50 protein-coding genes (2 of these 50 only partly in view) are annotated in these 57,671 nt (G+C 44.8%); 26 read left to right on the top strand and 24 right to left on the bottom strand.

Annotated elements, in window-relative coordinates; translation table 11 throughout:
- The 3 genes from L0U88_RS16150 to L0U88_RS16140 all read left to right on the top strand — a co-directional run.
- Nucleotides 1-1,028: the 3' portion of a RagB/SusD family nutrient uptake outer membrane protein gene (locus L0U88_RS16150; RefSeq protein WP_234867140.1), read on the top strand. The gene continues 493 nt to the left of window position 1, outside the view; 1,028 of the gene's 1,521 nt are visible here — the last part of the coding sequence; its start codon lies off the left edge, out of view; its stop codon occupies nt 1,026-1,028.
- A 66-nt stretch (nt 1,029-1,094) separates the two neighbouring features.
- Nucleotides 1,095-4,427: a VCBS repeat-containing protein gene (locus L0U88_RS16145; RefSeq protein ID WP_234867138.1), complete on the top strand. Its 3,333-nt coding sequence runs from the start codon at nt 1,095-1,097 to the stop codon at nt 4,425-4,427.
- On the top strand, nt 4,417-7,728 hold the full coding sequence (locus tag L0U88_RS16140) for a VCBS repeat-containing protein (RefSeq protein ID WP_234867136.1): 3,312 nt from the start codon (nt 4,417-4,419) through the stop codon (nt 7,726-7,728). The genes L0U88_RS16145 and L0U88_RS16140 overlap by 11 nt, the downstream gene beginning before the upstream one ends.
- A gap of 6 nt (nt 7,729-7,734) precedes the next feature.
- Here L0U88_RS16140 and L0U88_RS16135 read toward each other — a convergent pair whose 3' ends face one another.
- Both L0U88_RS16135 and L0U88_RS16130 read right to left on the bottom strand, forming a co-directional pair.
- Nucleotides 7,735-8,637, bottom strand: coding sequence for a hypothetical protein (locus L0U88_RS16135; protein ID WP_234867135.1), 903 nt, complete (start codon nt 8,635-8,637; stop codon nt 7,735-7,737).
- A 10-nt stretch (nt 8,638-8,647) separates the two neighbouring features.
- Complete coding sequence (locus tag L0U88_RS16130; protein ID WP_234867133.1) at nt 8,648-9,550, bottom strand: GyrI-like domain-containing protein; 903 nt, start codon at nt 9,548-9,550, stop codon at nt 8,648-8,650.
- A gap of 64 nt (nt 9,551-9,614) precedes the next feature.
- Here L0U88_RS16130 and L0U88_RS16125 point away from each other — a divergent pair, with 64 nt between their 5' ends.
- Nucleotides 9,615-11,660 carry a kojibiose hydrolase gene (locus tag L0U88_RS16125; protein ID WP_234867131.1) on the top strand — a complete coding sequence of 682 codons (2,046 nt, stop codon included), beginning with the start codon at nt 9,615-9,617 and terminating at the stop codon, nt 11,658-11,660.
- Between the two features lie 16 nt (nt 11,661-11,676).
- Nucleotides 11,677-13,272 (top strand): alpha,alpha-trehalase TreA, encoded by a 1,596-nt coding sequence (gene treA, locus L0U88_RS16120; RefSeq protein ID WP_234867129.1) that lies wholly within the window; start codon nt 11,677-11,679, stop codon nt 13,270-13,272.
- Here the strand turns inward: treA and L0U88_RS16115 are convergent.
- Genes L0U88_RS16115 through L0U88_RS16105 form a run of 3 tightly spaced genes read right to left on the bottom strand, consistent with a single transcriptional unit; the run spans nt 13,269 to nt 16,663 of the window.
- Nucleotides 13,269-14,150, bottom strand: coding sequence for a carbohydrate kinase family protein (locus tag L0U88_RS16115; protein ID WP_234867127.1), 882 nt, complete (start codon nt 14,148-14,150; stop codon nt 13,269-13,271). The two genes, treA and L0U88_RS16115, sit on opposite strands and share 4 nt — an antisense overlap.
- Nucleotides 14,151-14,159: 9 nt before the next feature.
- Complete coding sequence (locus L0U88_RS16110) at nt 14,160-15,332, bottom strand: glycoside hydrolase 100 family protein (protein WP_234867125.1); 1,173 nt, start codon at nt 15,330-15,332, stop codon at nt 14,160-14,162.
- A 2-nt stretch (nt 15,333-15,334) separates the two neighbouring features.
- Nucleotides 15,335-16,663 carry an MFS transporter gene (locus tag L0U88_RS16105; protein ID WP_234867123.1) on the bottom strand — a complete coding sequence of 443 codons (1,329 nt, stop codon included), beginning with the start codon at nt 16,661-16,663 and terminating at the stop codon, nt 15,335-15,337.
- 86 nt (nt 16,664-16,749) lie between these two features.
- On the opposite strand from L0U88_RS16105, the gene L0U88_RS16100 reads away from it, so the two are divergent.
- Both L0U88_RS16100 and L0U88_RS16095 read left to right on the top strand, forming a co-directional pair.
- On the top strand, nt 16,750-17,439 hold the full coding sequence (locus L0U88_RS16100) for a peptidoglycan DD-metalloendopeptidase family protein (RefSeq protein ID WP_234867122.1): 690 nt from the start codon (nt 16,750-16,752) through the stop codon (nt 17,437-17,439).
- A gap of 103 nt (nt 17,440-17,542) precedes the next feature.
- Complete coding sequence (locus L0U88_RS16095) at nt 17,543-18,748, top strand: OmpA family protein (RefSeq protein WP_234867120.1); 1,206 nt, start codon at nt 17,543-17,545, stop codon at nt 18,746-18,748.
- A 43-nt stretch (nt 18,749-18,791) separates the two neighbouring features.
- Here L0U88_RS16095 and L0U88_RS16090 read toward each other — a convergent pair whose 3' ends face one another.
- Nucleotides 18,792-19,688 carry an NAD(P)H-binding protein gene (locus L0U88_RS16090; RefSeq protein WP_234867118.1) on the bottom strand — a complete coding sequence of 299 codons (897 nt, stop codon included), beginning with the start codon at nt 19,686-19,688 and terminating at the stop codon, nt 18,792-18,794.
- Nucleotides 19,689-19,728: 40 nt separating this feature from the next.
- A complete protein-coding gene (locus tag L0U88_RS16085) occupies nt 19,729-20,154 on the bottom strand; it encodes a MarR family winged helix-turn-helix transcriptional regulator (RefSeq protein ID WP_234867117.1) in 426 nt (141 codons plus the stop codon).
- A gap of 178 nt (nt 20,155-20,332) precedes the next feature.
- On the opposite strand from L0U88_RS16085, the gene glgP reads away from it, so the two are divergent.
- Together glgP and ruvB are read left to right on the top strand one after the other, a co-directional pair.
- Entirely contained in the window at nt 20,333-21,988 is a 1,656-nt protein-coding gene (glgP, locus tag L0U88_RS16080; protein ID WP_234867115.1) for an alpha-glucan family phosphorylase, read from the top strand.
- Nucleotides 21,989-22,036: 48 nt separating this feature from the next.
- Nucleotides 22,037-23,077 (top strand): Holliday junction branch migration DNA helicase RuvB, encoded by a 1,041-nt coding sequence (gene ruvB / locus L0U88_RS16075; RefSeq protein WP_234867113.1) that lies wholly within the window; start codon nt 22,037-22,039, stop codon nt 23,075-23,077.
- Nucleotides 23,078-23,084: 7 nt separating this feature from the next.
- Here ruvB and L0U88_RS16070 read toward each other — a convergent pair whose 3' ends face one another.
- Complete coding sequence (locus L0U88_RS16070) at nt 23,085-23,789, bottom strand: response regulator transcription factor (RefSeq protein ID WP_234867111.1); 705 nt, start codon at nt 23,787-23,789, stop codon at nt 23,085-23,087.
- 294 nt (nt 23,790-24,083) lie between these two features.
- On the opposite strand from L0U88_RS16070, the gene L0U88_RS16065 reads away from it, so the two are divergent.
- From L0U88_RS16065 to L0U88_RS16025, 9 genes are all read left to right on the top strand, one after another.
- Complete coding sequence (locus L0U88_RS16065; RefSeq protein WP_234867109.1) at nt 24,084-24,326, top strand: hypothetical protein; 243 nt, start codon at nt 24,084-24,086, stop codon at nt 24,324-24,326.
- Nucleotides 24,327-24,667: 341 nt separating this feature from the next.
- Complete coding sequence (locus L0U88_RS16060) at nt 24,668-25,786, top strand: hypothetical protein (RefSeq protein ID WP_234867107.1); 1,119 nt, start codon at nt 24,668-24,670, stop codon at nt 25,784-25,786.
- Entirely contained in the window at nt 25,761-28,226 is a 2,466-nt protein-coding gene (locus L0U88_RS16055) for an MORN repeat-containing protein (protein ID WP_234867106.1), read from the top strand. Before L0U88_RS16060 ends, L0U88_RS16055 begins: the two co-directional genes overlap by 26 nt.
- An 11-nt stretch (nt 28,227-28,237) precedes the next feature.
- Nucleotides 28,238-29,278, top strand: coding sequence for a DUF4424 family protein (locus tag L0U88_RS16050; RefSeq protein WP_234867104.1), 1,041 nt, complete (start codon nt 28,238-28,240; stop codon nt 29,276-29,278).
- Nucleotides 29,279-29,285: 7 nt separating this feature from the next.
- Nucleotides 29,286-29,603 carry a hypothetical protein gene (locus tag L0U88_RS16045; protein ID WP_234867103.1) on the top strand — a complete coding sequence of 106 codons (318 nt, stop codon included), beginning with the start codon at nt 29,286-29,288 and terminating at the stop codon, nt 29,601-29,603.
- 93 nt (nt 29,604-29,696) lie between these two features.
- Nucleotides 29,697-31,544, top strand: a complete 1,848-nt coding sequence (locus L0U88_RS16040; RefSeq protein ID WP_234867102.1) for a tetratricopeptide repeat-containing sensor histidine kinase — start codon at nt 29,697-29,699, stop codon at nt 31,542-31,544.
- 1 nt (nt 31,545) lies between these two features.
- On the top strand, nt 31,546-32,202 hold the full coding sequence (locus L0U88_RS16035) for a response regulator (protein ID WP_234867101.1): 657 nt from the start codon (nt 31,546-31,548) through the stop codon (nt 32,200-32,202).
- A gap of 63 nt (nt 32,203-32,265) precedes the next feature.
- Nucleotides 32,266-32,637, top strand: coding sequence for a co-chaperone GroES (locus L0U88_RS16030; RefSeq protein WP_234867100.1), 372 nt, complete (start codon nt 32,266-32,268; stop codon nt 32,635-32,637).
- Between the two features lie 48 nt (nt 32,638-32,685).
- The gene (locus tag L0U88_RS16025; protein WP_234867099.1) at nt 32,686-34,257 is read left to right on the top strand and encodes a helicase HerA-like domain-containing protein; all 1,572 of its coding nucleotides are present in this window, start codon (nt 32,686-32,688) and stop codon (nt 34,255-34,257) included.
- A 9-nt stretch (nt 34,258-34,266) separates the two neighbouring features.
- On the opposite strand, the gene L0U88_RS16020 is transcribed toward L0U88_RS16025, so the two are convergent.
- Together L0U88_RS16020 and L0U88_RS16015 are read right to left on the bottom strand one after the other, a co-directional pair.
- Nucleotides 34,267-36,165 carry a RecQ family ATP-dependent DNA helicase gene (locus tag L0U88_RS16020; protein WP_234867098.1) on the bottom strand — a complete coding sequence of 633 codons (1,899 nt, stop codon included), beginning with the start codon at nt 36,163-36,165 and terminating at the stop codon, nt 34,267-34,269.
- A gap of 59 nt (nt 36,166-36,224) precedes the next feature.
- Entirely contained in the window at nt 36,225-38,363 is a 2,139-nt protein-coding gene (locus tag L0U88_RS16015) for a heavy metal translocating P-type ATPase (RefSeq protein WP_234867097.1), read from the bottom strand.
- 82 nt (nt 38,364-38,445) lie between these two features.
- Between L0U88_RS16015 and tsaE the strand changes: the two genes are divergently transcribed.
- Nucleotides 38,446-38,868, top strand: coding sequence for a tRNA (adenosine(37)-N6)-threonylcarbamoyltransferase complex ATPase subunit type 1 TsaE (gene tsaE / locus L0U88_RS16010; protein WP_234867096.1), 423 nt, complete (start codon nt 38,446-38,448; stop codon nt 38,866-38,868).
- 46 nt (nt 38,869-38,914) lie between these two features.
- Complete coding sequence (locus L0U88_RS16005; RefSeq protein ID WP_234867095.1) at nt 38,915-40,129, top strand: alanine dehydrogenase; 1,215 nt, start codon at nt 38,915-38,917, stop codon at nt 40,127-40,129.
- On the opposite strand, the gene L0U88_RS16000 is transcribed toward L0U88_RS16005, so the two are convergent.
- From L0U88_RS16000 to L0U88_RS15980, 5 genes are read right to left on the bottom strand one after another with little or no spacing between them, the layout of a single operon-like run.
- Entirely contained in the window at nt 40,126-40,764 is a 639-nt protein-coding gene (locus L0U88_RS16000; protein WP_234867094.1) for an ABC transporter ATP-binding protein, read from the bottom strand. The two genes, L0U88_RS16005 and L0U88_RS16000, sit on opposite strands and share 4 nt — an antisense overlap.
- Nucleotides 40,745-41,551, bottom strand: coding sequence for an acyl-ACP--UDP-N-acetylglucosamine O-acyltransferase (lpxA, locus tag L0U88_RS15995; protein WP_234867093.1), 807 nt, complete (start codon nt 41,549-41,551; stop codon nt 40,745-40,747). Before lpxA ends, L0U88_RS16000 begins: the two co-directional genes overlap by 20 nt.
- A gap of 47 nt (nt 41,552-41,598) precedes the next feature.
- A complete protein-coding gene (locus L0U88_RS15990) occupies nt 41,599-43,005 on the bottom strand; it encodes a bifunctional UDP-3-O-[3-hydroxymyristoyl] N-acetylglucosamine deacetylase/3-hydroxyacyl-ACP dehydratase (protein ID WP_234867092.1) in 1,407 nt (468 codons plus the stop codon).
- 46 nt (nt 43,006-43,051) lie between these two features.
- Complete coding sequence (gene lpxD, locus L0U88_RS15985) at nt 43,052-44,104, bottom strand: UDP-3-O-(3-hydroxymyristoyl)glucosamine N-acyltransferase (RefSeq protein WP_234867091.1); 1,053 nt, start codon at nt 44,102-44,104, stop codon at nt 43,052-43,054.
- A 13-nt stretch (nt 44,105-44,117) separates the two neighbouring features.
- Complete coding sequence (locus tag L0U88_RS15980) at nt 44,118-45,347, bottom strand: HD domain-containing protein (protein ID WP_234867090.1); 1,230 nt, start codon at nt 45,345-45,347, stop codon at nt 44,118-44,120.
- An 80-nt stretch (nt 45,348-45,427) separates the two neighbouring features.
- Between L0U88_RS15980 and porX the strand changes: the two genes are divergently transcribed.
- The 5 genes from porX to L0U88_RS15955 all read left to right on the top strand — a co-directional run bounded on the left by porX (nt 45,428) and on the right by L0U88_RS15955 (nt 50,449).
- Nucleotides 45,428-46,984 (top strand): T9SS response regulator signal transducer PorX, encoded by a 1,557-nt coding sequence (gene porX, locus L0U88_RS15975; protein WP_234867089.1) that lies wholly within the window; start codon nt 45,428-45,430, stop codon nt 46,982-46,984.
- Nucleotides 46,985-47,030: 46 nt separating this feature from the next.
- The gene (locus L0U88_RS15970) at nt 47,031-47,336 is read left to right on the top strand and encodes a hypothetical protein (protein WP_234867088.1); all 306 of its coding nucleotides are present in this window, start codon (nt 47,031-47,033) and stop codon (nt 47,334-47,336) included.
- Nucleotides 47,337-47,402: 66 nt separating this feature from the next.
- Complete coding sequence (locus L0U88_RS15965) at nt 47,403-48,119, top strand: MBL fold metallo-hydrolase (RefSeq protein WP_234867087.1); 717 nt, start codon at nt 47,403-47,405, stop codon at nt 48,117-48,119.
- A gap of 50 nt (nt 48,120-48,169) precedes the next feature.
- Nucleotides 48,170-49,225, top strand: coding sequence for a ComEA family DNA-binding protein (locus tag L0U88_RS15960; protein WP_234867086.1), 1,056 nt, complete (start codon nt 48,170-48,172; stop codon nt 49,223-49,225).
- 75 nt (nt 49,226-49,300) lie between these two features.
- A complete protein-coding gene (locus L0U88_RS15955; protein ID WP_234867085.1) occupies nt 49,301-50,449 on the top strand; it encodes an acyl-CoA dehydrogenase in 1,149 nt (382 codons plus the stop codon).
- A gap of 24 nt (nt 50,450-50,473) precedes the next feature.
- Here the strand turns inward: L0U88_RS15955 and L0U88_RS15950 are convergent, their stop codons facing one another.
- The 6 genes from L0U88_RS15950 to L0U88_RS15925 form a co-directional block, all read right to left on the bottom strand.
- Complete coding sequence (locus L0U88_RS15950) at nt 50,474-50,677, bottom strand: helix-turn-helix transcriptional regulator (protein ID WP_234867084.1); 204 nt, start codon at nt 50,675-50,677, stop codon at nt 50,474-50,476.
- On the bottom strand, nt 50,667-51,143 hold the full coding sequence (locus L0U88_RS15945; RefSeq protein ID WP_234867083.1) for a hypothetical protein: 477 nt from the start codon (nt 51,141-51,143) through the stop codon (nt 50,667-50,669). The genes L0U88_RS15950 and L0U88_RS15945 overlap by 11 nt, the downstream gene beginning before the upstream one ends.
- A 145-nt stretch (nt 51,144-51,288) precedes the next feature.
- On the bottom strand, nt 51,289-51,468 hold the full coding sequence (locus L0U88_RS15940) for a hypothetical protein (RefSeq protein ID WP_234867082.1): 180 nt from the start codon (nt 51,466-51,468) through the stop codon (nt 51,289-51,291).
- A 10-nt stretch (nt 51,469-51,478) separates the two neighbouring features.
- Complete coding sequence (clpX, locus tag L0U88_RS15935; RefSeq protein ID WP_234867081.1) at nt 51,479-52,711, bottom strand: ATP-dependent Clp protease ATP-binding subunit ClpX; 1,233 nt, start codon at nt 52,709-52,711, stop codon at nt 51,479-51,481.
- 38 nt (nt 52,712-52,749) lie between these two features.
- A complete protein-coding gene (locus L0U88_RS15930; RefSeq protein ID WP_234867080.1) occupies nt 52,750-53,376 on the bottom strand; it encodes a ClpP family protease in 627 nt (208 codons plus the stop codon).
- An 18-nt stretch (nt 53,377-53,394) separates the two neighbouring features.
- A complete protein-coding gene (locus tag L0U88_RS15925) occupies nt 53,395-54,081 on the bottom strand; it encodes a ClpP family protease (RefSeq protein WP_255723156.1) in 687 nt (228 codons plus the stop codon).
- 103 nt (nt 54,082-54,184) lie between these two features.
- On the opposite strand from L0U88_RS15925, the gene L0U88_RS15920 reads away from it, so the two are divergent.
- On the top strand, nt 54,185-54,325 hold the full coding sequence (locus L0U88_RS15920) for a hypothetical protein (protein ID WP_234867079.1): 141 nt from the start codon (nt 54,185-54,187) through the stop codon (nt 54,323-54,325).
- A 94-nt stretch (nt 54,326-54,419) separates the two neighbouring features.
- On the opposite strand, the gene tig is transcribed toward L0U88_RS15920, so the two are convergent.
- From tig to L0U88_RS15905, 3 genes are all read right to left on the bottom strand, one after another.
- Nucleotides 54,420-55,799: a trigger factor gene (gene tig, locus L0U88_RS15915; RefSeq protein WP_234867078.1), complete on the bottom strand. Its 1,380-nt coding sequence runs from the start codon at nt 55,797-55,799 to the stop codon at nt 54,420-54,422.
- Between the two features lie 95 nt (nt 55,800-55,894).
- Nucleotides 55,895-56,719, bottom strand: a complete 825-nt coding sequence (locus L0U88_RS15910) for a universal stress protein (RefSeq protein WP_234867077.1) — start codon at nt 56,717-56,719, stop codon at nt 55,895-55,897.
- Between the two features lie 99 nt (nt 56,720-56,818).
- Nucleotides 56,819-57,671: the 3' portion of a hypothetical protein gene (locus L0U88_RS15905; protein ID WP_234867076.1), read on the bottom strand. Its footprint extends 257 nt past the window's final position; 853 of the gene's 1,110 nt are visible here — the last part of the coding sequence; its start codon lies off the right edge, out of view; it ends in the stop codon at nt 56,819-56,821.

Below are 57,671 nucleotides of genomic sequence, written 5' to 3'. Positions count from 1 at the left end.
CTCAGGTACTGGTGGGTTCAGAAGCATTGGATAAAATCATCGAAGATCTGGAATCAGCTCAGGCTGATCTTAGTGAAACCGCTGCTCCAACTCAGGCTACCAAGTGGATGGCTAAAACCATGCTCGCTAAAGCCTACCTGAACAGGGGTGTATACGCCAATCGCCTGGCTCCAACTTTTGAAGCAGCTGATATGGATCGCGTGATTGCTCTTTGTGATGAAGTGATCAACAGTGGTAAATTCCAAATTGAAGACGACTTCTTCAGAAACTTTATTCCAACCAATACAGAATCATCTAAGGAAATCATTTTTGCCAATAAAAATGAAATCGGAGATGGTGGTAACGTGCGTTTCCATTTCTATTGCGGAACACACTACAACCAAACTCCTAGTGGATGGAATGGTTTCACTACGCTGGCTAACTTCTACGATAAGTTTGAAGCAGGCGATCAGCGCAGAGGAAGAGAATATCCTGGCTTTACCGATGTAACCGGTATGCGCGTTGGTTTCCTGATTGGTCAGCAGTTTAATGCGGCTGGTGAAGCACTGAAAGATCGTTCCGGTAATAACCTGGTATTCACCCGTGATATTGCTCCGGTAATCAGCGGACAGGTTGAAACTCCTGGTATCCGCGTGGTTAAATATGTTCCCAATATGACAGATGATATCGCCGGTACTGCAAACAATGACTATGTGCTCTTGCGCTATTCTGATGTATTGCTGATGAAGGCAGAAGCGCTGTTCAGAAAAGGTAATGCAGAAGATGCACTGGATATCGTAAATGAGCTGCGCGATAAGAGAGGTGCTTCTGAACTGACTTCGTTGACTGCTGATATCCTGCTGGATGAAAGAGGTCGCGAGTTCTACTGGGAAAGCTGGAGAAGACATGATCTGATCCGTTTTGGTAAGTTCCTGGCCCCTTATGGACCTACCAAGCCTGGTACCTCAGACAACAAATATGTTCTGTTCCCGATTCCTTCCAACGCCCTGGCGGTGAATCCGAATCTGACACAGAATCCTGGCTATTAATTTGGTTTTATCTCTTAAAAAAATGGTCATTTGTATAAATGGCCATTTTTTTATTTAGTTTGAAGCATGAAGCATTTGATTCGATATGCAGTGGGGGGATTGATTGGATTGATGAGTTGTACCGGTGATGCGGCTAAGGAGCCAACCCGCTTCTCCCTGATGAAAAACTCCGGTGTGGAATTTACCAATACCGTTACAGGTGATGAACTCTTTAATATCTTCTCCTATCGCAATTATTATAACGGTGGTGGATGTGGTATCGGCGATATCAATAATGATGGATTGCCGGATCTCTTTTATACCGCCAATATGGGCGAGAACAAACTCTTTCTCAACAAAGGCAATTTCCAGTTTGAAGACATCTCTGCTGCAGCCGGTATCGAAGAAGCGGATAAATGGAGTACGGGTGTAGTATTCGTAGATATTAACAATGATGGCTGGCTGGATATCTATGTATGTAATGCCGGTTACAAAAAAGGTATGATACAGGACAATGCCCTTTTCATCAACAATAAGGACCTCACTTTTACTGAGAAGGCAAAAGAATATGGACTTGCGGATGCAGGATATACCACCCATGCCGCTTTTTTTGATTATGATCTGGACGGCGACCTGGATGCTTATATCCTCAATAATAGTTTTATCCCGGTTAATACACTGAACTATGCGAATAAGCGCGACCTGCGTGCGAAAGACTGGCCGGTGGCAGATTTTCTGAAAGGAGGCGGTGATCGTTTATTGCGAAATGACAATGGCCGCTTTGTGGATGTTAGTGAGGAGGCCAATATCTATGGCAGCCTGATTGGTTTTGGTCTGGGTGTTACTGTTGGTGATGTTAACGGTGATGGATACCCGGATATCTACGTATCCAACGATTTTTTTGAACGCGATTATCTCTATATTAACCAGCAGAATGGCCGGTTTGAAGAGAAACTCGAAGACTACATGCAACATATCAGTCACTCTTCCATGGGCGCTGATATGGGTGATCTCAATAATGATGGGTTACCGGATATTTTTGTGACGGAAATGTTGCCGGATGACGACAAACGACTCAAGACTACCACCACATTTGAACATACCGATATACAGCGCCTCAAGCAGCGCTCCGGATTTTATAATCAGTTTCTCCAGAATACACTGCAGGTAAATTCAGGGCATGGGGTCTTTATGGAAACTGCCTTTTTCAGTGGGGTTGCTGCATCCGACTGGAGTTGGGGCGGGTTGATCTTTGATGCAGACAATGATGGTCGCAATGATATCTTCGTTTGCAATGGCATTTACCAGGATGTAACGGATCAGGATTTTATTGACTTCTTTGCGAATGATGTGATTCAGAATATGGTGCTGACGGGCAGAAAGGAAGAAGTCAGTGAGATCATCAACAAGATGCCTTCCAATCCCATTCCGAATAAAATGTTCCGTAACAAAGGACAGCTCCATTTTGCTGATATGGCGAAAGAATGGGGACTGGATATTCCGAGTTTTTCGAATGGGGCTGCGTATGGTGACCTGGATAATGATGGCGATCTTGATCTGATCATCAACAATGTAAACCAGCCCAGCCTGCTGTACCGGAACAATACAATGGAACAGGATAGCAGCCAGCATTTTCTGAAAATAAAACTAAACGGAACTGATCAAAACCGCTTTGCTGTTGGGGCAAGAGTTTTTGTGCACCAGCCTGGTGCAGTACATTATCGCGAACAGATTCCCAGCAGGGGATTTCAATCTTCCGTGGATTATACCTTGCATGTGGGATTAGGAAATGAGTCCGTTGATTCGGTGCTGGTATTCTGGCCTGGAAAGATGCAGTATTCGGTGATCAAAAATCCGACACTCAATACAACTATTGAGTTCAATATGAAGGATGCTAAAGCATGGGTGCCGGTTGATTATAAAAATGCGCTTACTCTATTTAGATCCGGCAATAACCAGGTATTTAAAACGCCGGAAGAAGACGATTACCAGGATGTATACAATGAGCGCAATATTCCGGTCTTCCTGTCAAGGGAAGGGCCGGCTTATGCAAAAGCAGATATCAATGGTGATGGACTCGAGGATGTATTCATTGGAGGTCCGGCTGGTAAATCAGCACATCTCTACCTGCAAAAATCCAATGGATTTGTGGAAGCGGACAGCAGTTATTGGAAGAGTTTTGCCGCCTTTGAAGATGTTGCCGCCCTGTTTTTTGATGCAGATGGAGATGGCGACCAGGACCTGATTGTAGGAGCAGGAGGAAATAATCAGGCAGCAGGAAGCAAATTGCTGGAACTGCGTTTATACCTGAACGATAGTAAAGGGAAATTTACCCTTTCGGCGAATCCACTGCCTGCCAATAAAGCCAATACAGCAGTAATCCGGGCTGCCGACTGGGATGGGGATGGAGACCTAGATCTCTTTGTAGGCTCAAGATCTGTGCCGGCTCAATACGGACTGATACCTGAGTCCATGCTTTTGCAAAATGAAGGCGGTGGAAGGTTTACAAATCAGACAGCCAGCCTGAATCCGGCCATTGCCAAATTAGGCATGATTACCGATGCCTGCTGGGCAAATATTTCAGGAGATGCAGCACGCGAACTGGTAATTGTGGGAGAGTGGATGGAGCCAACTGTTTTCGAATTCCGAAATGGAAAATTTGCTGAAATCGAAACTTCCCTGAAAGGACGGTTTGGTTGGTGGCAATCGGTACTGGCTTTTGATGCGGATAAGGATGGCCGTGAGGAACTTGTTCTGGGAAATATTGGAAATAATTTTTACCTCCAGCCGGATTCAACTAACCCGGTCAAGCTCTGGATCCAGGACTTCAACGCCAACGGACAATGGGAGAAAATTTTGACCCGATCCATCAATGGCAAGGACCTGCCTGTATTCACCAAAAAGGAACTGACCGATCAGGTGCCTGCTTTGAAAAAGCAAAACCTCCGGCACGAGCAGTATGCCAATCGCAGTATACAGGAATTATTTTCAAAGGAATTATTAACCAAAGCGGACCAAAGAACCTTTAATTATTCCAGTTCGGTCATCGCCTGGAACCTGGGAGGCGGTAACTTTTCTGTTGCTGAATTGCCCTCGCAGGTTCAATGGTCTTCTGTCAATGCCATACTGGCGGAAGATGTTAACGGGGATGGACAAACGGATTTGTTGCTCGGTGGTAACAGAATTGCCCTGCTTCCCCAGTTTGGCCGGCTGGATGCCTCCTACGGACATGTATTGCTCAGTATTGGTAAGCTGGGCTCACGAACCTGGCATTACCTGAGTGGACCGCAAGCTGGTTTTTCTTATCGTGGTGTAACAAAAGGAATAGTATCCATTCGAAATAAAAATAAAAGCACAGTGCTGCTGATTCCGAATAATGATCAACCCAAACTTTTTGAATATCCGTTCCATGAAAAATAAGTATTGGATAGCGGGACTTGGGTTGCTGGCCGGCCTCTGGTTGTTGGCAGCCTGTTCCTCCAAAAAATCAGCAGCTGCCTTTGATGTGCTGGATGCAACTGCTACCGGTTTGCAGTTTCGCAACGACCTGAAGCCAACCGATTCTCTGAACATCTTCTCCTATATGTATTTCTACAACGGTGCGGGTATTGGAGCGGGTGACTTTAACCAGGATGGAAAAACGGATCTCTTTTTTGCGGGCAACCAGGAACGAAACAGGCTCTATCTGAACAAAGGAGAACTGAAATTTGAAGATGTTACAGAAGCGGCCAATATTCCCGATGATAAGGGCTGGTCAACTGGTGTATCAGTGATTGATATCAACAATGACGGACTACTTGATCTGTATATCTGCCGGGTTGCAGCTATCAAAGGACTGAATGCCGGTAACCTGTTGCTGGTATGTACAGGAGTGAAGGATGGTGTTCCTCAATTTGAAGAAAAATCAGCTGAATACGGACTCGATTTTAAAGGCCTGAGCACCATGGCAGCCTTCCTGGACTTTGACCTGGATGGTGACCTCGATATTTACCTGATGAATCATTCCCTGCACCACAATGGAACTTTTGGACCAAGGGCTTCTTTTGTGGGTACGTATCATCCTTTGAGCGGCGACCGGTTTTACAGAAATGATGGCCAGCGTTTCACTGATATCACGCGCGAATCGGGTATTCACAGCTCGGTGATTGGTTATGGGCTGGGTATTGCTGTTTCAGACATCAATCTTGATGGTTATCCGGATATCTATATCGGGAATGATTTTCATGAGAACGATTATCTCTACATCAACCAGGGTAATGGAACCTTCCTGGATAAGGCAGCAGAACAGTTGCAGCATACTTCCCAGTTTTCCATGGGGGTGGATGTAGCCGATATCAATAATGATGTGTTCCCGGAAATCATATCTGTGGATATGTTGCCCGAGGATCCTTATATCCTGAAGCGTTCATTGGGCGAGGATGAATACAATATCTCCCTGATGAAGATCCGGTATGGCTACCAGCACCAGTACACGAGGAATAATCTTCAGTATAATAACGGAACCAATAGCTTCAGCGAAATCGGGTTAAAAGCTGGTGTATTTGCTTCTGACTGGTCCTGGGCACCACTCTGGCTCGACTTTGACAACGATGGGCAAAAAGACCTTTTTATCTCCAATGGCATCCCCAAAAGACTCAATGATATCGATTATGTGAATTTTATTTCCAACGATGTCATGCAGCAAAAAATTGAAACAGGTGACCTGAAAGAAAATGACCAGGCGGTGATTGAACAGTTTCCGCAAATCAAACTGAAGAATAAGTTCTTCAGAAATGGGGGTGGATTGCAATTCCGCGACTGGACAGATTCTGTTGCTGCCAATCCGCTTAGTTTTTCCAACGGTGCTATATATGCGGATCTGGATAATGATGGCGACCTTGATATTGTGGTGAACAATGTAAATGATGCACCGCTGGTTTATCGCAATCAGCATGTCAGGCAGCAGGAAAAGAGTTTTTCGGTTACCCTTAAAGGTGATTCACTCAACAGAAATTCACTTGGTGCACGTATACGGGTTTTCTGTGGTGATGAGATATTGAGTTTTGAAAAACACCCGGTGCATGGATTTCAGTCATCCATGGAAATTCCTTTGCAGCTTAGCCTGGGTAACCGTATACCTGATTCCGCCTGGCTGATCTGGCCAGATCTTCGGTATCAGCGAATCAACCTGCAGGCTGATTCCCAGCGCATCCAATTTGAATGGAAAAAAGAATTACCAGTTCTTGATAAACAATTGTTGCGACCTGCCCGGAAATTTCCCTTTAAAGGTTTTGAAGAGATTACAGCAGCAACCGGAATAAATTTCACGCACAAAGAAAACCCTTACATAGAGTTTAACCGCGATCCCCTGTTGCCGCATACCTTCACAACCGAAGGTCCGGCACTGGCAGTTCAGGATATCAATGGTGATCAGTTGGATGATCTCTTTATCGGTGGGGCACGCAATCAGCCGGCTCAGCTTTTCCTGCAACAGGCAACAGGTAGCTTTACCAAACAGATGATACCGGCATTCAAACAGGATAGCGCCTATGAAGATATAGCTGCCTGTTTTCTCGATGTAAACAAGGATGGTTATCCTGACCTTGTGGTGGCCAGTGGAGGAAATGAGTTCAGTCGCACCAGTCCCATGAACCAGCCCCGTTTATATCTCAATAATAAAAATGGAAGTTTTGAAAAACAGCCAACTGCTTTTGATTCTATTCAACTGACTGCATCTACAGTAGTTGCCTCTGATATTAACGGTGATGGCTATGTGGATTTATTTATTGGTGGTCGTGCTGTTCCTGCTGATTATGGAAATATTCCCCGTTCCTACCTGCTTATAAATAATCGGCAAAATGGTTTCGAAGACCAGACTAGTCAGTGGGCACCGGAGCTGGAATTTGCCGGCTTTGTAACCAACGCGCAATGGGCTGATCTCAATGCCGATGGTAAAGATGACCTGGTGATTGCTGCAGAATGGGGGCAAATCACGGCCTGGCTCAACCGAAACAATAAACTGGAGAAATCAATCATTGGAAAAGAATTGGGCTGGTGGAATGCAGTGGAAGTGGCAGATATAAATGGAGATGGATTGCCCGATATACTGGCAGGTAACCAGGGTACTAACAGTCGGCTTAAAGCAACACCCGATAAACCGGTGCGCATGTATTATTCCGATTTTGATAAGAATGGCAAAACCGAACAACTCATGACGTATTACCTGGGTGAGAAGGAAATGGTCTTACCCAGCAAAATGGAACTGGAAAAACAATTGCCTTATCTCAAGAAGAAATATTTGCTGGCAGATAATTTTGCCAGGGCAAGCCTGGAAGAGTTGATCGGCAAAGAAGCTCTCTCCGCAGCGCGTGTTTTCAAAGCAGATTATTTCGCCAACGCTGTGTACATCAATAAGGGTAGTGGTAACTACGAATTGCAGGCATTACCGGAACCCTCCCAATATTTCCCTATAAGAACTTTTTGTGTGACGGATGCAATTCAAGGCAGGAGTCCCCTGGTATTGGCCGGTGGTAATTTTTATGGACCAACTATTGAGTTAGGCCGGCAGGATGCTGGGCAATTGCTGCTCTTGAAAGCTGGTGTTGATAATAAATGGAATGCAGTATTTAATGAACCTGCTTTGTTCCGTGGAGAAATTCGAAAAATTCAGTCCATTCGAATTAAAGATCAAACTGCCTTTGTACTGGCGGAAAACAATAACCAGTTGCGTATTATTCAATAACCGCTTTTAAAAAACGGGATAGTATAACCGAAGGGTAACCTGTTGACTGTCTGAGTAAGGCTGTCCCGGATCAGGATACTCCTGGTAAGGAATTGCCATACTTTTAAAATTGTGATCATCCCGGAATTGTTCCAGTGCACGATACCCTTTGGAGATTTCTCCAAAGGGACCAACATAATCCATTTCCAACAGGTTTTTTCCAAATGGCATGCGCTTCACCTGGTACATTGAACTTGCAGGAATGGCAGCCGGATTGCGAATTCCAATGCTGGCTTTTATCAAAATAGAGTCAGATGATTTGTTTTCAAAATTGCAGATGGCAGTGCCACTGAAATCTGCATTTCGTGCCTGTGCATATTGGATGAGTTGGTTGAATAAGCGTACCGTGTTTGCTGGTCTGTCTGCTTTGCTGGTAACAAGGGTGCCGTATAGCAGGGTACTGTCCTGTACATTGGTAGTGCGGATCTCGTATCCGTAAAATGCTTTAACATCTTTTGTAAATGCTTCCAGTCGATTGGTGTTTTCAATGGCCAGTTTTTCCAGTTCATTACCACCCCGGAGCCAATCCCACCAGCTGGTTTTGTATTGCAAACGCAGCAGTGTGAAATACTCGTTGCCGGGTTCGGGACTCGCAATCCAGTTAAAGAGTTGCTGTCGGTTTTCCTGTTTGAAAACCAAACTGGTAATCAGGGGATTTTTGCTAACCGACTCAATAGTGATTTTTTCAGCATTGACAGTTGGATTGAACCAGGCTTTTCGCCTTGTACTATCCTGTAATTGTTCCAGTGTTCTGTTAAAGGATAAGCCTATACTTACTTCGTAGCTTTCTGCTTTTGAAAGCGTGAAGAGCAAAACAATAACAACTGTGAGTACCACTGCAATTAGCAGAAATAGGGTTTTCTTTTTCATCTAAACGGATTTACAAAACAGGCAGACAGATTTTTATTTTCACAGTATCATCCGGCGCATAACCATATCCGGGGGAAAGAAAGTCTTCGAAGGGTAACATGAGTCCCACCAGTGAATAATCCTTCCGGTATTGATCCATCGCTTTATAAACAAGGTGAATATCTTTATACGGACCTTCATACACTGCAGTGAGTTGTTCTTTCCCGGATGGAAGTTTTTTCTGACCAATGCCCAAAGCGGCACTGGTAGGCATGGAACAGGTTACCACTGTTCCGGTGAATATATTGAGTTGAGAACTGTCGCCGGGTTGCTCATAAAAAATTCGCCGCCCATTCCAATCCTGTTCCTGGGTCTGAATATAGTGGCTTAGGCTATCAAAGAGTTGTTTGGTAACCATCGCTTTGGTGCTATCGGTCACATGCGCTGTCATAAACAGGTAACAGCTGTCAGTGATTTGTTCTTTGTTGATAGCATAGCCATAAAAGCGCTGCGTATCATTGGTGAAAGCTTCCAGCTCTTTGAGGCTGGCTACCACCAATTCATCTGTTGGGTCCGGATCAAACCAGCGTTTCCAAATGGTGCGATACACAGACAGATCAACGATGCAATGTTTCCTGTTGGCAGGATCTGCGGAAATATGAATACTGTACTCCCTGCTCATTTCCTCTGTTTCTACTTCCATTTCGATCGTACCTGGTTTGGAGCTGATCACTTCTACCTTATCTTCATCGCTGTTTTTGAGAAACCATTTTGCCAGCTGATCTGTGGACCGAAACTGATCCATTGTACGATCCAATGAATAGGGTACTTTCGCTCTGCTGCTAAATTGAATAGGCACTGATACAGAGCTCAGGAGAACCAGGCCGGTCATTCCCAATAATAAAATAATGATAAACTTCCGGCCTTTTAACATAATTGGTGGTTACTTGCAATAGTGTTGGTAAATTTAATAAGCTGGTTTCAAAATCATTACAACTATGAAAAAACTATTTCTTAATTGTTTATTGATAAGCCATGGCTTTTTGATCAGTCTGGGCGCAATTGCTCAATCGATCGACCCCTGGAAGATAACTGCTGTAAACCCTTCCCGCGAGAATTATTATGGAATTACAGTCGCAAATGGTATGATCGGCATTGTGTCAGCTCCTTCCCCCTTCACTGTGCAGGAAGTAGTACTGGCTGGGGCCTGGGATCAATACGGCAGAGGCAGAGTGAGTAATTTTTTGCGCAGTTTCAACCTGCTGAACAGTTCCCTCGAAATTGATGGAAAACTCATGGATTACCGCCAGGTTTCCAATTTTACGCAGACCCTGGACATGCAGAAAGCTGCCTTTACGGTCAGCTTTGACTATGCGGATAAAGCCCAGGTGCAGTATTCTTATTATGCATTACGCCATTTGCCTTATACCGTGTTGATGGATATCAATATCCTGCCGAAGAAAAACATAAGTATCCGCGCAGCCAGCATTATGGAAGCGCCTGATGCCTTGCGGGATGTGCAGAATTACTACAATGAAATCGATCGCCCGCATGTAGTGCTGAGCTTATTGAGTTCAACAGCTAAGAGTCCTACCGGCAAACTGCAGCTCTGCGCCTCCAATACCTTTCTTTTCGAAGAAGAACATGGTCATGAGCCACGCGTTATTCATGAAATGTGGGATAACAATCGCCACCTGATGAAATTCAGCAAGGAACTCACAGCCAATAAACCGTATCGCTTTGCTATTGCTGGTTCTTCTATCACATCTGCACATCATGATGATCCTTTGAATGAAGCAGAGCGCCTCACGGTGTATGCCAAACTGGAAGGACGTGATCGCCTCCTGAAATTTCATGAAGCCGCCTGGAAGGAACTCTGGAAATCGGATATTATCATCGAGGGCGATCCCCAGGCTCAACAGGATATTCACAGCATGTTGTACCATCTCTACTCTTTTACCAGGGAGGGAACTGCCTATTCACCTTCACCGATGGGTTTATCGGGTCTAGGGTATAATGGCCATGTATTCTGGGATACGGAACTCTGGATGTATCCGGGCTTGCTGGTATTGCAGCCTGGAATTGCGAAGAGCCTGGTGGAATATCGGTACCAGCGACTACCGGCAGCCCGCAGAAATGCTTTTTCCAAAGGCTTTAAGGGTGCCATGTTCCCCTGGGAGAGCGCTGATTCCGGAGTAGAAGAAACTCCTGTATGGGCGCTGAGTGGCCCATTTGAACATCATATTACTGCCTGTGTGGCCATTGCTGCCTGGAATTATTATTGCGTTACCCAGGATAAAACCTGGTTGCGGGAAAGAGGATACCCCATCCTTTCTGAAACAGCTGATTTCTGGGCCAGCAGGGTGGAAAGAAATGGTCCTGGCAGGTATGATATCAAAAATGTGGTAGCTGCTGATGAATGGGCCGAAAATGTAGATAACAATGCGTTCACGAATGCAGCTGCTAAAGCCAATCTGCGCTTTGCAACAGAAGCGGCCCGGTTATTGGGCATCCAGCCTAATGCGGATTGGGCTATGGTGGCAGATAATATCCCCATTTTGAAAATGCCTGATGGGGTTACACAGGAACATGCTACTTATAAAGGGGAAGGAATAAAGCAGGCGGATGTCAACCTGCTTTCCTATCCGTTGAAAGAAATTACCGACCCTAAACAGATTCGAAAAGACCTGGAATATTATGAAACCCGTGTGCCGGATGAGGGTACGCCTGCTATGACACAGGCGGTATTCACTACCCTTTATGCACGACTCGGTGATAAAGAGAAAGCAGCGCATTGGTTCAAAGATTCCTACCTGCCCAACCTGAACCCGCCTTTCCGGGTGATTGCGGAAACCAAGGGTGGCACCAATCCCTATTTTGCAACCGGTGCAGGTGGGGTGGTGCAGAGTGTGTTGATGGGGTTCGGCGGACTTGAAATTACTCCGAAAGGTATTGTGCAAATCAAGTCGGTGCTGCCTGCCAATTGGAAAAAACTGACCATCACCGGGGTAGGGCCGGAGAGAAAAACTTATACGGTACAATAAGAGAAAAAAATCGCTTATGCATGTACGTTCTATTGCAAGTATTTTGACAGGTTTGTTGCTGTCGGTGGGTGTTATCGCCCAGGACAGTCTGCCAAAATCACCCGACCAGTTGTATGGTGAACTGTTCACGGAAGTGCAGATGGCGCAGCTCTTTCCGGATGGCAAAACCTTTGTAGATGCTGTTCCGAAAATGAGTCCGGATGAAATTATGCTGGCCTATCGCGAGGCAAAAAAAAATCCGGCTACTAAATTTTCAGTGACTCAATTTGTGCGGAATTATTTTGTGTTGCCTGATTCTGCCTCCAGCGCTTATCGATCCAATCCGCAACATTCCATTACAGCTCATATTCAGGATCTCTGGAAAGTATTACGCCGCCAACCGGATACTGCTGTAAAAGGCTCGAGTCTGCTGCCACTGCCTCATCCCTATATCGTTCCCGGTGGCAGATTTCGTGAAATCTATTACTGGGATTCCTATTTTACCATGCTGGGTCTGAAAGAGAGCCGCGAGTTTGAAATCATGGAAAACATGATCGATAATTTTGCTTACCTGATCAATACCTATGGGCATATTCCCAATGGAAACCGAACCTATTACCTGAGCCGATCGCAGCCTCCCTTCTTTTTTATGATGGTTGAATTATTGGCTACAGTGAAAGGTGATCAAACCCTGCTGCAGTATTTGCCGGCACTGGAAAAAGAATACAGGTACTGGATGGAAGGAGCTGCCACCCTCAAAAAAGGACAGGAATTCAAACGAGTGGTTTCCCTTCCGGATGAAGCTTTGCTCAACCGCTATTGGGATGAAGCCAATACGCCCCGGCCTGAAAGTTATCGCGAGGATGTTGAAACCGCCAATCGTTCCACCCGGCCTAAAGTCAATGTATATGCGCATTTGAGAGCAGGTGCTGCCAGCGGATGGGATTTCAGCAGCAGGTGGCTGGCAGATGGTAAAACACTTTCCACGATAGAAACTACCAATATCATTCCGGTAGATCTGAACAGCTTACTGGTGGGATTTGAGAATGCATTGGCTCGTGCGTATAAGGTAGCCGGACAGGATTCGGTTTCTATGGTGTATACAGCCGCTGCAGAAAAAAGGCAGCAGGCAATTGAAAAGTACTGCTGGAGCCGGGAGCAGCAATTTTATACGGATTATAATTTCAAGAAACAGGCACTTACCAGACAAATAACAGCAGCCGGACTCTTTCCCTTTGTTTTCTTTTCACATAAGCAGGGTTACCTGAGTGTGGTTGCAAGGCAGGCAGCAACTGTTGTAAAGGAGCAATTATTGCAGCCAGGTGGATTAGTTACTACTACGCAAACAACCGGCGAGCAGTGGGATGCTCCTAACGGTTGGGCTCCCCTGCAATGGATGGCAGTACGCGGACTCGCGCGTAGCGGGCAGATCGGATTGGCAAAAGAAATTGCACAACGCTGGACCGGCCTCAATGAAAAAGTGTACAAGGAAACCGGTAAGCTGATGGAAAAATACAATGTAATGGATCTCAGCAAATCCGCCGGGGGCGGCGAATACGCGGCGCAGGATGGATTTGGATGGACTAACGGAGTTTACCTTGCACTGAGTGCCTGGTTGAAACAGCCACTCTAATCCAGTTCGCCATTTAACCTGCGTGCAGCTGTGTCCAGGGCCAGTTGTATACAGTCTTCCAATGAGTTTTCGGTTAACCATGCATGTACAAATCCAGCCCAGAAGGAATCACCTGCGCCTGTGCTGTCTTTGACTTCTACCGGCACTGCAGCCCGATGTTGCCAGTCCTGCTCTGGTGTCTTAAACCAGACCCCTTCACTTCCGCAGGTCAGACAGGTTACCCTTGCAGTAAACGGATGCAGAAAGTCTTTTGCCGATTCAATACTTTGTATTTTGTTGGTGAATCGTTCAATATCATCCAGGCTGCATTTCAACAGCGGTTGAAAGGAGAGCAAAGTTGAAAAAACGGTGGATGCGAAATTTTCCGGTCCCCATATTTTGGGAGAATAATTCCAGTCTACACTAATCTGTTTTCCACTCCTGTTTGCCAGATGTAAAGCCGTAAGGATATTGGTTTGGGCAGGCTCCCGGCTCAAGGCGAAAGCGGTTGTATGTACCAGGTCGGTTTCCTTGTACATAAAGGGGTCGATCGCACCGATCTGCATATCAGCATCGCGATAGGGGATGAAATCCGGTGTTCCTTTGGTTTTGCCTACCACTACCATGCTGGTGGCGTGCTCGTTGCTGATTTTAAGAAGGCTGCAGTCGATTTGTTTTTCCCTTAGATCATTCAGAATGATTTTTCCCAGTCCATCTGCTCCCAATACTGCATGCAAAAGGGCAGGGGTTCCCAGCTGGTGAAGAAAACGACAGAAATTAGCCGGACTTCCACCTGGCTTGAGATCCAACTGGCGGGCTGAAGAAAGATCTTCAACAAATTCCGTACTAACGGCATCGATCAGTGCTTCTCCGATTGCCAATACTTTTTTTGTTTTCATAACCAGGTATTAAGTGAACAATCTTTTTCCTTCGAGGTAGGCGATGGCCAGCACATGTCCACCTGCACTCCAGGTACAAAAAGGAACTCCAATCGGTTCCAATGTTTCGCCCTGCAGGCATTCATTGTACTGGTGCTGGTTTTTCTGATTGGCATTTTCAATTTCATTGGTAATGGCAGCTGCAAACTCAAGGTCCTCCATGATAACGGCTGCAGCAGCCAGCAAGCCATTCCACACGGGCCATAATCCACCATTGTGAAACTCATGTGGCCGGTTGCGGAATGTGTAGGCATAATTATTTTCCAACTCCCGCATATCCGGATCATCCTGTTCGATACTGGGATAGAAAGAAGGTAGTAATGCTTTTTTACGCAGGTAGATTCCCTGCATAAACTGAAAAGCTTCCTTGTTTTCATCAGCAGCTCCTAGTCCCAATAACATTGCCAATGCATTGGCCTGCAAATCAAATTGCGGGTATATTCTGGCGGGATTAAAGCCCATCAGCCAAAAGCCCTGGGGGGCCTGTTCCATCTGGTGTTTCAGGTTGCCGGCATACAAAGGACCAGCACCCAGGCGATTCCAGTAATTGATCTCCACCACTTCCCTGATCTGTGCTGCCTTGGCTGCCCAGCTTTCATTTTCAAAAACCCGTCCTGCCAGTTGCAATGCCCAGATCCGCAACAACTGGTTAAAAAGAATATATCCATGTTGTATGTATTCATCTGCCCAATCGCCACTCTGTGGCACATACAACAGGTGTTTGCCATTGTACTCCCAGGCATCCATAACCGAAAAACAGCGTTCTACCTGTGGCAGAAATTGTTTGGCAAAAGCAACATCGTTCTGCAGTAGTGCATACTGACACAAAGTGATCACTGCCCAGCTTGGATTATCGGCCCTTCCAACTGTTCCGCCATAACTCACACCACCCCCAATACTAACATTGGAAGGCATAAAACCACTAGGATGCTGGTGCGTGAAAATAGTATGCAGGGTGGCTTTTACAGTTTCAATCAGATCCGCTTCTCCACTTAACAGTGCTGCCATTGAATTCATGCTGCCATCGCGGGTCCAGATCCTTCGGTAATTGTCGTGCTCCTGCAAACTGGCAACAAAACCATGTGGTGTGGATGCTTTTTTTAAGATCCCGATGGATCGCTGGTATTCGGCTACATTGATCATGGTTAATGGGCGCTTGGTGATGGAATAGGCGTTTCGGTTACGGGTAGAGGTTTGATCCGCAGGGTGGCCATCGCGGCTAAAAACAGTAAGCCTGCAGCAAAGAAGATGGCATTACCTGGTGTACTGTTCAACATATTTTCATACACCCATCCAAAGCTAAGGGTCTGCAGGATCATCGGGATCACAATCATCATATTGATGATGCCCATATATACACCATACTTTTCCTTGGGGATACTTCCCACTACCATAACATAGGGTATTCCCATCATGCTGGCCCAGGCGATTCCAAATCCAACCATCGGAAGGAAAAGCAGGAAGGGCTGTTCAATGAAAGGGAAAATAAATAATCCCAGGCTTGCGAGTAATAAACAGATTACATGCACCCATTTTGCACCCCATTTTCTTGCCAGCACCACCAGTCCAAATGCTGATAAGAAAGTAACGATATTGTAAAAGCCATTTACCTGTCCGGTTAATACCACCGCATCTTCATAGGCGGCCCCACTGCTATCAGTTTTAAATACAGAGGCTGCAATGCTGAGTGATACATATTGCCAGTAACAGAACATCGCATACCATTGAAAGAGATAAACCAGGGCCAGTTTCCACATGATCGGTGGCATGTGTCGGATGGCTTCTATGATTTCCTTAAATGGTTCAAAAAATCCTTTGGGGCGCGCTCTTAGTTCAGCCAGTTCTGCAGGAGTGGGTGGTATTTCCGGGGTGGTTAGTACTGACCAGAGTACCGACAGGATGGAACAGACACCTCCCACAAAAAAGGAACCGTATACCCAATAGGGGATTCCCGAAGAGGAAGTGCCGGTAATGATATCTTTAAAAAAGCCCAGGGATAAATTCGCCAGTGTGATACCCAGGCCGGTGAAGAAGCTCTGTGTCAGGAATCCGGTGGGTTGTTGCCGGGCCGGAAGTTTGTCTGCAATAAATGCCCGGTAAGGTTCCATCGCGGTATTGTTGGCGGCATCCAGGATCCAGAGCAATCCGGCTGCCATCCACAAAGCCCGGCTAAAAGGGAAAGCAAAGAGGCAGATGCTGCAAAAGATGGCACCAATTAAAAAATAGGGTTTTCTTCTGCCCCAGCGGGGATGCCAGGTTCGGTCGCTCAGCGCCCCAATAACCGGTTGAATCAGGAGGCCGGTCATTGGACCTGCCAGGTTCAGGATGGGTAGTTCTTCCGGCTTGGCATCCAGGAAACTGTAAAGGGGATTGATCGCGGTCTGTTGCAGGCCAAAACTGTATTGAATGCCGAAGAAGCCTACATTCATATTGATGATCTGCCAGAAACTCAGGGAGGGTTTTTGTAACTGCATAAGCAATCGTTGGTAACTAAAAATAGTATTTCTGTTTGGGCAGGGGCCAAGATCTCCACAGCAAACCGTTGCGTTATCTTTGTGCCATGATAAATCCCCTGACTGTCAGCCTTACCCGTAACCAAGGCAGTTTTCATCCTGTAGTTTCGTTTACTCCCGGTACAGATAAACTGGTGGCATTAAATCTGACCCAAAATGGCGACTTACCAGAAGGCATAGCCGACAACCTGGAGCAATTTGTGAGCTTTATGGAAAGCCTTCGCGAAGCAAAACAGGCCCGTTACCTGATTGGAGGTTACAATGAACTGCGATTTATGTATAGTCGCAGTGCCCTTTTTGATGAGGGAGAAGAACCTCGTCGGCTGCATATAGGCACAGATATCTGGGGACCTGCAGGCACGCCTGTATATGCATTCATGGGAGGCATGGTACATAGTATCGGATGGAATGATCGGCTGGGGGATTATGGAGCTACGATTATTTTACTGCACCAGTTGGATGGCATACCATTTTATACCTTGTATGGGCATGTATCAAAACGGGATATTGATTCTCTGGCACCCGGCCAATACATCAACCGCGGGCAGGAACTGGCACATTTTGGAGCTCCTGTTGAAAATGGGCAATGGCCACCCCACCTGCATTTTCAACTGATATCAGATATGGGTTTGTATGAGGGCGACTACCCAGGAGTGGTGCGTTACAGTGAGCGGGAACAATGGCTCAGTAATTGTCCGGATCCGGACCTGATTCTGCAACTGAATAAATTTCTGTAAAGCCTTACTTTGTATACAATAAAAGTTTAATTTCAGATTCCTGCCCTAGCTCCTGATTAGCCGGCGTCCGCCCTGTTTATTTCCTAACAATTAAATAATCGTTATGGCATTTAACATCCTGGATGCAGCGAAATCCTTCATTACTCCTGATCTGATCGGCAAAGCCGCAAGTTATTTACAAGAATCAGAATCCTCCGTTGGTAAGGCAGTTTCCGGACTTTTACCAGCCAGTTTATTAGGCATCACCCAGAAAGCGGAAACTGGTGGTGGAAACATGATTATGGACCTTGCGAAGCAGGCTATGAACAGTGGCATATTAGGAAATCTAGGTAGTGCTTTTAGCACAGGTGGAGGTGGTATTCCGGATAGTTCCCCGGGAATTTTAAACAGCATATTCGGCGACAAGGTGGGCAGTATTGCCAATGCAATTGCTTCTTTCGCCGGGATCAAAGGTTCCTCTGCAGCCTCCCTGCTCGGTTCCATCGCACCCATGGTCATGGGCTTCCTGGGAAAACATGCTACGGAGAATGGACTCTCTGCATCGGGATTAAGCTCCTTACTCAGCAATCAGAAATCCAGTTTTCTGAACGCATTGCCGGCAGGCCTAAACATTGGAAACATGTTAGGGATTAGCAGTAGTGCTCCCCGGCCTGCTGTTCCTCATGTGGAAGAACCAAAAAAATCAGGTTCCTGGTTGATGCCCCTGGTATTGGGATTGGCAGCTGTTGCACTGTTATTGTACCTGTTTAAAGGCTGTGGAGGAGGAGAGCATAAAGAGGAAGTGGTGATGGAAACACCTGCCCCGGTTGAACCAGCGCCAGCTGCGCCTATAACGCCACCGGCACGGGAATCACTTAAAGTAAAACTGGTAGATGGTACCGAGATTGATGCATACAAGGGTGGTATTGAAGATAAACTGGTGGCCTGCCTGAATGATGCAACCTGTGTAGCCGGTAGGGATCAGTGGTTTGATTTTGATAATCTCAATTTTGAGACCGGCAGTGCCAGACTAACTGCTGAAAGTATTGCTCAGATCCGGAACATTGTAGCTATTCTCAAAGCATATCCTGCTGCCAAAATAAAAATCGGTGGCTATACTGATAAAGTGGGGAATGACGCGGATAATAAAAAACTGTCGCAGGAGAGGGCTGATGCCGTATTGGCTGAAATCAGGAAAGAGGGTGCGAACGCAGCTCAGTTGGTTGGAGCCGAAGGCTATGGTGAAGAGCTGGCTAAAGTGGCAGAAACTGCCAGTGATGAAGAACGTAGAGTGGATCGCAGGATCTCGGTTCAGTTAAGAGAGAAATAAGTAAAACCGGGACTGCCAGCTAGTTGTGGCAGTCCCGGTTTTTTTATTGTGCTGCCTCAAACGCGGCTTTGAATTGCGGAAGGAAGGCTTCAAAGGAAGTGATTCCCTTTATTTTTACTGTATCTGTTTGATAATCTTCAAACATTTTTCCACTTCGGATGGCTGTTCCCATTTCCACATAATTGCGGGCATTTTCTGCCGGCAGTCCTGCTCCAAGCAGGCCCTGTTCGGCCTGTTCATCTGTAAACACGATCCAGGGAAGTTCCGGTTTGCCAATAGCGTTACCAATTTTTTGCGCGATTTCCTGGCTGTTCAGTTCATCACTAACCAGGTACCGAACAGTGAAACCAGAAAAATCCAATTGCTGTAAGGCACTTGCAGCGGCGGATGCAATATCATCAGTTGATGACATAATCAGCTTGTCTTCATTGCCTCCAAAATTACTGCCAATGATTCCGGCATTTTTGATCATTGAAAGGTTACCAAAGAAATTGTAATAAAAATAACCGGGGCGTAAGGAGAGCAGATTCAGTCCTGGTACAGCTTTCAATGCCTGTTCAGCACGGTACAGTCCACTTACCGGGCCACAACCATCGGGCATATGCGCACCTATGCTGCTCAATAAAACGGCGTGTTTAACACCCGCTTCCTGAAGGGCAGTTGCGTAGTTTTTTCCTACTTGTCCAATTGCTTCTTTCCAGTTTGCAGGATTCCAGATGGGAGGTATCATGAGGTATACAGCGTCTGCCCCTTTAAAGGTCATGCTTAAAAAATTGCTGTCCTCAACAGAGCCGATAGCTGTTTTTGCACCTGCTGCTGAGAGCTCTTGCAGATTTGCTTCAGCTCTTCCAATCACCGTTACCTGGTGACCTGCTTTCAATAAGTGAAGCGCTAATGGCTTGGTGATATGGCCGGCGCCGCCTGTTAAAACGTAGTTCATGATTTAATATTTGTATATGCAATTAATAAATAAAAAAAATTTAAGGTAGTTGGTCGTTGATGCGGTTGATGGATTTTACAAGGCGGCTGGCCTCTTCTTCATTGATCAGCGCCTGGTATTTTTCCTGGAATTCGCGGGTGCAGTTTTTCATTTGGGGATAGAGTTCTTTCGCTTTGGGGGTAGGGTAGATATTGGTGAGTTTGCCTTCGGTAGTCCGGACTACCAATTTCTTCTCTTCAAGCTTTTCCAGCAGGCGGGTAACGGTACTGGGACTCAATTGAAGCTCTTCTGCAGCATAGCCAGGTTGCACACCGGGTTCTTCCAATACCAGCATTAAAAGGTAAGCATGACTCGGTGCGAGTCCCAGTTTTTTCCAGCTCTCCATGGCGAGTTTCTCTATCTTCCTCGCCAGGGCATTACTGGAAAAATAAATACACTGATGATACCTGCTTTCAGATGCTTTCACCAATCAAAGATAGGAATGTTGTTTGTATATGCAAATAAATCTTTCAGGTGTGGCTGAAGAATCACTTTTTTGCTTGATTTACATCATGGGATTGTTCCCGGTACTGGCTTACCTTTCGACCTTAATACTCCTCTTTCAGGCAGCCTCTTCGCAGCGTAACATATAAATCACGATCAGCATGAAATTTGAATTTCAACATCCCTATACAATTGGCAAAGGCTACGAAAAACCAGTAGCTTATTTCTGCATGGAATATGCTATTCATCAGCCCTTAAAAACGTATGCGGGTGGATTGGGATACCTGGCAGGCTCACACATGCGCAGCGCCTATGAATTGAAACAAAATATGGTGGGTATTGGGATTTTATGGAACTATGGATATTATGACCAGGTCCGTAAACAGGATCAATCGATGTATGTATTGTTTCAGGAAAAAGTGTACGGCTTTCTGCAAAAAACGGATATCAAATTTACCATACAGATATCGGGCCATGATGTGTGGGTGACTGCCTATTACCTGGCTCCGGAAATTTTCAAGACCACACCTATCTTTTTCTTAAGTACGGATCTTCCGGAAAACGATTACCTCGGTAAAACCATTTCACATCATCTGTATGATTCAAATCCGGAAACCGCGATTGCTGCTGCTATTCTGCTGGGATATGGGGGTGCCCGCTTATTGGAAGAATTGAACTGGCGGCCTGAAATGTATCACCTGAATGAATCGCATGCATTGCCGCTTGCATTTTATCTCTATGAAAAATACAAATCAGTTGAAGCGGTAAAAAAACGCCTGGTGTTTACCAATCATACCCCGGAACCGGGAGGTAATCGGGTTTCAGATATTTACCTGCTTCAGAAATTCGGTTTTTTTAATAACATTCCATTGCCGGAGCTGAGAAACATTACCGGTATTCAGGAAGACCAGTTCAATCATACCCTGGTTGCGTTGCGTTTGGCTGGTCTGGCTAATGGCGTTTCAAAATTGCACCTTCAGACACTTCGGGAAATGTGGCAAGGCGCAGAAGGTATTTGCAATATGATATCTATTACGAATGCGCAAAGTTTTACTTACTGGGCTGATTTTAAAATGTACCAGGTAGTATCCAATGAAAATGATGCTGCCATAGAAGATCTGAAAAAACATCGAAAGTGCCGTTTATTTGAAGAGGTCGCAGAGCAGGCAGGAGAAATATATAAAGATGATATTTTCACGATTGTTTTTGCGAAACGGTTTGTTGGATATAAAAGAGCAGAGTTGTTACTCACCAATATGGAACGTTTTCATAAGTTGGTTAGTAATGCTGACATGCCAGTTCAAATAATCTGGGCAGGCAAACCCCACCCGATGGATTATACCGGCATTGCTTCCTTTGATAAAATTGTCAATCTCTGTAAAATCTACACCAACTGCTCAATTCTTACCGGCTATGAATTGAAACTCTCCCGAATACTGAAACAGGGAGCCGATCTCTGGTTGAATGTACCCCGAATGGGTCATGAGGCTTCTGGTACCAGTGGGATGTCTGCTGCCATGAACGGAGCAGTTAATCTTTCCATTCCGGATGGATGGTTTCCTGAGTTTGTCAGAGACAAAGAAAATGGCTTTGTTATACCGCCCGCGGACCCTTCTCTGCCGGAACATATCCAGGATGAAAAAGATGCCAATACCCTCTTTGATCTTTTGGAAAAGGAAATACTCCCGATGTATTATCAGAATAAGAGCCGTTGGCTCGGTATTGTAAAAAACAGCATGAACTCCATTTTTCCGCAATTCGACAGTAATCGGATGGCGATTGAGTATTATGAAAAACTTTATGGAGGCGCTGAATAAAAGTTTTTGACTAATATTGACGTAGTAGGAAGTGAGAATAGATTGATTATGAGCAACCCATTATTAGATCCGGGTTCCAACCCGATAGGTTCTGCGGAAAAAGAGTTTGAGAATAGTTTGCGCCCCCGGGAAATTGATGATTTTGCCGGACAGGCGCAGATCATTGAAAACCTGAAAATCTTCATTAAGGCTGCTAAGATCCGGGGTGAAGCCCTCGATCATGTCCTGTTTCATGGTCCCCCCGGTTTAGGTAAAACTACCCTGTCCAGGATTGTGGCCAATGAGATGGGGGTGCAGATTCGTGAAACATCCGGACCTGTGATTGAAAAGCCGGCCGACCTGGCAGGGCTGCTCACCAATCTGGAACCCAATGATGTGTTGTTTATAGATGAAATTCACCGCCTGAGTACGGTGGTAGAAGAATATTTATATGCGGCGATGGAAGATTACCGGATTGATATCATGATCGACAGTGGTCCAAATGCCCGCAGTATCCAGATTAATCTGAATCCTTTTACCCTGATTGGTGCCACTACGCGCAGTGGTTTATTAACTGCTCCTTTGTTAAGCCGCTTTGCTATCAAATCGCGCCTTGAATATTACAATGCTGGCACGCTGGAGAAAATCATTCGTCGCTCAGCTGCCTTATTAAATGCTCCCATTACCGATGATTCAGCTGCCGAGATTGCCCGCCGGAGCCGGGGTACGCCAAGAATTGCCAATGGACTGTTGCGCCGCGTGCGGGATTTTGCCATGGTTTTGAACGATGGGCAACTTGATCTAGGAATCACCCAGCATGCACTCAAGGCCCTGAATGTGGATGAGCATGGTCTCGATGAAATGGATAACAGGATACTCTCAACCATTATTGAGAAGTTCAAAGGTGGCCCGGTTGGCATCACCACCATTGCAACGGCAGTAGGAGAGGAAGCAGGTACGCTGGAAGAAGTGTATGAGCCTTTTCTGATTCAGGAGGGATTTTTGCAACGTACGCCCCGCGGAAGGGAAGCTACTTTAAAAGCCTATGAACACCTGGGAAAGCAACCCCGTACGGGTCACTCCCCAGGTTTGTTTGATTCATTTGTATAACGGCTGATTACGCAGGAGTAGGTACAACCAGGCGGAATCCATTACCGTGAATGTTCACGATTTCAATGCTGGAATCTTCTTTCAGGTACTTCCTAAGTTTCGCGATGTATACATCCATGCTCCGGCCATTGAAGTAGGTATCACTACCCCAGATTTTTTTCAGGGCCTGCTCACGCGGCAACAGGTCATTCATGTGCTCACAAAGCATTTTCAGTAACTCATTCTCCTTGGGCGACAAGGTTTGTGTTTGTCCGCTATGCGTAAGCTCTCTCAATTTTGGATTGAAATGGAAACTGCCAAGGTCAAATTCCTTGTTTTCCTGTTCCTTGTTCAGTTCCTCATTGCGCTTGAGGATAGCTTTGATCTTTAGCAACAGCACTTCACTGTCGAAGGGTTTGGTGATATAATCATCCGCGCCCAGTTTGTAACCCTGGATAATATCTTCCTTCATGGTTTTTGCACTCAGGAAAAACAGGGGCACATCGGGGTCGATATCGCGGATCTCTTCTGCAAGACTGAAGCCGTCCATATTGGGCATCATTACGTCCAGCAGGCAGAGATCAAATTTTTCACGCTGAAAGGCTGCGAGACCCAGTCGGCCATCGCGTTCCAACACCACATCAAAATCATTCAATTCCAGGTAATTCTTCAACACCAGTCCGAGATTCTGATCGTCTTCACACAATAGTATTCTTGCTTTCTTATCTTCCATGAGCATTGATTTATGAGTTAATAATAAAATTAATTCATTTTCGCGCCCTAGCCAAAGGGGATAAGATTTTGTTAAATGGGGAGAAAGAAAGGGAGAAAGGAGGAAAGGAAGAGTGTAGGAAGGGAGGAAGGCCTAGAGAGTTTTGGTCTTTTTTAGGTGCATTTGGGCCCAAAGCCGTAAGAAGAGGAAAGGAGCGATCACCAGAACCGCATTCCACCGGTTTTCGGGTGTGAACCTGTCCGGAAACATTCTAAGAACAAAAAAGAAGATGCAGGCTCCCAGAATTATTGAGATATGGAGCACAATCATGTTTATGGTGAATCCGCCAATAGCTTTTCTTGGGATGGAATCTTTTCCCTGAATATTGAAAAAGCAAGCCTCGAGTATAAAGTAAAGGAGAGTGAGATTGAAATACCAATTTTTGAAAAAAAACACTCCAAAATTAATCATCATAATTTCTTTGTTTTTCCAATTGGCAATCAATCCGAACAACACTACGATAAAAAGCCAGTATATAAAAAGTACGAATCCGGTTGAACTGGTTTTCGTATCCTGGAAAGGATCTTTTTTCCGCTTATATACAAAATCAAAAATTCTATTGATTAACCTGGTCAAAAATTCATTCCACCAGAAAAGATAAATAATGTAGAAGATGGATGCCTGGCCCATGTATACAGAACATGCTGTCAGTATAGCCAGAATAATGCTATTTGTGTTTTCACTAGTTAGATTGCGAAGTCCGAATATTCGATTTGCTGGCATAAAATAAGAATCTCCGGCACCAAAGTAGAGCAAGTTAACGTGCCGGAAAATGGGGCATATGCCCTATTTCAAAAGCTGTTGCGCAGAATTAATATTGCAACAAAACAATTACTTCTATGAAACTATCTCAGTTATTGTTGCTGGTTCTGGTTATGGGTATTTCAACTGTGCAGGGTCAAACATTGGGTGAATTTTCTCCCAAGGAAGACAGGGGTACTTATGGCCCGCGAAAATTCAAGTCGAAGGAAGTATATATCGCGAATTTTTCCGTCAATTTTCAATTGTACAATCTAAAAACAAGTTCTACAAAAGGCGGCTTTTCAAATGGAATGCTGTCAGGGAAAACGAAAGCCTCATTGGCAGTTGGTATGGATATACCTGCAGCTACCCTTCAGCAAATAACGGATGAGGCCTATCAGCAGTTTGTGGCGGATCTGAAAGCAAAAGGGTTTACCGTACTAAATGGTGATGCGGCAGCCAACACAAAATATTACGAAGGCTACCAGCGGTTTGACAATATGGAGATGAGTTTGTCAGAAGCTCCCGGCATGGTAACGGTTTATCCTTCCAATACAGTTTTCTTCGTCAAGGGATTCAATAAAAACGGCCAGGTTAAACGGGAAGGGATGTTCAGTTTTGTTGGCATTGGAGATCGGAGTGATGTTATTGGTTCGTATCCTAAATTATCGCAGGACCTAAATGATGCAACAATTATTAATGCTGACTTATTTGTGCTTTTTCTGGAGGTTAAAAAACCCTATCAGGGAGAAGGTGCCCATATTGTGGCCAATACTGATTTGCGATTAAGTGCTGATGGCCATGTTGACAGCAGGGTTGCCAGGAACACCAATTCTAAAAGCTTTACGAATAAAGTAGGCTTAACCTCACCAGGTACCAAGGAAGTTACAGTGACTACTATTACGGCCATTGATTTTGTTTCAGGCAGAAACAAAATCGGAGGCTCGCCCTATGGAACCTATACAGGTATATTGAAAAAGGATTTGGCAATCAATGATGTAATTGGTAAAGAAAAAATTCAGTCATACGCAAAAAGTGACAATGATTTCATAGGTGTAGAAACGGCATTTGGAAAAATGTATCGGGCGGATAATATTTCTGTTGAAAATACGGCCCTTATTAAAGCTGATGCTTCAAAATACCAGGCCGGAGTAACCCTGGCAATCACGACTTTTTTAAAACATCATGTGAATGAGTTCAAGACCAAGTTTTTTTGAGGGGATTGTCAGACTGGCAACAACTACAGTACTGTTTCTTTTGTGTGCAGGTGCAGTTCAGGCACAACGTATAGATTTCGAAAATGCACCGCTGAATCCGGTTCCGTTCCGATATAAGCTATCCCATTTTAACCTGAAGGGTTCGGTTTATGCGCATGGAAACAAGGTGTTTTCAAGGGAAGGGAACCTGGTTTATGAAAACAATCTGGGTCGGGGTTTGCACTACATATATCAGGATGGCAAACTCCATACGGATACAGATGGAAATTTGTATGAATTTGATGGACAGGGATTCCTTACAAAAAAAACCTTTGCTTCTTCAGGCATTCAATCAGTTGTTTTTGCCTATAATTCCAAGGGACTGCTTGTAAGCGAAAAATCTACGACAGGATATACCGCCTATTATACCTACGATGAAAAAAACATGTTGATAAAAAGTAGTATCGGTGGTGGTGTGCGGGAGTATGTCTATCAGCAAAATGGTGAGCAGCTTACTGTAACGATTAAAGATCATACCAAAACTCCTATAGCTGTCAGTACTCAGGTATATAAAAGGGGGGTTGAGATCGGCAGGGATGGCCGGCTTTTTTCTATTCAATTTGATCCGAAGGGAAATCGAATAGAGTATAACAAGAATATTTATTATGAGGATTTGGCCAACCGCCGGATTGAACTGTCAATGGTATATAAAAAGCCAACTATGGCATCTGTTGATCCAATGTTTGAATGCACCTTTTATGTCAATGGGGTAGAATCCAGATTTTTATATGCGAAACTGCTCGATTCAAACAGGATGCTGGTTTACAATCCGTTTGATGAGCAGTACTATAGTATTGAAGATGCAATAAATCAGTCTAAGTCGGGGCAAAAGCAAGTATTCGAAAAGGTTGCTGTTGCTGGCCCCTTCCATATCCGGAAAGCAGCCAATAAATATACTTTCTGCTACAAGGGAGCAGATTTAACCAATAGCATTTATCTGCGTAAGAATGCCCTGGTTATTTCAAATATTCCTTTCTTTTTTGTTTATGACAAAAGCCTGAATATGACATTTGTTGGTGGAACGGATGATAAAAGGCCGGCAGGTTTGCACCCGGTTCAGCATTTTTCCCCTGGAAATAACCTGCTTTATTTCAAATATGAAGACAGGCATATTATTATTTATGAAGGCCAGAATATGGCAAAGATCCACCCTGAATATAAATTGGTAGATCATAAATCCGGTAATGCTTTCCTGGTTAATGAAAAAAATGTTCCGATCTATTGTTTTCCCGATGCAGCGAAGGAAATACCCCTGAAAGCCTATGCCGGCCGTACTTATAATCCGGATATTGACAGCTATGAATTAACAACGTCTTCAACACAACCGCAGAGTCAGTCGGCCGGTCCGGTTACTAACAGCCTCACCAATACCAATACCTGTATTTCCGGTGATTGTCAAAATGGCTTTGGAAGCAGAAAGGGATCCATGTCAACCTATGAAGGGTTCTTTAAAAGCGGTGAACCGACGGGTTTTGGATATCAGGATCTGGGAAGCCTGGGCTATTATTACGGCAATTTTAAAATGGGCGAATTTGATGGATTTGGTATGTTTACCTGGCGCGAAACTGGCAATTATTACATAGGCCAATGGAAGAATAATAAAATGCATGGCTACGGATACATTAAAAAAGGTGGAACAATACTGAATGCCGGTTATTTTAACAATGGTATTCTGGAGCGAAAAATGCTTTCTGCATCCTTCCTGAATAAACAATGGAATGGCAATTGTATCGGCGATTGTGAAAATGGATTTGGGTTCTATAAGTATAGCGATGGCAGCGTTTATGTTGGCTTTTTTACGGGTAAGAAGCCGAATTATGTAGGAGCGTATACATTCCGGGACGGGAGTTCATACATCGGGGAATGGATATATGGGAAACGAAATTTTCAGGGATTTGAAAGTTATTCCGACGGAACATCGTACAGAGGGGAGTTTCTGGAGGGTAAACGAAATGGAGAAGGTGTATTATACAATAAATCCGGTAAGGTAATCAGTAAAGGAAATTGGATACAGGGAAAACTCGCTGAAGCAAATAAAGTGATAACCGAGTCAGTGCCAGCTAAACCGGATTCTTATGTGCCAGATGAAACGATTCCGATGGAAGTTGCTTCCAGTATGAAAGCATATAAATCCGGAACGCAGCAGCTTAAACAATATGTCGAAAACCTGGATGCAAGATGGACCCGTAAATTTTCCAGTGAGGAAGAAGTTGCAGTTAATTATGCCGCATTGCTTCAGGCTATTTACAAGATTGAGCAACCTGCTGCATTCGAATTCATGATGCGGCTCGACAGGACAAGAACAGGTGCTGTATTGGTTAAGTTGCCTGAAGATATGCGTACTTATTTGAGGAATAAAGCGAAGGAAAGAATTGAGAAATACAAGAGTTCCTCCAATTAACAACAAATAGGATGCGCTTTCTGAATTCCTTTTTAATAAGACTGATACTGGGTATATATTTTTTATTCCCGGATCAAACAGTGTTGGCCAATGCAGCCCAGCCAGGTGTTTGGAATGCAGGCGGAGCTGTATTTGTTATGTTGTATCCTGAAGACAGTTCGGTTTTCAGAAAGATTCAAATGAAGAAAGAATCAATCTATATTCAGTTGTATAATGGGTTTTCCGTAGTAAAGGGGGCGTATTTTTTTTCAAACACCACCAATGAGGAATTGCGTTTTAAAATGGGATACCCTACCAACGGCATCTATAATGGCGGAGATATCCTGCTGAATCAGGTACGGGTGGATTCCCTCAGTAATTTTAAAATTAAAGCGGATGGGCAATGGCTTACTGTTGAACGCATGAATATTGACAAGAGTGATAATTTCACCTTATTTGATAATAGCTGGCATGTTTGGGAAATGAGTTTCAAACCTGGCGAAACCCGACAGGTAGAAGTTTATTTTATAGTGAATACCAACAATGCAAAGCTTGTTTCCGGGTATAATCAGACGCGGAAAAACGCATTTATATATTTATTGGAGAGCGGTTCTGTTTGGAAGCAACCTATTGATACGGCCCGTTTTTATATCCAGTTTCTGGATGGATTGACTACTGCCGGTTTAAATGGTATTTCAAAGGAGTTTAATTTTAAAAAAAGTAATATCAATCAATTACTGGTTGGATTCAAAACGGATTTATCACCAACTCCTAAAGATAATTTAGTGATAGTTTATGGTAATAAATCAATGGATTTTGATTTTGGTACGGTAGCACTCAATCATAAAAATCTATTTGAAAAAATTGAACGATTTTCCAGTCTCCCATTTGAAACCCTCACTTATGCTGAATTTACACCACCTGCTTTGACTATTGGAGAAAAGGATGCCATAACAGGATTGGAAAATGCACTGGAGCATTTCGTTTTATATGCACCGGTGTTAATTGGTCTGCTTTCTCTGCTGATTTTTATGTGGGCGCTTTTCTATTGGAGAAAGATTAGAAAACAATAAAAAAATCATGATAGCGCTTGCATTGTTTTTTATTTTTCTGATCGGTTTATTGCTGCTATGCATCCCCTTGTTTATGATGTATTGTAAAGCTTTTCTTGCCTTGTCTGCTTCTAAAGAAGGCCGTCAGCAGCTTATGAAAAGCCGGCAACACGAAATTGATGTATTGAAATCACGCATGTATGATCGGATTTCAGCCAATTGGGATAAAATCTCGTTAGAGTGGGCCGGGGATGAAATGGATAAGGCTATTACAGAAAGCAGGCATTTAAATCTTGTGAACGAACTTCGGCTTTATGTGCAATCCATTTTACAACTATTGAAATAAGAGCTTGAAATAGACTAATTTATTATTTATATTTCATCTTTTTAAAGCCTGTTATCGTATTTGGTAACGGATCTGTAAAAAGTGGTAATAAATATGAATGCTGGTAAGTTAGTCCTCTTTTTTTTCTTATTGTTCAACAATATTGCATACGCACAAAATGGTAATTCAGTTGATAGTATAAAACAGGCGGTTGTAAAGGAGGCTGACTATCGGACAGGAATTGGACTTCTGCAAAATCACTTAACTAAGATATATCTCACTCAATACCAGGCTACGATTGATCTTGCCGGATTTGGATATCTGCTGGCTGAAAAACAGAAAGATTCCGTACATATGGGAGATTTCCTGCGGTTTATTGGTAATGCTTATGGGCGATTAGGAAATATTGACAGTTCAACAGCTTATTACTACAAAGCACTTGAAAAGCTGGAAAGAACTGATAATCCGGACAAACTTGGTTTGCTATACGACGATATGGCAAGAATGTACCGGAAATTAAGACAACCTAAGAGAGCGCTTGAGTTCTATGATAGAGCATTGGCGCTGTATGTGGCTGAAAATAATCTGGAAGGAATAGCGCGGATTAATAATGAAAGTGGGGTTGTGTTTAGGGACGAGGGCAATTATGAGGAAGCAAATAAGCGATTTACTACCTCGTTGGAAATACAGCGCAAACGAAATGATTCCACCGGAATAGGTTACTCGCTGGAATTTCTTGGATACAATCAACTCCTGATTAAAAATTATACAAAGGCAGAAGCGTATTTGAAACAGGCCCTTGAATTTCGTAAAGCATTGAATGATGATTTTGCTTTAATGTTGAATTATACTGCATTGGGAGAGTATTACAAGGAAGTTGGCCAACCAGGGCTTTCAAACGAGTTTTTTCGAAAAAGTAATGCGGTGGCGGTGAAGATCAATTTTGCAGACATTCAAAAATATAATTTTGATCAGATTACGATGAATTACGAGGCATTGGGGGATTATAAAAATGCCTTTCAAAGTTTGAAATCATATAATCAGATTAATGATAGTTTATATAATGCCAAAAAAGTGAAAGACGTTGAGGAGATTTCAGCAAAATATGAAACTGCTGAAAAGGAGAATCAGATTCTTGTTCAACGGGCAAAATTAACTGAGAATGAACTCCGGATCAAAAGCCGGAATTTGTGGATTTTTGGATTATCCGCACTTGCTGTAACGCTTTCATTAATCGGATTTCTTTTGTACAAACAGCAGGTATTAAAGAATCTGAAACAGCAACAGGACAGTGAAATTCAGTTGGCAGTAGAAAAAATTGAAAGTCAGCATAAGCTCCAGGAACAGCGGTTACTGATATCAAGAGATTTGCATGATAATATCGGGGCGCAGTTAAGTTTTATTATTTCTACCATTGAAACCATTAGGTATCATGTTGATGATAAGGATGGATCTGTTTCAAAACAGCTGTCTGCTATCAATTCCTTTGCAAAGGAAACGATCCAGGAGTTACGGGATACTGTCTGGGCTATGAATAAAACCGGTATCAGTATCACTGATTTACACAGCAGGATTATGAATTTTATTGAACGTATCAATCAATCGCCTATAAATTGTACTGTCAGGTTGCAAGTTGATGACGAGGTTTGGGAGACAGGCTTGTTTTCGGGTATAGATGGACTTAATATCTTCCGGATAATTCAGGAAGCAACCAATAACGCCCTCAAATATTCTGGTGCAGATAAAATAGCTATTAAAATAAGTTCAGACGGAAATGGAACGCTGTTTTCTATTTCAGATAATGGGAAAGGTTTTGTGGAAAAGGAGGTGGAAGCCGGAAACGGACTTTATAATATGCGGAAGCGTTCCCTGGAATTGGGAGAAGAGCTACGGCTAAGTTCTCATCCTGGCAAAGGAACATCTATTGAATTCAGTGCTATTGGAAATTCTAAAAATGTATAAGATGGCTGTGAACATACATATTGCCATTGTAGATGATAATAAGCTGCTGATTAAGAGCGTAAGGGAAAAGCTTGCACTATTCCCCGATATCAGGATATCCTTTACAGCAAATAATGGACTGCAATGTATGGATCAGTTACTGTCTGACCGAACAACCGATCTGGTATTAATGGATATTGAAATGCCGGAGCAAAATGGAATTATTACTACTGCTCTTATTAAGCGCAATTACCCACAGATAAAAGTTATTGTATTAACTGTTTTTGACGACGATGAGAATATCTTCAATGCTATTCAGGCAGGAGCAGATGGGTATTTGTTAAAAGAGATACCTCCATCTTCCTTACATGATGCAATCATTCAAACATTGGAAGGTGGTGCTGTTATGACCCCTTCCATTGCCATGAAAACCCTGCAGTTAATGCGGTCTCCATTGCATCCGGAAACGATTTCCGATGGGAAAGATGTGCTGCTTTCAGAGCGGGAAACGGAAGTATTGGAACAGCTTTCCAGAGGACTTCCTTACACTGCAATTGCCGAAAATTTAATTATTTCCCCTTCTACCGTTCGCAGACATATTGAAAACATTTATAAGAAATTGCAGGTACATTCTAAAATTGAGGCAATTGAACTGGCCAAAAAGAAGCGCATCATTTAAATTGACCAATTGATCGGAATAGGGTTATTTGTGTAATTTTGAAGCCTTCAAAATTGTATCTCCATGCGCCTTACAGCTGATGCTAAGCTAAAAAAACTGATTGTAATTGGTGACAGAGTGCTGATTCGTCCCTCTAAGCCGAATGAACAAACTGCCAGTGGGCTCTATCTCCCCCCCGGTGTACAGGAAAAGGAAAAAGTACAACAGGGGTATGTGATCCGGACTGGTCCGGGTTATGCCATCCCCACACCTCCTGAAGATGAGTCCTGGAAACAGTCTGAAGAACAGGTAAAATATATTCCACTACAGGCGCGCGAGGGTGATCTTGCAATCTTCCTGGTAAGTGGCGCTACCGAAGTGATGTACGAGGGAGAAAAATATTTTATTGTTCCCCAAAGTGCCATTCTGATGCTGGAAAGGGAAGAGGATTTTTAAACCACCCAATTCCATTTTTCCATTATCTTACCCGGAAATATTGTTTTCATGCCAGATACAACCCAGTTCATTGAAGCCATCAAAAAGGGCTATACGTTTAAAGGTGATTCCGCTAAAATTGGTGTGGGCATACTGAATGGTCAGCCGGTTCCGGATGCAGAAATTCTGCTGCCCCTGAAAACCCTGAACCGGCACGGGCTTATTGCCGGTGCCACTGGTACTGGTAAAACCAAAACCCTCCAGGTATTGGCAGAGGTCCTCAGTGATAATTCCGTGCCCGTGCTGCTGATGGATATCAAAGGAGACCTGAGTGGACTCGCTGCAGCCGGCGCCAGTAATGATAAAATTAAAGAACGCTACCAGCATCTCCGGATGGAGTATCAACCAATATCCTATCCGGTGGAGTTGCTCTCACTCAGTAATGAACCCGGAGTGCGCTTGAGGGCTACCGTTAGCGAGTTCGGACCCGTTTTGCTGAGTAAGATTTTGGGTTTGAATGATACCCAGGCCGGACTCGTAGCCATGATTTTCAAATGGTGTGATGACAACCAATTGCCCTTGTTGGATCTCAAGGATTTCATCAAGGTATTACAATACGTGAGTGATGAAGGGAAGGCAGAATTGGAGAAAGCCTATGGGAAAATATCGACTACTTCAACCGGCACGATCCTTCGTAAAGTGGTAGAATTGCAACAGCAGGGGGCAGATCCTTTCTTTGGAGAAAAAAGTTTTGAGGTGGAAGACCTGATGCGAATCTCCGACGATGGAAGGGGGGTGATTTCTATTTTGCGGGTCACGGACCTGCAGGATCGTCCCAAGTTATTCTCCACCTTCATGCTGCAGCTGCTGGCGGAATTATATGGTTCCAGTCCGGAAGAAGGCGATATGGACAAACCCAAACTGGTCCTCTTTATTGATGAAGCGCATTTGATTTTCCAGGAGGCAAGTGAAGCCCTGCTACAGCAGATCGAAACGATTGTAAAGCTCATCCGCTCCAAGGGAATTGGTATTTTCTTTTGTACACAGAACCCGATGGATGTGCCAAAGGATGTACTCGGACAATTGGGCCTTAAAGTGCAACATGCCCTGCGTGCCTTTACTGCCGCAGATCGTAAAGTGATCAAACAAACCGCAGAGAATTATCCGGAAACGGATTTTTATAAAACGGACGAGTTGCTTACCCAGCTGGGTATTGGAGAAGCGATCATTACCCTACTAAATGAAAAAGGTATTCCAACTCCCCTGGCGCATGTATTGCTTACCTCTCCAAGGAGCCGGATGGATATTCTGACAGAACAGGAAATAGCCGCGTTGATTTCCGGGAGCAAGTTGATTAAGAAATACAACCAGGAAGTGGATTCCGAAAGTGCCTATGAATTGTTGACTGCCAAACTGGAAGAAGCAGCCGGACTCGAAGCAGCCGAAGAAGCGAAGAAGCAGGCTGCTAAAGAAGCGAAGGCAAACGGTTCTAAGAAGGAAGAAAAAACCGTGCTGGAAAAAATGCTCAACAGTTCTGCTGGAAGACAAGCTACCCGCACACTCACGAGTACCATCACCCGAACTTTGCTGGGAGCATTGGGCCTTGGCGGAAGAAGCAGCAAGAAAAAATCATTGTGGTAGTGGTTAGATCTATAACCGCTCCACCATGCCACTGATTTGCACCCTGATTAACTGTTCTGATTCAAGGAGACGAATAACACGCAGCAATTCCTGCTGATTGGCATTGTCGCCAATTTCAGACTGAAGAGTGGTTATTGACTTGGCGCCATTTTCCAGTGAACTCAGTATTTTATTTTGTAATTGCTGAGGTTTTGCTTCTTTTCTCTTTTTTTCCAGGCAGTTATCACAGATGCCGCAATCTTTAATGGCTGCATCCCCGAAATACCGACCAATAAAACTGCTCCGGCAGGTGCTGCCGGTTGTGTATTGGAAGAGGGCGTCCAGTCGTTCTTTCGCAAGCTTTTTTCTGCGTTCAATGGCTTTCAGATCCAGTTGGATGTTTTCTGTTTTGACCCGTTCGGTCAATAGAACCAGTTGTGGCTGATCACGGGCTGCTTCATAGTTCAGTATGCCGAGTGATTCCAACTGCTTCAATTGAGTGATAATGATTTCTCTTTCTGTTTTTAATAACCTTGCCAGGTAGTTTTCCGAGATCATGCCTGGATAACTGAAAATCCCTTCAATAGTGCGGAGCAGGGTTTTAATAAGAGGTTCAAGTGCCGGATAATTTTTCTCGACCTGCTCCAGCCAGGCGCGATCCGCTACAAATTGTACCCTCGATGGTTCATATACCGATTCATTTAACGCACAATAGCCATTCGCCTGCAACAATTGCAACGCATTAATAGTTACCATTCGGTCAAGGTCAAAATTTTTACAGAACAACGTAAGGTCAAAATCGAATGATTGTCCCTCTCCGGTACCTGTGGGCAAATGCAGAAAATTCGCCATTGACTGGTAAACTTTTTTTACTGTTTCCAGGTCGGGGAATTTTTTTTCCAGTTGCTGCTCCAGTTCAATCAAATCCTGCTGGTTGTATAAGAGGACTGCATAGGCTTTTTGCCGGTCTCTGCCTGCACGGCCTGCTTCCTGGTAATAATTCTCCAGGCAATCCGGAACATCATAATGCACCACTGTTCTAACATCCGGTTTATCGATGCCCATGCCAAAGGCATTGGTACTAACAATGATGCGTACCTGATTTTGCGTCCACTGTTGCTGGCGTTCATTGCGATCCTCCTGATTCAGGCCGGCATGATAATAGGTAGCTGAAATTCCCCGCTCATTCAGGAAGCGGCAGATATCCACCGTGCGCTTACGACTTCTGCAATACACAATGCTGCTGCCTTCCACTTTGGAGATGATATCAAATAACTTTGGAAGTTTGCTGCTTTCTTCAAAACAGCTGTAGGAGAGGGCTTCGCGGATAAAGGAGCCCTTGTGCACCACTGCATTCTTCAACTGCAACTGTGTCAGAATATCTTCCTGCACCAACGGGGTTGCGGAGGCCGTAAGCGCCAGAATAGGAACTGCGGGCAGGCTTTCCCGTAAACTCGCAATCTGCAGGTATTGCGGACGGAAATCATATCCCCATTGGGATACACAATGTGCTTCATCCACCGCGATCAGGGATACCGGGAGGGCTGGTAAGTATTCCTTGAAGAGGTTGGTTTGAAGTCGTTCTGGAGACAGGTATAAAAATTTGATCTGTCCATTCGATGCGAGTTGCAGGGTTTTATTCACCTCTTTAAAGGGCATGCCGGTATGAATGGCCAGGGCTGAAATGCCTTTTTTACGTAACTGCGCCACCTGGTCTTTCATCAGGGCAATCAAAGGGCTGATCACCAGGCAGATTCCCTCCAGTGCCAGTGCCGGCACCTGGAAGCAAACAGACTTCCCACTCCCTGTTGGTAAGAGTGCCAGGCAATCCTGCTTCTGTAATGCAGTCCTGATTATCTCCTCCTGCAATGGCCGGAACTCCGAATACCCCCAGTACTGTTTTAAAATGGAATGAATCTCCTGCTGCAATTGTTATTTTTTTGTTTTCCCTTTTCCTTTCCTCCATCCTCCTTTCCTCCTTTCCCTCCCTACTTCACGCGCTTCACAAAAAGCCGCACCGAATTCACTGCCAGCACAACATCACTGAGGCCCATTACCAGTGCACCGATGGCGGGAGTCAGAAATCCAAATGCGGCAACCGGAATCGCTACTACATTATACGCAAAGGCCCAGAATAAATTCTGTTTAATTGTAAGCAGCGTGTGTTTGCCCAATCCCAGCGCTTCCGGCAATTGTGTCAATCCATGATTCATCAGCACAATATCGGCAGTTTGCATCGCTACCTGGGAAGCATCACTCAGCGAGATGCCAATGGAAGCCTTTGCCAGTGCCGGCGCATCATTGATGCCATCGCCCACCATTGCTGTAGGTATAGCTGTATTGCGTTCTTCAATGATCGCCAGTTTTTGTTCCGGTGATTTTTCCGCAATCACTTCCTGGATGCCCAGTTGGGAAGCAATAACCGCTGCCTTCGCCTGCCGGTCGCCACTGAGCAATACAGTATGAATTCCTTTGCTATGCAGGTAATCCACCACCTCCTTAGCTTCTGGTCGTACTTCATCGCGCACATCAATCCAGCCAATCAGCTCTCCATTGCGCAGGACATAAACATTGTGATGATCCTCACGGGTATGGTTATTTGCAATTTCATAAGAGCCGGCCCAGTAATGATCACCGTCCTTGCTCATTGCTTTCATGCCTTTGCCTTTAACTTCTTCTATGGAAGCCCAGCGTATCAGGTTGTTGTTTTTCCACTCGCGACTAATCGCCTGCGCAATTGGGTGATTGGAATATTTTTCCAGCGATACCACTATTCTTTTGAATTCATCTGTCGATACCCCCAACGATTCAAATTGCTGAATGGTGAAACTGCCGGTGGTGAGTGTGCCTGTTTTATCAAAGACCACCTGTTTGATATCTTTAAATGCTTCCAGGGATTTGGCATTTCTAAAGAGTATTCCTTTTCGGGCAGCACGACCCAGCCCTACAGCGATCGCCGCAGGTGTGGCCAGGCCCATGGCACAGGGACAGGCGATCACTAATACCGCAATGCTGCGCATTAATGAATCTCGCAAGGCATGGTCAGAGGAGCCTGACAGAAAAAAATAATTCAACACAAATGTCAGCAATGCAATCACCAGCACCGCCGGCACGAAAATCGCACTGATCCGGTCGGCCATTCGTTGTACGGGTGGCTTATCGCCTTGAGCCTTTTTCACCAGGTTAATGATATTTGCCAATACCGACTGATCCGCTCCGGCTGTTACCTGTGCTTTTACAGTTCCTTCCAATAACAGGCTGCCCCCAATCAGCAGGTCTTTCTGCTTTTTTAAAATGGGTTCACTTTCGCCAGTGATGATGGATTCATTCACGCTGGCCTCACCCCATAATATTTTAGCATCCGCAGGAACCTGCTCTCCATTTTTTATCAGGATAAGATCGCCACTTTTCAGGTGTGTATTCTCAATGGGGAAAATCAACTCCTGGTGCTGGTCGTCAAAGGCAATCATGTTCGCCATTACTTTTTGACTCTTGACCAGTTTGTTCAGTTCGCGTTGCGTGCTATGAATGGAAAGATCCTCCAGGTAATTACCCAAAAACACCAGGGTAATGATTGCTGCTGCAGTTTCAAAAAAGAGATAATCGCCGGGCTGATCAAGGAATATGCCCACCAGGCTATATACAAATGCAGCAGTTGCCCCCAGGGCAATTAATACATTCATGTTTGGAACTCCTGAACGCAGACTCTTCCAGGCACTGCGACCAAAATGATACATGCCGATTACATAAACCGGTAAACTCAATGCGAGCTGGACCCAGGGGTTCATCAGCCAGTCCCAATGTAATCCCGGTATCATGTGCAACATAAGTACCAGTGTAAATGGCAGGCAGATCAGCATATACCGCAGGTACTTGTTCATAGGCGGTTGCTGATCCTGTGCTTGTTTGGCTGCTTTTTCATCTATAACGGCATACCCCAGGGAGGAAATCCCCCTGGTTAAACTAACCTGCTTTTCTTTATCGAAGTGAACTGTTTCAAAATGAACATCGCCGTCAATCGGGTTGACTTTCACATTCTGCATACCCTCTTTTTCAAGATATTTCGTTACACTGAGGGCACAGTTGGAACAGGTCATTCCTTCTACTTTCCAGTTAATTGATTCCATATTTCATCTTTTACCTGTTAATGAACAAATTTACGAAAAGCCTGGGTGGCATAGAGGCGGTTAAATTGCCCTAATTTTGGATATGGTTCGACGTTTTACCCACTCAGAATTGCCCGTTGTGGCCCGGGAAATTCTGAATTACCTTAAACAGCCACGTATCATTGCTTTTAATGCACCCATGGGAGCGGGCAAAACCACCCTGGTTCATGCACTTTGTGATGCCCTTGGTGTGAAAGATCCGGTAGGCAGTCCAACTTTTTCCATCATAAATGAATATGCCAGCGAAAGCGGCCCCGTTTTCCACATAGATTGTTACCGGCTTAAATCAGAAGAAGAAGCCGTCGATGCCGGTATAGAAGATTGTCTGGTAGGAAACCACTGGTGTTTTATTGAATGGGCAGAAAAAATCCCGCGCCTCCTGCCAGATGACCTGGTTACCATTACCATCCGGGTTGAGGACCCAACCACCCGCTACCTCGAACTCAGGGATTCAACTGCTTCTTAGCCAAAAATCGCCGTAGAAATTGTAATTTTCCAATTCGATCCATTTCATGTCGCAACAAAAACCTTTTATCAGCACCTCCTTCAGTTATGAAACACTGGAAGAGACACTGGATGTAAAACCAACCGGCGCCCAATTGCATATTGGTATTCCGAAAGAAATAGCATTCCAGGAAAATCGGGTCTCTCTCACTCCGGATGCCGTGGGCGTTCTTGTGAGCAATGGCCACCAGGTTACCATCGAACACAATGCTGGTGATGCGGCTCATTTCCGTGATCGTGATTACAGTGAAGCGGGGGCGCGTATCGTGTATGATAAGGCTGAAGTGTACAAGGCTCCCATCCTGGTAAAAAGTGCTCCTGTAATTGAAGAGGATATTCCGCTGCTTCAAATGGGCCAGGTTATCATTTCTCCCATGCATACCACGCTGCTTAAAGCTGCCTTGCTGGAGAAAATGATGGACAAAAAAATTACCGCCCTCTGCTTTGAACAACTCAAAGATGAAAGTGGGTCTCTGCCCATCGTTCGCAGTATGAGTGAAATTGCAGGAAGTGCAGTGATGTTAATTGCCGGTCAATACCTGAGTTCGGCTAATCATGGTAAGGGTGTTTTGCTGGGAGGGATATCCGGAATTCCACCTTCCAAAGTTATCATCATAGGTGCCGGAATAGTTGGAGAGTATGCTGCGAGGGCGGCCATCGCGCTGGGCGCCTCTGTAAAAGTGTTCGATAACAGTGTGTATCGGCTGAAACAATTGCAGAATAATATCGGTCACCGACTCTGGACCTCCGTACTGGAACCCAAGATCCTGGCCAAACAACTCAAGACCTGCGAAGTAGCGGTAGGTGCACTCGGTTCCAGTACCGGCAGAGCTCCTGTTGTTGTTACAGAGGAGATGGTCAGTAACATGCGTCCTGGTAGTGTGATCATTGACGTTAGTATCGATAGCGGCGGATGTTTTGAAACTTCTGAAATTACCAGTCATGAACATCCGATTTTCATGAAATACGGGGTGATTCATTACTGTGTTCCCAATATTCCATCCGGATTTGCCCGCACGGCTTCACATGGCATCAGCAATGTTCTGATGCCCTTATTGCTCGAAGCTGCTGAAGAAGGAGGGATAGAAAACCTGATCTGGCAAAAAATCTACCTGCGCAGCGGCATTTACTTGTTTAAAGGAGCACTTACGCATTTTCACCTCAGCCAGCGTTTTAACCTGAAGTACACGGATCTGAACCTGCTGATCGCAAGCAGGCGTTAACGGATTTTTTTTGCTACCGGTTTCCAGTCGAGGATGGATAATTTCTCCTGGCAAAATCCATATTCCTGAGGGTCATTACTGCTTACAATTACCAGCCGGTTCTGGCTAAATTCTTCCATTAGTGCCTGGTACATGCTAATTCCTGATGCGTCCAGGTTGGAGCAGGGTTCGTCAAGCAATAAGAGTGTTGTATCCGAAAAAATAGCCTGGATCAACTTGATGCGCTGTTTCATTCCTGAAGAATAAAAGCGGATTTGCTTGTTCAGGGCATTTTGAAGCCCCACACGCTCCAGCATGTCGTCAATTGAAAACCCGGGCAAAAAGGGTTTGAAGGATTGATGAAATTGCAAAAACTCCAGGGCAGTCATCTCTTCAATCAAATCCAGGTAAGGTCCTGCAATAGAAAGTTGCTTGTATACCTGGTCGGGGTCAATGATGCCGGCCGCATTTGTCCAGCTTATCTTACCTTCCGAATGTGCCACAGCTCCTGCCAGTACCTGTAATAAAGTGGACTTGCCTGAACCATTTGGTCCGGTTATAGCGTACGCATTGCCGATTGTAAATTCGTAGGAAAGCCCGCGAAAAATCCATTCGCGGTTATAGCGTTTACCCGTATCAGATAGAGATATCGTCATCCGTGCTTCCTTTGGTGTATCGCTTGATGATACCCCTTCCGCTTTCCCGGATAAAGGTTACAATTTCATCCCGCTCATCGGTAGCGCTGAATTCCTCTTCAATGAATTCCAGCGCCTGGGAAGTATTCATGCCCTTGTTATAGAGAATGCGATAGATATCCAGGATATGATTGATGCGATCTACACTAAAGCCACGGCGTTTCAGTCCCACTGAATTAACCCCTGCATAGGAAAGGGGTGTACGGGCTGCTTTGATAAAGGGAGGTACATCCTTGCTTACCAGAGATCCGCCGCTTACAAAAGCATGCTGACCGATCTGTACAAATTGATGCACCGCACTCACGCCACCAATAATGGCCCAATCGCCCACGGTTACATGTCCGGCCATCTGTACATTGTTACTCATGATTACATTATTCCCGATAATGCAGTCATGTGCCAGGTGGCTGTACGCCATGATCAGGCAGTTTTTTCCAACTGCTGTGCGACCCCGGTCTTTGGTTCCGCGATTAATGGTTACAAATTCCCGTATGGTTGTGTCATCGCCGATTTCAACGATGGAATATTCGCCTTCAAATTTCAGATCCTGAGGAACGGCTGCAATAACCGCCCCAGGAAAAATCCGGCAGTTTTTGCCGATGCGGGCACCTTCCATGATGGTCACATTACTGCTGATCCAGGTTCCTTCACCGATCTCCACGTCCTGGTGGATAACAGTAAAGGGATCAACTTTCACATTGGTGGCCAGCCTCGCGTTCGGATGTATATAGGTATGTGGATGAATCATATTAAAAAAAACGTCAGATTTTTAATCTGACGTGCAAAAATAGGTGATTATACCCGTTTCACCACCTGTGCCACCATATCGGCTTCGGCACAGAGCTTATTTCCTACATAAACGGTTCCCCGCATTTCGCAGATGCCTCTGCGGATAGGGGCAGAGAGTTCCATTTTGAGGAGCATGGTGTCACCAGGTACGATCTTCTGCTTGAATTTGCAGTTATCGATTTTTAAGAAATAGGTATCGTATTGCCCGGCTGGCATGGAGTTGATGGCCAGGATGCCTCCGGTTTGCGCCAGGGCTTCACAGAGTAGCACACCCGGCATAACTGGGTTACCAGGAAAATGCCCGGTGAAGAAGGGTTCATTGAAGGTTACATTCTTCACTCCCACAATTACTTTATCGGTAAGTTCAATAATCTTATCTACCAGTAAAAAAGGATAGCGGTGTGGTAAGGTCTGTTCAATCTGCTGCGCTGTATAAATGGGAGGCTGGTTGCAATCATATACCGGAACGTCTTTGAGGTGCCGGTTCTTTTTGATGTACTGCTTGATCTTTTTGGCAAACTCCACATTGGTACTGTGACCGGGGCGGTTGGCAATGATCCTCGCTTTTACAGGATATCCGATCAGGGCCAGGTCGCCCACCACATCCAGCAATTTGTGCCTGGCGGGTTCATTGGGGAAGCGCAGCTCCAGGTTGTTCAGGTAGCCCTCGTGCTTTACTTCCATTTTATCCCGTCCAAAAGATTTTGCCAATCGTTGCATTTCATCTTCGGTTACGGGCTTGTCCACTACCACAATGGCATTATTAATGTCGCCTCCTTTGATAAGGTTGTTATCAAGCAACATCTCCAGTTCATGTAGGAATACAAAGGTTCGGCAGGGACTGATTTCCTTCACAAACTCCCGCATGTTCTTGAGGCCGGCGTGCTGGGTGCCCAGAACAGGGCTATTGAAATCGATCAGGGTTGTAATCTGGTAATCCATGGAAGGCATGGCCACCATCTCAACGCGCTTTTTCTCATCGTAATGATAGATATTCTCATCAATGCTATACCAGGCTTTAGCTGCGGGCTGTTCCTGAACACCGACTTCCTGCAGAAGTTCCACAAAGGGCTGTGAACTGCCATCCATAATCGGAGTTTCAGGGCCATTGATTTCAATCAGCACATTATCTACCCCCATACCTACAAGAGCAGCCAGCACATGTTCAACCGTGCTAACTCTGGCACCATTATCTTCCAGGGTAGTACCACGGGATGTATCTGTTACAAGGTCACAATCCGCTTTGATGATGGGTTGTCCGGCTAAGTCAATCCGCTGAAACTGAATTCCAAATCCGGGTGCGGCAGGCCTAAAGGTCATGTCAACTTTGACACCGGTATGCAGGCCGGTTCCTGAAATACTGATCTCCGCTCCAACGGTATGCTGCTTATCGGGATTGAAATTTGCGTCCATACTTAAAATTGATGGGCAAATATAACGCATCAATCCAAAAGGGAAATTAGAGATTCACCCGTTCTGCCAGCAATTGTTTAACGAGTTGTTCCAGTTCTTTGAGTCTTTTTTCAAGGTCGGGCAGATTGCGACTCAATGCCTGGCTGCGCAGGGCACTGGTGTAATCAAAGGCCGGCGATCCGGTTACTGCTGTATTGGGTTGTTTGATGGACTTGCTAACACCACTTTGTGCGTTGATCTTGGTACCATCGGCTATGCTGATATGGCCCACGATGCCCGCCTGTCCGCCGATCATGACATTGTTCCCGATTTTGGTACTGCCACTTACACCGGCCTGTGCTGCGATTACTGTATTATTTCCAACTTCTACATTATGTGCTACCTGGATCAGGTTATCCAGCTTGGCACCACTGCGAATAATGGTTGAGCCGATAGTAGCACGATCTATAGTTGCATTTGCGCCAATCTCAACATAATCTTCCACTATTACATTGCCGATCTGTGGTACTTTTTTGAAACTGCCATCTGCCTGTGGCGCAAAGCCAAATCCATCACTGCCAATCACGGTTCCCGCATGTACATTGATATTTTTGCCGAGCTGGCAGTCGTGGTAAATTTTTACTCCTGCATGGATGATGGTGTTATCGCCAATGCGGACATTGTTACCAATAAAACTGTTGGGGAATATTTTTACGTTGTTGCCTATTACTACGTTTTCGCCAATGTATACAAAAGCCCCCAGGAAAACCTGATCGCCGATTTTAGCTGAATCAGCTACGTAAACCGGCTCCTGCCGGCCAACGAGTTGCTGGGTTTTTAATTCCTGGTATTTGGATAACAGCGTAGCAAAGGCAGTATACGCATCCGGCACTCTGATCAGCGCGGCTCTAACCGGCTGGCGGAGTTCCAGGTTTTCGTTGATGATAACGATGGATGCGCTGGTAGTGTAAAGATGGTCTTCGTATTTGGGGTTGGCCAGGAAGGCCAGTTGTCCGGCTTTGGCTTCTTCGATTTTTCCAAATGATCCCACTGTTGCCTGAGCATCTCCTTCTACTTTGCCATTAATGAGTAGTGCGATTTGTGAAGCACTGAATTGCATAGAATAAATTATTTTATGTAGCCGATCCCGGATCTAAATAGCAAAAGTAGTATTTTTTAATAGGGCGGGATAAATTGTGCTGAATAAGTGCATTATCTACTTCCGATATATCTCGCACCGTCCCGTTCTTGAAAAGTATACGGATCCTTTCTTCCCTTGGATCATAAGTTGTATTACTGGTTTCTCCACTGAATACAAAATAGTCCAGTTCTGCTTCTGAGAAGCCGGTCTGCTGCAACAGGTTTTGACGGATGGCAGCCACTGAAGCTGGTTCCATGGGTTCTGCCTGTAACTTCACTTTCAACAGTTTCCGGTTGATCAGCATCCGGCAGAGGGTGGACAATACCTTATCGGGGTGGTGACTCCAGATTTTTACAGCAGCCATCAGGTCGTAATCATCCAACTGGCAAAAGGCATCCAGCCGATCGCCTTCCAAAGGGAGAGGCGTCTGTTGATTAAGGAAAAGTTCCAGCACGGGAGAGGGAATAGGCAGGTTGGTGCCTGATTGGAGTAAATACTTGGCCCGACGAATACTATTCACCAGCATCTTTTCTGCTCCCAATACTGTTTTGTGAAGGTAAACCTGCCAGTACATGAGGCGACGTGCGACCAGAAACTTCTCAATGGAGAAAATTCCTTTTTCTTCCACCATCAGCTCTCCATCCTTGACTGTCAGCATTTTGATAATCCGATCATAACCAATCACGCCTTCAGATACACCGGTGAAAAAACTGTCGCGGGTCAGATAATCCATCCGGTCTACATCTAACTGTCCGGATACTAGCTGATGTAGGAACGGTTTTTCGTAAGTATTGTTGAAAATCTGAATGGCCATATCCAGCGCCCCTTCATTTTCTTTGTTCAGCAGTTGCATGATCTGAAGGCTGATGCTTTCATGGTGAACGCCTTCAATTAAGGTATGCTCAAGTGCATGAGAAAAAGGACCGTGGCCAATATCATGCAGGAGAATCGCAATTTTGGCGGACAGCTCCTCTTCGGGTGTAATCGCCACGCCCTTGCTTTTTAGCTCCTGCAGGGCATTACACATCAGGTGATAGGCGCCCAGTGAATGGTGAAGCCGACTGTGAACAGCTCCCGGATAGACCAGGTGTGCGAAAGCCATCTGCTGGATCCTGCGCAGCCGCTGGTAATAGGGATGGCTAATTACCTTGAAGACCAGGGGGTGATCAATGGTGATAAAGCCATAAACCGGGTCATTGATGATTTTTCTCCGTTCCGCCATTCCTTGCTTTATTTGTTAAATTCTTCTAATAGCTAGCCGGCAAAAGTACGAAGCCGGACAGATAAATTACATTTGAGTCTATGCCAATAGCCAACATACTCTGGGTTGACGATGAAATGGAAAGCCTGCAATCGCAGAAACTCTTCCTTGAAAACAAAGGTTATGCCGTACATACGCTTGCCAATGGATTTGATGCGATTGATTATGTTAAGGAACATCCGGTTGACGTAGTGTTGCTGGATGAGAGTATGCCAGGTATCACCGGACTGGAAACGTTGGCCAAGATCAAGGAAATCAATCAACAGGTACCGGTGGTGATGATCACTAAGAATGAAACGGAAAACCTGATGGATGATGCGATTGGCTCGCAGATCAGCGATTACCTGATTAAACCGGTGAACCCCAACCAGGTACTGCTCAGTCTGAAAAAAATACTTGATAATAAAAGACTGGTAGCAGAAAAAACGACTTCTGCCTATCAGCAACAGTTTCGTGATTTATTCATGGCACTCAACAGCAATCCGGACTACAACGAATGGATGGATATCTATAAAAAATTGGTGTACTGGGAACTGGAGATGGAGAAAAGTGATAGTCCGGAGATGCAGGAAATTTTGCTTTCTCAAAAGAAAGAAGCCAACAACGAGTTTTGCAAATTCATCGCCAAAAATTATTTAAGCTGGGTGCATCCTAAATCAAGCGATGCACCGATCATGAGCAATACAGTTTTTCAGTTTAAGGTGTTGCCGCACCTGGAGCCGGGAGTACCAACTTTTTTTATTTTGATCGATAACCTGCGATTTGACCAGTGGAAAGCGATACAGCCAATTTTTGCAAGTTATTTCCGGATACTTGAAGAGGATACGTTTTACAGCATATTGCCAACTGCTACTCAGTATGCCAGGAATGCAATTTTCGCGGGACTAATGCCATCAGAAATTGAAAAATCCTTTCCGGATTTATGGAAAAACGATGAAGAGGAAGGCGGTAAAAATCTGCAGGAAGAAGTATTTTTCAAAGGGCAGTTGAAGCGATTAAAGAAAGACAATATCAAATACAGTTATATCAAAGTGGTGAATCACCAGGCGGGTAATGAACTGGTGAGCAATGTTCATAATTTGCTTAGCAACGACCTGAATGTGATTGTCTACAATTTTGTGGATATGCTCAGTCATGCAAGAACGGAAATGGAAGTGTTGAAGGAGCTGGCAAGCGATGAGATCAGTTATCGCAGCATTACCGCCAGTTGGTTTGAACACTCTCCCCTGTTTCAGGCATTGAAAAAAATTGCAGGTAAAAAGATTAACCTGATCCTGGCTACGGATCATGGCTCCGTCCGCGTTAATACCCCTCATAAAGTGGTGGGTGATAAACAGACGACCACCAACCTTCGCTATAAACATGGGCGTAACCTGAATTATGAACCTAAGGAAGTGCTGGCATTTCGGGATCCGAAGGAAGCGGGATTGCCGGTACCTACGGTGAATTCGTCTTTTATTTTTGCTAAAGAGGATGGTTATCTCTGTTATCCAAATAATTACAATCATTACGTAAATTATTATCGTAATACATTCCAGCACGGAGGGGTAAGCATGGAGGAGATGATTGTGCCTGTGATCAAAATGTGCAGTAAATAAGGGGCCCGGCCAGCGGGTTTCGGTATTTTTGTATTTTGACAGGCATATGAAGTACACACAGGCTACATTAAACAAGATTGAACAGGTGCTGGAAGAAGCAGGGTATATTGTTCGAATGGAACGCGGTACCTTCCAGAGCGGCTATTGTATCCTTGAACAGAAGAAGGTGGTGGTCCTGAATAAATTCCTGCAATTGGAGGGAAAGATCAATACCATGATGGATCTGGTTCCACAATTACAGGTGAATCCGGAAGAATTGAGTCCGGAAGCCAAAAAGACCTATTTTGATATTATTGAACGTCACCGCCTGGCTGCCTCCGATGATGCAACCACGGATTCCAATCAAGCTTAAGATTTTATCCTGTCCAGTCCCTTAACCATAACATTTTTAGGAACCGGTACCAGCAGTGGGGTGCCGATGATCGCCTGCGATTGCGAGGTGTGCCGGTCAGTTGATCCACGGGATAACCGGCTGCGCTCAAGTATCCTGGTGCAATCGGCCACAACTACGCTGGTGGTGGATTCTACACCGGATTTCCGATACCAGATGTTGAGGGCAAAGGTCAGGAAGCTGGATGCAATTGTGTTCACCCATCCGCATAAGGATCATATAGCCGGACTTGATGATGTTCGGGCTTACAATTATTTTTCACAGCAACCCATGCAGATCTATGCGAATGAAATGACCCAGATGAATATCATCCGGGAGTTTCCTTATGCATTTGCAGAGACCCGGTATCCCGGGGTGCCGGAGATTCAGATCAACCAGATTGATATGGATTCATTCACAGTGGGAGATATAACGGTTACGCCTATCCTGGTTTGGCATATGCGGATGCCGGTACTTGGTTTCCGGTTTGGCAATTTTACTTACATCACAGATGCCAACCGGATTGATCCAGATGAAATGGAAAAGATTCGGGGTAGCAGTCACCTGGTGCTGAATGCGCTGCGCCATGAAAAACATATTTCTCATTTCACTTTATCTGAGGCTGTTGCGGTAGTGCAGGAACTGAAAGTACCCAACGCTTATTTTACGCATATAAGTCACCAGTTGGGACTGCACGAACTCATCAATGCCAGTTTGCCCGCTGGAATCCAGCTCGCCTACGACGGGTTAAGTATACAGGTATAAAACCGTTTTTTCACGCTTGACCTGGCTTTTCTTAAGTAGTAGGTTGTGGTATGAAAAAGAAAGGATGGAAAGCGTGGGTCAGGGATTATCTGCATTTTTCCAAAAATGAACGAATCGGGATACTGATTTTGCTTGCTGTTATGCTGGCTATTAAAGTGGTGCCCTATTATTGGCCAGCAACTCCTCCGGCTCCGGTGGCGGTAACAGATAGTCTGATCGTTCGCTTGTTGGAAAAGTCGGGAGCTGATACTGTAAAACTTTTGCGGGAGCGGGGTAGATTGTTTGATCGTAATGAATTTTCCTCCCAGGAAGGTATTGTTTCCTCTGCCTATGAGCGATCGTTTGAAAAGGGACGGTCATTATCCGGAGCGTTATTTCCTTTTAATCCGAATCTAGCTACTGAGTTGGATTGGCAAAGGTTGGGGGTGCCTCCTAAAACTATTGGAACCATCCTTAAGTACCGGGAGAAAGGAGGGAAGTTTCGATCGGGAGAAGATTTATATCGGATTTATGGAATGCCGAAACAGTTGGCTGACCGGTTGATACCTATGGTGAGGCTGGAATCTGGAACTGGCCCGGCAATACCTGCCACTAATTCATTTGGGGGTGGAAACCAGGATCCTTCCTCTCAGCGGGTATTGGATAAAGTTGGCAGCCGCTTTAATTCTACTGAATATGGAAACAGGAAACCAGGCGGCTTCAAATCAAAGATGATTCGCATCAACCTGGCAGACAGCCTCGACTGGCTGGCCCTGCCGGGGATTGGTCCAAAATTATCGGGTCGGATCCTGAGTTACAGAAATGCCTTGGGAGGTTTTGTCAGGGTCGAACAGATTAAAGAAGTGTATGGATTGGCTGATTCGGTCTTCCAGCAGCTATTGCCACAACTGGAATTGGATGATGTTGCCGTTCGAAAACTGAATCCCAATGCTGCTACCATGGAGGAAATGGCCCGGCATCCGTATATCCGGTGGAAACTGGCACAGGCAATTGTTCAGTATAGAAATAGCAACGGGGCCTTTCGTGAAATGAGCGATCTTGGCAAAATTCACCTGGTCGATACTAACTTGTTGAAGAAATTAGGACCATATTGTGATTTTAAATAACTAACACTTGTTAGTTTAGCAGAAATAGACTTAGTTTGCGTTATTCAAAAATTAAGAACAACAAGCTGATTCTCTATGAATTTTGAACGCCAGGAATTAACTGAACAGGTTGCGCAAACGGCCCGTGAATTTGCCCGCCAGCATATATTACCCAATGTGATGAAATGGGATGAGTCGCAGGAGTTCCCACTCCAGGTATTTAAGGACATGGGGCAATTGGGCCTCATGGGTGTACTGGTACCTGAGCAGTATGGGGGAGCCGGACTCAGTTATTTTGAGTATGTGGCAATTATTTCGGAAATCGCCCGGGTTTGCGGATCTGTGGGTTTAAGTTTGGCTGCTCATAACTCACTTTGTACAGGGCATATTTTAACCTTCGGGAATGAAGAACAGAAGCAGCGCTTCCTTCCCAAACTGGCAACCGCCGAATGGATTGGAGCCTGGGGGTTAACAGAAGCAAATACCGGTAGTGATGCTGGCAATATGCGAACTACAGCAGTGAAGGAGGGAGATGAGTGGGTACTGAATGGAACCAAAAACTGGATCACTCATGGGATATCCGGTGATGTTGCCGTAGTTGTGGCAAGAACCGGGGAGCCCCGGACCCGTAACAATGCAACTGCTTTCATTGTGGAGCGTGGTACCCCTGGATTTACCGGTGGCAAAAAAGAGAATAAACTGGGCATGCGTGCGAGTGAAACTGCGGAAATGATATTTGATAACTGCCGTATTCCTGATGCCAACCGGCTTGGCGAAGTAGGTGATGGATTCAAACAGGCGATGAAAGTATTGGATGGTGGCCGGATTTCCATTGCGGCGCTGTCCCTTGGTATTGCAAAAGGTGCTTTTGATGCGGCTGTTGCTTATTCCAAGGAACGCCACCAGTTTGATCAGCCCATTTCCAATTTCCAGGGCATCTCTTTCAAGCTGGCTGATATGGCCACTGAAATAGCTGCAGCTGAATTACTGACCAACCAGGCTGCAGATCTTAAGAACCGCGCCCAGAAAGTAACCAAAGAAGCTGCAATGGCGAAATATTATGCCAGTGAAGTAGCTGTACGTGTGGCAACCGATGCGGTACAAATTTTCGGTGGATACGGATATACGAAGGATTTTCCGGTTGAGAAATTTTATCGCGACAGCAAATTGTGTACTATAGGGGAGGGTACTTCGGAGATTCAGAAGATTGTAATTGCGAGAGAAGCGATAGGAGGTGAGAAGTGAAACGTCAGATGTGAGACATAAGAATCACTCGTCGCTTTCGTCCAACTGAAAAAGGTCTTCTACCTGCTTGCCAAATACTTTTGCAAGTCGTAATGCAAGCACGGTAGAGGGAACATATTTATTGGCTTCCATGGCGTTGATGGTTTGCCGGCTTACACCTATTTTTTTAGCCAGATCTTCCTGCGTAAATCCATGAATGGCTCGTTCAACTTTCAGGTTATTTTTCATCTGCATTGATTTTTCTGGATTTGAACAGGAGGTAATTAAAGCGTCCAATAAAAATAAGCAGGACGGTAAATACATTGTAGATGAGCACATTCATGAATGCAAATCCGTAAATGAATAAAAAGCAGAAAAGCAGCAATGAATAGTTGACCAGTACCGCCCATTGCAGCGAAGACAACCTTAATCCTGCGATAAACTCATCTTCGACTTTCTCTCTCGAAAATGCAATTAATAAACAACCCGCTAAAAATCCGACCCCAATTAATGTGCTGGTAATATTCGTTTCAACAATTGAAAACCATTTCTTGTCTGAAAACAAACTTTTGTTATAAATGGCAAAAACTTTGGTAGTGATCCAGTTTGGTTCATAATCCGTGATATGCAGGTAAATGCCGGCAATGGCAAAAGGTATAAAGAGCAGCCAGCCAATCTTTTTAAACCGATAAGGGAGCAAGGGTTGCTGTTTCATAATTAATATTTGATCAAATGTAAAGTATATTTTACTCAGTGTAAAGAATATATTACATAATGTAACAAATAATTGACAAATTTATTAAATAAAAAAAGGTGCAAGCCTATTGCTGCACCCTGTAATATTTGAACTCACTGGAATATTAATCGAGAAAATCGTCTTCCGGTTTTTCCTTAGGACCATACTTATCGAATAAACGATCGATGGCTCCTCCGAAAATCGGAAACTTGTCTTTTGCAAAATTCTTTACGATCTCCACCGCCTTGTAAGCCTGGTCTTCAGTTAATCCTTCCGCCATTAATTTATCTATCAGTTCTTTCATGTGGAATAAGTTAGGCTACTTTCAGCAGACTCATTTTACTCTTATCAAATTTATTCTCCGCATATTCCAGGTTGAGGTGGAATTTGGTTTCCTTGCTGGAGGGTAGTTCAAACATCGCATCGGTAAGAATGCTTTCACAGATGGACCGCAATCCTCTGGCGCCTAGTTTGTACTCCATAGCTTTGGCCACCATGAAATCCAGTACGTCGTTATCGATGGTAAGCTCTATTCCTTCGATTTCAAACAGTTTTTTGTACTGCTTGATCAATGAGTTTTTCGGCTCCGTTAAAATGCTGCGCAAAGTTTCTGCATCCAGCGGATTCAGGAAGGTCACTACGGGTAAACGGCCCAGCAATTCAGGTATTAATCCAAAATGTTTCAGATCCTGTGCGTTTACAAATTGCAAGAGGTTCTTACGGGCAGTTTCCTGTTGGTCTTTATTGACATTGAAACCAATGGCGTTGGTATTGACCCGACGGGCGATCAGTTTGTCTACGCCATCAAATGCGCCACCGCATATGAAGAGAATATTTTGCGTATTGATCTTGATCAGTTTCTGTTCCGGATGCTTACGGCCACCCTGTGGTGGAACCAATACATCGGTTCCTTCCAATAGCTTCAACAATCCCTGCTGAACACCTTCACCACTTACATCACGTGTAATGGAAGGATTATCGCCTTTTCTTGCAACCTTGTCGATTTCGTCAATGTAAACAATACCTCTTTCCGCTGCGGTTACATCATAATTACATACTTGCAATAGCCGGGTCAGGATGCTTTCCACATCTTCACCCACATAACCTGCTTCTGTAAATACGGTTGCATCAACAATGGCAAATGGAACGTTCAATAATTTGGCGATGGTTTTAGCAAGCAGGGTTTTACCCGTACCGGTTTCGCCCACCATTACAATATTGCTCTTTTCAATATCCACCTCATTTTCGGTGGGTTTCTGCTGAAGCCTTTTGTAGTGATTGTATACAGCTACTGCGAGTACTTTTTTTGCCTCGTCCTGTCCAATTATATATTCATCCAGAAACCGTTTGATTTCGATCGGCTTCTTAACCGTTAATTTAAATCCGGATCCTGCGCCATCGGTACGGGTCAATAATTCCTGTTCGATGATTTCCCTGGCGTGTTCTACGCAGTTCTCGCAGATATGCCCATCCTGCCCAGCAATCAGAATTTTTACTTCATCCCGACTGCGGCCACAAAATGAACAATGTAATGTATTTTTTGCCATACGCTCTGTTGCTTGCTTCCCGCAAAGGTAACCTTTCCTTAGAGTTTTTCCATGATGCCATCCACGATGCCATAATCAATTGCTTCTTTGGCATCCATCCAGTAATCGCGGTCAAAATCCTTCATGATCTGGGCAACGGTCTTGCCACAATTCTCCGCCAGGATCTTAGCACCCATTTCCTTTACTCTCTTGGTCTGTTTAGCCTGAATTTCCAGATCCGCACTTACTCCCTGCATATAACCGCCGAGACTGGGCTGGTGGATCATCACTTCACCGTGCGGGTAAATGAATCTTCTGCCCTTCTCACCGCCACTCAGCAGGATGGAACCCATAGAGGCTGCCAGTCCCATGCAAATGGTGCTGATCGGACTTTTAACCATCTTCATGGTATCGTAAATAACCATGCCGCTGGTTACTACACCACCCGGACTATTAATAAAGAACTTGATCTCCTCTTTTTTATCGGCATCCAGAAGCAGTAGTTTGGTTACCACTTCTTTGGCGGATTTATCATCCACCGGTCCCCATAAATAAACGGCCCGCTCATCGAAAAAGTATTTTTCAAGCCGCTTGTTGAGCATCATCAGCTCATCGCGTTTGTCTTCCCGCTGTTTTTCTTCTTCTTCCTCATCCATCCGGTAGGAGAAATAATTAGTCCTATTCATAGCATCAATAGTTTAAGATTAGTCTTTGTTTTCCTTTCTGGGGTTTACCAGTAATACTTCATCTACCAGTCCGTATTCCTTCGCTTCCATTGAAGTCAGCCAATAATCGCGATCGCAGTCTTTTTCCACCTGCTTTACGCCTTTGCCGGTATGATGTGAGATGATTTCATATAATTCCTTTTTGAGCTTACGGATCTCATTTACCGTAATCTCGATGTCAGATGCCTGTCCGCCAATAGCCCCTGAGGGTTGGTGCATCATAATACGGCTGTGCTTCAGCGCTGTTCTTTTACCCTTGGTGCCCGCACACATCAGTACCGCGCCCATGGATGCTGCCATTCCGGTACAAATGGTTGCTATATCTGGTGTGATGAATTGCATCGTGTCGTACATACCCAAACCGGCGTACACACTGCCACCCGGACAGTTAATATACATCTGAACATCCCGCGTACGATCGGTGCTCTCCAGGAAGAGAAGCTGCGCTGTTACAATATTGGCCACCTCATCATTAATGGGGTATCCCAGGAAAATGATGCGGTCCATCATCAGGCGGCTGTACACATCCATCACCGCGATGTTCATCGGGCGCTCTTCAATAATATTCGGTGTCAGGTTCGTTACCTGATATTTCTGGTAATCGTGCAGGGTCAGACTCGAGATGCCCCGGTGCTTGACCGCATATTTTTCAAATTCAGACTTCATAATAATCCTCGTTGTTTTGATAAAAATAAGGCAATGGATTGGTGCAAATACCTTTCCAATTGAAAATCATTGCAAAAAACGGCAGTCGGGCTGACAAAAAGGTATGGAAGACGGGAGGATGGAAGATGGAGGAAGGGAAGAAGGTGCAAAGGGTACAAAGGAAACAATGGAGGCAAAGGAGACAAAGGAGGCAGGGGAAAAGAAAAACCGTGTGGGGCTACCACACGGTTTATATTCTATTTGAAAGTCTAGGCTTATCCGGGAGTCTTTCTCACGTCTGACGTCTCACCTCTCACTTTTCACCCTTCTTTCACCTTTCACTTTTCACCTCTCACTTCCTAGTGGTGATGCTCCGCCTGCATCTTCTGGAAATCTTCCAGGCTGATCACCTTTTCGTCTCTGCTTACCAGGTTTTCTGCCACATTGAAGATTTTGTCGGTCTGGATGCGGTGGTAGCTGTCTTCTACGAATTTGCGGTCCTTCATCATTCGCTCTACATAATCATTCACCCAGGGTTGCTCAATGTCAAGTTGTCCCATATTCATATTGCCCATATAGGAGAACAGCTGTGCTTTGGCAAAACCACGCAGATCGTCCTGGTTTACTTCAATCTGATTGTCTTTTACCAGCTGATCTACGATCAGGGTCCATTTCAGGGAGTTAGCGAAAGAAGGATACTCTTGCTCCGCCTGCTCAGCCGTTTTGGGCTGCTCACCCCCCTGCTGCATCCAACGCTTCAGGAAGGATTCCGGAAACTCAATTTGGGTTTGGTCAATCAGGTAATGGTAAATGCTATCGTACAATTGATTGCGACTCTGATTATCCAGTTGTAATTCAATATCTTCTTTCAGTGCTGCGCGGAAACCGGCTTCATCTGCGATTTCTTTTCCGGGGAAAATGGCTTTGAAAAGATTCTCATCCAGGGGAGCTTTTTCAACCAGTCCAACCTTGGTTATGGTAGCCTGGAATTTTTTCCCACTGGCAGCAGGGTCTTCTTTGGCGAGGCCCAGGTCACTCAGGATCCACTCTCTTTCCTTCTCTTCAAATGCATCCCCAAGGGTCAGTTGAAAAACATCGTCTTTTTTCTTTCCCATCAGCTGGCTGCGGAAGGCAGGTGCGAAATATTTTACCAGTACAGAATTGTCTTTTTTAACACCATCTTCCTTTACGGCTCCGTTTTCGTCCAGTTCCTGGAAGCTCAGGTTCAGCACATTTTCTTCATTATCGACCAGTTCTGGCTCGGTCATATTTCCGTTACGAAGTTGCAGGCGATTGGTTTCCTCGTCCAGCATTTCCTCAGAAACAGTGATCTTGTAATAAGGCAATTTGGCAGCTTTCAGGTCGGCAACTTTAATTTCCGGCTTCAGTCCTACTTCAAATGCGAAGGAATACTCGGAAGGAGCCATATGGTCCAGCTTAGCACTATCGTTCTCCGGCAGGGGGAGGGGTTGAGCGAAAATTTCGAGCTTTTCATTTACCATGAAATTACTCAATTGCTTTTCTACCGTGCGTAATACCTCATCAGCAAATACAGACTGACCGTGCATTTTGCGAATCAGTCCGGCCGGAACCATTCCTTTCCGGAACCCGGGGATATTTGCCTGCTTGCTGTAATTTTTAAGTGCTTTCTCGAAGGAGGGCAGGTAATCTTCTTTTGACAGTTTCACAGTAATCTTGTCGTTCAACTGGCCAATATTTTCCCTCGTTACGGTTGCCATAAATGGTGTTTTTTGTTGATACAAATGGGCAAAAGCAGTTTTGCTTGCCTTAAAATGGGGGGCAAAGGTAAGAAGCAATTGGCAATTGACAAGTCCTATTTATCCTGAAGTACCAACAGGGGAATTTCCGACTGGTACACCATTTCACGGGTATGACTTCGGCTGAACAGGCGTTCCCACCAACTGTGTTTATGAGCAACCATTACCAGCACGTCCGTTGGATGGTCGTGCAGGTATTGTTTGAGGGATTCTTCTACCGATACATGTTCCAGGTCGAGATAACTATGGGGTATTGTTTCCAGCATGGGATCCAGCCGTACCTTGCCTGCTATCTGTTCGGCTGACATAATTTCACCCGGTCTTTGCACATAAACAATTTTCATATGCATATCAGGCTGATTTCCCGACAGGACCTTAAGCATTTTCAGGCAACGTAGATTCATTGTATAGCTGAAATCAGTAGCATATACCACCTGCTTCCAGGGTGCATAAACCGATTGTTCTGGTACTACCAGCACTGGTACGCTTGATTTCCGCATGATGGCTGCTGTAGTGCTGCCGATCAGTTTATCCAGTGTATTAGTTACTCCGCGCATTCCTGTTACAACCAGATCAGCCCCTATCTCTCCCGCCTGGAATACTACTTCATCCGCCGGAAGTCCAATCGTTACCAGCGTATTAACCTTGATATCGTATTGGTTTTCCAGTCCTTCTGCCATTTCCTTCACCAACTTTTCATTGTCTTTTTGCAATTCTTCCACAGAAACCATCACATAGGGAACTTCGCTTACAGGTGTGGGCAATAGATAGGCGTGCAGCAAAGTGAGGGTTGCGCCATTTAATTTGGCAAGGGCTGCAGCATAAGCGGCGGCACCGCGACTAGGATTCGAAAAATCGGTAGCTACCAGGATAGAGTTCATGGTGATTATTTTTAGATCCTGAAATTACAATTACCCAATTTAAGCAGAACCTGATAATTGTCAGGTTAAATGCTGATTATTTTAACAAGGCAAAAAATATCAGAAAGTATGACTAAGCCGGATGGTTGGCGTTGGTTTTTTGAAAAAATCTGAAAAATACAAACCGGCTTCCAGATTGGATTTACGGTATTGATAACCACCCAGCCCAATGCGAAACGTGGAAGGGGTGTAGATTGATCCTCTTTCCTTTAATAGATAACCAACTGAAAAATTCCAGTTCAGGCCATTATTCTCGAGGCGTTCTCCGTTTTTTAATCTCCAGGCTTTATAGCTGAACTCAATAAAATCGTTCCGGAAACCCGACAGTTTGCCATCCGGATTTTTCGTATAGGCAAAAGTTGGTTGCCAGGCAATACCGATGGCATGTTCGCGGTTCCTGTATTTATTAATCAACACAAGGGTTGCTTTTAGATTAAAGGCAGGCGTAAAGTACCCCTGGTAATTTTGTAGTAGTATGCCTGCATTCAATTCCAACTGGTCATTTGACTTAATAGTATGGCCCCGTTTTACAGCAGCTGTTATGGAAGGGTCATCTGCCAGTGCATAATTTTCAGTAGCAGCAAGCTGCTTCCATTTCCCGGAATGTTCCTGCAGAAGGGTATTCATTTTGCCATTCAGTTCTCCATTTAAAATTTCCGGAATATCACTGATTCGGTTAATACTTACCGTTAGTCGGTAATACCTTGGATAATCCGGATTTAATTTGTGTTCAAGTGGTGCTGCAGGATGTTTAATAATTCCGGTTATAACAAGACTATCCTGCAGTGTTTTTAATAAGGCCGTTTCCTGTTTCAGTTTAATATAGTAGCTATCCGTAGGGGTTGTTTTTCTGCTGCGGATTTTTGTGAGTCCGTCTTCCAGGCAACTAAGATCAAACCGGACTGCCGATAGA

The sequence above is a fragment of the Flavihumibacter fluminis genome (assembly GCF_021491375.1).
Lineage (GTDB): Bacteria > Bacteroidota > Bacteroidia > Chitinophagales > Chitinophagaceae > Flavihumibacter > Flavihumibacter fluminis.
This window is presented reverse-complemented; position numbering and strand designations above follow the sequence as displayed.

Excerpts from the sequence above, each read along its gene's own strand:
- L0U88_RS16145 (WP_234867138.1), top strand. The coding sequence starts at position 1,095 with ATGAAGCATTTGATTCGATATGCAGTGGGGGGATTGATTGGATTGATG.
- L0U88_RS16140 (WP_234867136.1), top strand. The coding sequence starts at position 4,417 with ATGAAAAATAAGTATTGGATAGCGGGACTTGGGTTGCTGGCCGGCCTC.
- L0U88_RS16135 (WP_234867135.1), bottom strand. The coding sequence starts at position 8,637 with ATGAAAAAGAAAACCCTATTTCTGCTAATTGCAGTGGTACTCACAGTT.
- L0U88_RS16130 (WP_234867133.1), bottom strand. The coding sequence starts at position 9,550 with ATGTTAAAAGGCCGGAAGTTTATCATTATTTTATTATTGGGAATGACC.
- L0U88_RS16125 (WP_234867131.1), top strand. The coding sequence starts at position 9,615 with ATGAAAAAACTATTTCTTAATTGTTTATTGATAAGCCATGGCTTTTTG.
- treA (WP_234867129.1), top strand. The coding sequence starts at position 11,677 with ATGCATGTACGTTCTATTGCAAGTATTTTGACAGGTTTGTTGCTGTCG.
- L0U88_RS16115 (WP_234867127.1), bottom strand. The coding sequence starts at position 14,150 with ATGAAAACAAAAAAAGTATTGGCAATCGGAGAAGCACTGATCGATGCC.
- L0U88_RS16110 (WP_234867125.1), bottom strand. The coding sequence starts at position 15,332 with ATGATCAATGTAGCCGAATACCAGCGATCCATCGGGATCTTAAAAAAA.
- L0U88_RS16105 (WP_234867123.1), bottom strand. The coding sequence starts at position 16,663 with ATGCAGTTACAAAAACCCTCCCTGAGTTTCTGGCAGATCATCAATATG.
- L0U88_RS16100 (WP_234867122.1), top strand. The coding sequence starts at position 16,750 with ATGATAAATCCCCTGACTGTCAGCCTTACCCGTAACCAAGGCAGTTTT.
- L0U88_RS16095 (WP_234867120.1), top strand. The coding sequence starts at position 17,543 with ATGGCATTTAACATCCTGGATGCAGCGAAATCCTTCATTACTCCTGAT.
- L0U88_RS16090 (WP_234867118.1), bottom strand. The coding sequence starts at position 19,688 with ATGAACTACGTTTTAACAGGCGGCGCCGGCCATATCACCAAGCCATTA.
- glgP (WP_234867115.1), top strand. The coding sequence starts at position 20,333 with ATGAAATTTGAATTTCAACATCCCTATACAATTGGCAAAGGCTACGAA.
- ruvB (WP_234867113.1), top strand. The coding sequence starts at position 22,037 with ATGAGCAACCCATTATTAGATCCGGGTTCCAACCCGATAGGTTCTGCG.
- L0U88_RS16070 (WP_234867111.1), bottom strand. The coding sequence starts at position 23,789 with ATGGAAGATAAGAAAGCAAGAATACTATTGTGTGAAGACGATCAGAAT.
- L0U88_RS16065 (WP_234867109.1), top strand. The coding sequence starts at position 24,084 with ATGGAGCACAATCATGTTTATGGTGAATCCGCCAATAGCTTTTCTTGG.
- L0U88_RS16060 (WP_234867107.1), top strand. The coding sequence starts at position 24,668 with ATGAAACTATCTCAGTTATTGTTGCTGGTTCTGGTTATGGGTATTTCA.
- L0U88_RS16055 (WP_234867106.1), top strand. The coding sequence starts at position 25,761 with ATGAGTTCAAGACCAAGTTTTTTTGAGGGGATTGTCAGACTGGCAACA.
- L0U88_RS16050 (WP_234867104.1), top strand. The coding sequence starts at position 28,238 with ATGCGCTTTCTGAATTCCTTTTTAATAAGACTGATACTGGGTATATAT.
- L0U88_RS16045 (WP_234867103.1), top strand. The coding sequence starts at position 29,286 with ATGATAGCGCTTGCATTGTTTTTTATTTTTCTGATCGGTTTATTGCTG.
- L0U88_RS16040 (WP_234867102.1), top strand. The coding sequence starts at position 29,697 with ATGAATGCTGGTAAGTTAGTCCTCTTTTTTTTCTTATTGTTCAACAAT.
- L0U88_RS16035 (WP_234867101.1), top strand. The coding sequence starts at position 31,546 with ATGGCTGTGAACATACATATTGCCATTGTAGATGATAATAAGCTGCTG.
- L0U88_RS16030 (WP_234867100.1), top strand. The coding sequence starts at position 32,266 with ATGCGCCTTACAGCTGATGCTAAGCTAAAAAAACTGATTGTAATTGGT.
- L0U88_RS16025 (WP_234867099.1), top strand. The coding sequence starts at position 32,686 with ATGCCAGATACAACCCAGTTCATTGAAGCCATCAAAAAGGGCTATACG.
- L0U88_RS16015 (WP_234867097.1), bottom strand. The coding sequence starts at position 38,363 with ATGGAATCAATTAACTGGAAAGTAGAAGGAATGACCTGTTCCAACTGT.
- tsaE (WP_234867096.1), top strand. The coding sequence starts at position 38,446 with ATGGTTCGACGTTTTACCCACTCAGAATTGCCCGTTGTGGCCCGGGAA.
- L0U88_RS16005 (WP_234867095.1), top strand. The coding sequence starts at position 38,915 with ATGTCGCAACAAAAACCTTTTATCAGCACCTCCTTCAGTTATGAAACA.
- L0U88_RS16000 (WP_234867094.1), bottom strand. The coding sequence starts at position 40,764 with ATGACGATATCTCTATCTGATACGGGTAAACGCTATAACCGCGAATGG.
- lpxA (WP_234867093.1), bottom strand. The coding sequence starts at position 41,551 with ATGATTCATCCACATACCTATATACATCCGAACGCGAGGCTGGCCACC.
- L0U88_RS15990 (WP_234867092.1), bottom strand. The coding sequence starts at position 43,005 with ATGGACGCAAATTTCAATCCCGATAAGCAGCATACCGTTGGAGCGGAG.
- lpxD (WP_234867091.1), bottom strand. The coding sequence starts at position 44,104 with ATGCAATTCAGTGCTTCACAAATCGCACTACTCATTAATGGCAAAGTA.
- L0U88_RS15980 (WP_234867090.1), bottom strand. The coding sequence starts at position 45,347 with ATGGCGGAACGGAGAAAAATCATCAATGACCCGGTTTATGGCTTTATC.
- porX (WP_234867089.1), top strand. The coding sequence starts at position 45,428 with ATGCCAATAGCCAACATACTCTGGGTTGACGATGAAATGGAAAGCCTG.
- L0U88_RS15970 (WP_234867088.1), top strand. The coding sequence starts at position 47,031 with ATGAAGTACACACAGGCTACATTAAACAAGATTGAACAGGTGCTGGAA.
- L0U88_RS15965 (WP_234867087.1), top strand. The coding sequence starts at position 47,403 with ATGATCGCCTGCGATTGCGAGGTGTGCCGGTCAGTTGATCCACGGGAT.
- L0U88_RS15960 (WP_234867086.1), top strand. The coding sequence starts at position 48,170 with ATGAAAAAGAAAGGATGGAAAGCGTGGGTCAGGGATTATCTGCATTTT.
- L0U88_RS15955 (WP_234867085.1), top strand. The coding sequence starts at position 49,301 with ATGAATTTTGAACGCCAGGAATTAACTGAACAGGTTGCGCAAACGGCC.
- L0U88_RS15950 (WP_234867084.1), bottom strand. The coding sequence starts at position 50,677 with ATGAAAAATAACCTGAAAGTTGAACGAGCCATTCATGGATTTACGCAG.
- L0U88_RS15945 (WP_234867083.1), bottom strand. The coding sequence starts at position 51,143 with ATGAAACAGCAACCCTTGCTCCCTTATCGGTTTAAAAAGATTGGCTGG.
- L0U88_RS15940 (WP_234867082.1), bottom strand. The coding sequence starts at position 51,468 with ATGAAAGAACTGATAGATAAATTAATGGCGGAAGGATTAACTGAAGAC.
- clpX (WP_234867081.1), bottom strand. The coding sequence starts at position 52,711 with ATGGCAAAAAATACATTACATTGTTCATTTTGTGGCCGCAGTCGGGAT.
- L0U88_RS15930 (WP_234867080.1), bottom strand. The coding sequence starts at position 53,376 with ATGAATAGGACTAATTATTTCTCCTACCGGATGGATGAGGAAGAAGAA.
- L0U88_RS15925 (WP_255723156.1), bottom strand. The coding sequence starts at position 54,081 with ATGAAGTCTGAATTTGAAAAATATGCGGTCAAGCACCGGGGCATCTCG.
- L0U88_RS15920 (WP_234867079.1), top strand. The coding sequence starts at position 54,185 with ATGGAAGACGGGAGGATGGAAGATGGAGGAAGGGAAGAAGGTGCAAAG.
- tig (WP_234867078.1), bottom strand. The coding sequence starts at position 55,799 with ATGGCAACCGTAACGAGGGAAAATATTGGCCAGTTGAACGACAAGATT.
- L0U88_RS15910 (WP_234867077.1), bottom strand. The coding sequence starts at position 56,719 with ATGAACTCTATCCTGGTAGCTACCGATTTTTCGAATCCTAGTCGCGGT.